Source organism: Lachnospira rogosae (ex Hitch et al. 2025), assembly GCF_040096455.1.
In the GTDB taxonomy this organism is placed as follows: Bacteria; Bacillota; Clostridia; order Lachnospirales; family Lachnospiraceae; genus Lachnospira; species Lachnospira rogosae.
The window spans coordinates 1-57,671 of the sequence record NZ_JBBMER010000002.1 but is presented as its reverse complement, the minus strand read 5'-3'; the positions used below and the strand labels follow the sequence as shown (position 1 = coordinate 57,671).

Sequence of the window (57,671 nt, the reverse complement as noted above, 5' to 3'; positions counted from 1 at the left end):
GACTATTGATTAATAAGCTGGTAGTTACATTATTATGCTGTTGTATGGCTGTAGAGCTGACGGCGTGTTCTTCACAGAACAGGGGCAGGCAGTATACAGTTTATTATACGAACAGTTCAAAGGACAAGCTTATAGAACAGAATTATAATATTGACATTGACACTTCTATAGAAGATACAGCAAGACAGCTTCTTGATAAGATGAATGTTAAGCCTGCTGATAAGAATGAGTATATAATAAAGCCTGATAATGTTACGCTGTTAGATGTTATGCTTGATGGAAAAGCGATTGCACTTAATTATTCATCTTCATATAAGCAGATGAGTACACAGGTTGAACTGTTATTCAGGGCAGCAGTAGTAAAAATGCTTACGCAGATAGATGATGTATTGTATGTACATTTTTATGTTGATGGCAAGGAAGCTTTGTATGAGGACGGTACAGTTATAGGTGCATTAAAAAAGACAGATTTTACGGAATCAGACAGTGCATTTGGAGAAATGGACTGGCGTAATGTACAGTTGTATTATGCAGATTATACAGGTACAAGGCTTGTTAAAGTCAAGGAAATGCTTGCTTATAATAAGAATATGCCAATAGAAAGAATGATTGTGCAGAGGCTTATAAGCGGACCTACAGCCGCAGGAGCATACACTTCACTGCCAAAGGACGTCAAGCTTCTTGGCGTGTCTGTTGTAGAAAAGGTGTGCTATGTTAATCTTAGCGAGGAGTTCCGTGACGAGCTTGTTAATGTGAGTTCGTATGTTGAGATATATTCAATAGTTAATTCATTATGTGCCCTTGACAGCATAGAGTCTGTTAAAATATTCATTAACGGAGATTATACGAATACGTTCAGGGATAGTATAAGCCTTGACAGGCTGTACAAATTTAATTCGGGTATAGTTGAATAAGCGTTCCGGAAAGGAACAAAAGGTTAGTTATTTGAAAAGACCATTATTAAGTGCGGCTGTAACTCAGCTTATAGCCGCAGTAATATCTACATATTGTTACAGGGAAAAGCTGCATTGGAGTGCAGTGCCTGTAATAGTATTGGTTGGAATTCTGGCATTTGAAGTTTTACGCATATGTGTAAGATTCAATAAGAATTCCTGTCTTTATTATCTTATATTTCTTATATTTCCAGTGACAATAATAAGAACAGGCATAGTAAGTGACAGACTGGGAAAATGTTATGAGGATATAACATTTACAGGCACAATATATAATATGCAGAATAAGGATGGTTATAATGTTTTGTATATTAATAATACGGACATTCATACAGGAATTATTGTATACACAGATGATAATAAATGTAATGCAGGAGACATAGTGCGGGTTACTGGAGATGTTAAGAAATTTGATAAGCCAAGAAATTATGGCAGTTTTGACGCTAATATGTATTATATTTCGCTGGGTTATCCATATAAATGCAATGCAGATAAGGTTGTAGTTACAGAGAGTAACAATAACCGGCTTAGATATATTTTGTATGTAATTAAGCAAAAGATTAAGGGTATATATGCAAAGGTATATAAAGATAAAGCTGGGCTTATGTCATCAATTGTGTTAGGTGATAAATATGAGCTTGATATTAAGACTAAAGAGGAATACCAGAAAAATGGAATTGCACATCTGCTTGCAATAAGCGGTCTGCACATATCTTTAGTTGGTATGGCTGTATATAAGCTAATAAGAAAATATATAGGGATAATGAAAGCTTCTGTAATATCAATCGCGGTTATTATAATGTACCTTATTATGACAGGAGAAACGGTATCTGCCAAAAGGGCGGTATGTATGCTGGTGCTTATTATAATTGCAGATGTATATGGCAGGACATTTGATATTCTTACAGGGTTGTCAGCTGCTTCAATATTAATACTTGGGCGTAATCCATATACGGTCTATAGTATGTCATATATAATGTCATTTCTGGCGATTATAGGTATATCACAGTTATATCCTGTATTAATGCCTGATGAAAAAGCTATAAATAGCAGAATGGACAATACTGGCAAAATAGTAAAAAAGTCGATAGTGTACATTATTAATGCATTGCTATGTAGTATTGCGGTTACATTAGCGACACTTCCAGCAGTGCTTTATAGTTATAATTCGGTATTCATGACAAGTATTTTTATTAACTGCATTGTAATACCACTTATGCCAGTGGTGATGATAACGGGAATTATTACAGCATTTGCTGGTTTTATATCGCTTAAGCTTGCGTATTTTACGGCTGGTGCAGGTAATTATGTTCTTGATTTCTATGACTTTGTGTGCGAACGTAATTCAAGGTTGGGACAGTTCAGAATAATAACAGGACAGCCGCCAGCAGGAATAATTATAGTATATAGTGTGCTAATGATAATATTTATCATTATAAATAAGCCGTCCTTTAAATATAACTTTAACAATTATTACAAGATGCATAGCTTGGTAAATAAAGCAATTAACTGCATTATTGCTGTTATGCTGGTGGTATTGGTTCTTAATATGCACTACAAGCCTTATAACGGGCTGCAGATTAATATGTTAGATGTAGGGCAGGGCGACAGCATATATGTAAGTGCTTCGGGCAGACATAATTTTTTGTTTGATGGTGGAAGTACGGATATTAAAAGTGCAGGACAGTACCGGGTGTATCCTGCATTGCGTGCGATGGGCTGTAAATATATAGACTGCATTTTTATAAGCCATACGGATAATGACCATATAAGTGCAGTTATGGAGCTTATTAAGATGTGTAATGATACATTTTCTATTGGGAGTATTGTTATGCCGGATATTAAAGGCAAAGAGAATATAGAGGCATATATGAAGCTTGTGGATATGGCTGATAAAGCAGGCATAAATGTATGTTATGCCGTAAGAGGATATACATTTACAGTAGGAGAGCTGGATATTAAATGTATACATCCTTGTGCTGGTTACGACTATGAGGATAGTAACGATTATTCTGCTGTTTATTGCATAAGTTATAAAAAATTCTCAATGCTTATGACTGGTGATGCAGAAAGCAGGGCAGAGGACTGCCTTATTAATGATATTAATAAAGAGAGAGCAGCTAATGTAGATATTAAAGATGAGCTTTCTGATATAACAGTTCTAAAGGTGGGACACCACGGCTCTAAATATGCTACAAGTGATAAGCTGCTTAAGACAATTAAGCCGCAGTATGCACTTATATCGTGCGGTATCAATAACAGGTACGGGCATCCCCATAGTGAAACGCTTGAAAGGTTAGAAGACAATAACTGCAAGGTGTATGTTACAAATACATTAGGAGAGATAATAATTAGAACAGACGGATACAAAATGAGCGTTCATCAATATTTACAATAATGCAGTATAAATGGTACAATTATACTTATGAAAACTTTAAATGATAATATTAAAAAAGGCGAATATCAGAAAGTATATCTTATATATGGTGAGGAAGAATATCTTAAAAAGCAGTATAAAGATAGAATGAAACAGGCGATAATAGGTGATGATACTATTAATTACAGTTATTTTGAAGGAGATAATACAAAGCCTGAAGATGTAATTACTATATGTGAGACAATACCATTTTTTAGCGAAAGACGACTTGTTATAGTAAGTGACAGCGGGTATTTTAAGACGGCTAATGATAAAATGGCAGACTATATTAAGGAACTGCCGGATTATCTTATATTAATATTTATAGAAAAAGACGTTGATAAGAGAAATAAAGTATATAAGGCTGTAAGTTCTAATGGATATGTATGTGAAATGCAGTATCAGACACCAGCAACGCTTAAAAGGTGGATAGCAGGAATGATGGCTTCTAATGATTATAAAATAAGTGAGGCAGCATGTGAGCTTCTTCTTGATAAGACTGGTGCAAGTATGGAGCTTATAAGAAATGAGATAGACAAGCTTATAAGCTATTGCAGTGATAAAAAGATGGTTATGCCGCAGGATGTTGAGGCGGTATGTTCAACACAGACTGTAAGCCATATATTCGATATGCTTGAGGCGGTTGCCAATAAGAATAAAGAAAAAGCACTTTCGCTTTATTATGATTTGCTTACATTAAAAGAGCCTCCGATGAGAATACTATATCTTATAGTAAGGCAGTTTAATGGAATATTGCAGGCAAAGGAGCTTGCGGCAAGGGGGCTTTCAAGCAAAGAGATAGCTTCGGCTATAAAGGTTGCACCATTTGTTGCTGGTAAATATCTTTCACAGGCAAAATATTTTACAACAGATACAGTTAAAGATATATTAAATGAATGTGCAGATATAGAAGAACGTGTAAAGCAGGGAAGATTGCAGGATAAGCTCGGAGTAGAGCTTATAATAATTAAATATTCAGCGTAAAATATAATAGGGAATTTCCTATTACATAAAAAAGACTGGTGCGAGGGTATGCACCAGTCTTTTATGTTAAATAAAATAATTAAGCTAAAGTGTTAACAGCCTTAGTAATACGAGATACTTTTCTAGCAGCTGTGTTCTTGTGGAAGATTCCTTTAGAAGCAGCCTTAGATATCTCAGCTATAGCAACAGGAAGAGCAGCTTCAGCAGCAGCCTTGTCACCAGCAGCAACAGCAGCGTCTACCTTCTTGATATAAGTCTTAACCTTAGACTTTATTGCCTTGTTTCTATCAGCTCTTACCTGACTTGTGATTACTCTCTTCTTAGCAGATTTAATGTTAGCCAATCCGTACACCTCCAAATATTAATATAATCTTAGTTATCTGTTTCGCATTAAAGCCGGACACGGACGATCTAATGTAAACATACTCATATATCTTATAGTAGAAAGTCCATAATGTCAACCATTAATTCACAAAAATATTTATCATTAAATAAATATTCCTGCACATTATAAATAATAAGATGTGAAAAATCAATATGATAGAGATTTTTCATATAAAAATAATGATGCAAGGGTCATAATTCAGGGACAAAATACCTTTTGATTCTTGGTGTCATATAAAGTATGGAATTAAATATGTATACAACATTATATGGGAGTTAAAGATATGCAGAATAATATTAGAACAGACCTTGCAGTAGAATTAAATGAGGAGATTTCAAGAAAAGCCGGCAGGTTAAAAGGCATTATTGTAAATCAGCATAAAGATAAGGATACAGGGATAGAAGTTACAAGCCTGAAGGTTACTAATAAAGCAGGTGAGAGAATGATTGGAAAGCCAATGGGCACTTATATAACGATAGAGGCAAGAAAGATAAATGAGATGAATGAAGATTATAACAATAATGTCACCGAAATTCTGAAAAATTATATCAGCGAACTTATAGGTGAGCTGTTAAAAAATAAAAAAGTTAAAGATAACGGAAAGGATAGCAGACAAGATAATAAAATACCATTTTCAGGTGGGAAAAATATAAGCTCCAAAAGACACATAAGTCTTTTGGTGGCAGGACTTGGCAACAGGGATATTACATCGGACTCGCTTGGACCACTTGTTGCAAAGAACCTGTATATTAATGGACATATTGATAATGATGATACGGGGCTGTGTGTATGTTCAATAATACCGGGAGTTATGGGGGATACAGGTATGGAAACTGCGGATATAATTAAGGGAATTGCAAAGCAGATAAATCCGTCAGTTATTATTGCAATAGATGCACTTGCAGCAAGAAATATAGAAAGGCTTAATACTACAATACAGCTGTCGGATATGGGCATTAATCCAGGATCAGGAGTAGGCAATCACAGAGTTGGAATTAATTATGAGAATATAGGAATACCAGTTCTTGCAATTGGAGTTCCAACAGTAATAGATGCTTTGACAATAGTAACAGACCTTGTAAGTCCTCTTATAGGTGATTGCAGTGCTGATGAGATAGCAGCATTTTTTTCAGGGATAGACAATAATATGAAGGATATGTATGTCACACCTAAAGCGATAGATCAGGACATTAAAAATATAAGTGCGATAATATCATCAGCTATAAATAACCTGGAGCAGGCTGGAATATCTGGATAATTACAAGCTTTGAACGGACTGTAAAATTATTAGTTATAAATACAATATTTTGGCTGATGGATATTTTTAAATAAAATAGGTAATATTCTTAATAAGCATTAATACAATTAAATATCAGATATAAATTCGATATAAAAGTACAGTAAAGTTGTATACAAGAATGGAGGATTAGCATGGAGCGTAAGCACAGGCTGTCATCATTATTGTCAATTGTGATTATTGTAATTGTATTGGCACTTATAGGTAAGAATATGAAGGTAACAGCATTTATAGAGGATACATTTATTAGTGGCTGTTTAAGGCTTATGTCACCTGCAATGCTGTTTTATGACAAGCCACAACTGCTGGATAATAATATATGGGCACAGCTGGTTAATAATGTTGTACCTGTCAATGCTGTGATTAATAACCAGAATGATGATTATATAAAGCTTGCAGACAATGATGCAGGTGGTGTTATAAGTATTAATGCTGGAGCAGATAATCTGGTAAATGGTCTTAACAATGGTGAAGATAATAGCGGTACAAAAAATGAGACAGATAATAATGCAGGCAATGCTGGTGATACACAGCCGCAGGAGAGTATAATTGCAGGAAATACCACGCAGAACAGTAATATTAACAACAGCCAGCAATTGAACGAATCGGATATACGGAATATTATTTCAAGAAATACAGTGAGCGGTGCAGTATATGATAAATCGCAGCTTACAGATTATAACTTTGTGAGAAGCCATTTTTATACAGTTACATCAATAACGGATCTGACTGACAGTATACTGCGGCCGGCAGAATTTATAGAGAAAAATCTTGCAATAAGCAAGGATAACAGCAAGCCGCAGATACTCATTTTCCATACTCATTCACAGGAGGGATTTACAGATACAGTAGAGGGAGATGTGTCAACGACAATAATAGGAGTTGGCGATTATCTCACAGAACTGCTTGTCAATAAGTATGGATATAATGTCATACACGATACGAGTGTGTATGATTATGTAGACGGAAAACTTGACAGAAGCAAGGCATATACATATGCAGAAAACGGTATTGAGAAAATACTTGCTGACAACCCTACGATAGAAGTTGTTATTGATCTGCACAGAGATGGTGTTGCAGATACAACACATCTGCTTACTAATATTGACGGAAAAGATATGGCGAGGGTTATGCTTTTTAATGGACTTAGCTATAGTAAGGTAAATGGCGATATTGCATATCTTAATAATCCTTACAGGGACGATAATATTGCTATGAGCCTGCAAATGCAGTTGTTAGGCGAGGCTTATTATCCGGGATATCTTAGAAATATATATGTTAATGCATACAGGTACTGCCTTCACAAAAGAGGAAGGTCAATGTTAATAGAGGCAGGAGCACAGACTAATACAGTTGGAGAGGTTAAAAATGCTATGGAGCCATTAGCGGATATTCTTAATAAATGTTTATCGGGTGAGAAAATGATTAATTAATTGTACTTGAATTACGGCTGATTTGATTGTATTATAATTACGTTAATCAGTTAAACTGATAAATCGATAAAATAAAGGCTAGGAGATATAAGTATATGAATAGAGTATTAGAAGATATACAGCCAAAGAATGTATTTAGATTTTTCGAGGATATATGTAATATTCCACACGGTTCAGGCAATGTTGAGAAGATAAGCAGATATCTTGTTGATTTTGCCAAGGAAAGAGGACTTGATTACAGACAGGATGAGAATTTCAATGTTGTTATAAGAAAGCCAGCAACTAAGGGAAGCACAGGAGCACCAGTTATTATTCAGGGACATATGGATATGGTTGCTGTTAAGACACCAGACAAAGATAAAGATATGGAAAATGAAGGCCTTGACCTTTTAGTTGATGGTGATTATATAAAGGCAGACAGAACAAGCCTTGGTGGAGATGATGGAATAGCAGTAGCATATGCACTTGCAATTCTTGATGATGACTCAATCAAACATCCGGATATTGAAGCTATATTTACGGTAGATGAAGAAGTAGGTATGCTTGGTGCAGAAGCTATGGATTGTTCAGATATTAAGGGAAGAATAATGCTTAATATTGATTCAGAAGATGAAGGTATCTTCTTATCAAGCTGTGCAGGTGGAGCTGTTATTATATCTAAGTATCCGGCAGTAAATACAGAAGTTACGGGAACAGAAGTCACAATAAATGTATCGGGAGTTACAAGCGGACATTCTGGTGTTGATATTATATACCAGAGAGCTAATGCCAATGTTGTTCTTGGCAGACTTCTTTTTGAATTATCAAAGCAGTACAACTATAATATCAGGACTATCTCAGGTGGTGAGAAAGATAATTCAATTGCCCCACGTTCAGAAGCAGTTATCGTTGTAGAAGATGGTGATACTGCTGGCGTAGTAGAAATGCTTAATAAGTATGCACAGCTTATAATTAATGAATATAGTGTTACAGATAAGGATATGTCTATTAAAGTAAGTCAAGGCAGTAAAGTTTCTGTCCAGGCAATGGATTACAGTTCTACTAATAAGGTTGTACTTGCACTTACACATATTCAGGATGGTGTTGTTAAATTAAGCAACGACATTAAAGGACTTGTACAGACATCAATTAATGCGGGTGTTGTAAGAATGGAAGATGGAAAGGTTGTAATTACGTATCTTCTTAGAAGCTCAGTAGAGAGCGAGAAAGAATACCTTATAGATAAGGTTACAAGTATGGTTGAGCTTCTTGGTGGTGAATATGTTATCACAGGAAAGTATCCAGCCTGGGAATACAGGAAAGAGTCAAAGTTAAGAGAAATTATGTCTGATTCTTTCAAAAAATTATACGGAAAAGAACCGGTTATTCAGGCTATACACGCAGGTGTTGAGTGTGGTATGTTTGCAGATAAGCTTGACGGACTTGACTGTGTATCATTCGGACCGGATATTATTGATATTCATACATTTAATGAAAAGCTTAATGTACCATCAGTACAACGTACATGGGAGCTTATATTAGATGTACTTGCTTCATTCTAATTAATAAATACAAAGCAGTAATTGATATGCGTTAAATCAGAAAATGGCTTGCAAAAAGTTCATATTTAGATTATTTAGGCATATTGATTGCTGTTTTTTAATTTGTTTATACAAATGTAACAAAAATCACAGCATTTTTAATAAAATATTGACAGATGTTATATATAATGTTATCTTATATGAGTACATAGCATTTAGCTATAATCTATTAATGATACAATAGATAATTCGTAGTAATACATTTATAGAATACAATCTATTGTTATTGTACCTGAAAAGGTATGTCGTGGGCGTGGGTCTTGCCCAGTTAATTCCCAATTATGTATATATTCACTGCGCAGGAATATAACTATTATTTTACGAAAGGAATATATTAAATGAAAGAAACTAATACTATATCTATGATGAATTTTGAGGATTTTAAGAAAGTTATTATGAAGAAAGCTGAACCTGTAGCAGGAGAAGGTGGGACTGTTGATATAACACACGTTATAAAGAATAATGGTTGTGAATATGACGGGCTTATTATACTTAATAAGGGGAGTGTGATATCGCCAACAATATATTTGAATGATTATTATGAGCAGTATGTTAATGGTAAATCAATAGACAGTATATTTGCTGGAATTAAGGAGTTGTATTATCTGAATAAAGACAGATTATCGGTTGATACGCAGAGTCTTATGAGTTTTGAGGGGATAAAAGATAAAATTGTATACAAGCTTATTAATTACAATGCGAACAGGAAGCTGCTAAGCCTTGTGCCACACAAGAAAATACTTGACCTTGCAATGGTATATTACTGCATATTAGGGGAGATTGAGGATGGCAATGCAACAGCTCTTATATATAACAGCAATATAAAGAACTGGCACATAAAAGAAGATGAGCTGTACAGGACAGCGGTTAGTAATACACCTAAGCTTCTTCCTGTAAAGATATATGAAATGTCAGAACTTATTAAATATGTTGATACAGCAGAGGGAAGATATTCATTGGATGATCCTTGGTGCAGTAATCTTTATGTACTTACTAATAAAAGCCGAATTAATGGTGCGGCGGGCATTATGTATGAGGGAGTATTAAAGAAGCTTGCAGATAAGCTGGAGAGTGATATGTATATATTGCCTTCATCAATCCATGAAGTTATTATTCTTCCAAAGTCAACAATGTTTAATAAAGAGGAACTGATGGCTATGGTAAGAGATGTTAATACAGAGGGAGTTTCAAAAGATGAAGTTCTGTCATATACAGTGTATGAATATGACAGAAATACAGAAGAACTATATTCTTAAATGCACACAATGGGAGTCGAACCCACGACCTTTCGCTCCGGAGGCGAACGCTCTATCCAACTGAGCTATATGTGCTGATAATAATTAATAATACACTATTTTTTATAAACAAGCAAATGTTTTGATTTTGTTGTATGTTTTTGATATTATAATATGAGTGCCTGAAGGATAAAATAATATATTCTTATTGAAAAATACATAAATACATATATGAAAATATGCAATGTATGGCATATTTAAAAATGTATAATGATATGTGGATATATAGAGAATGGAATTATCCTTCTGGCACCATAAAGTTTATGGCTTCTGATATTTAATCAGAAGGCGATAATTTTGAAAGGAGCACATATATAATATATATGCGGATAAATAAATATTTAAGTGCCAAGGGAGTATGTTCAAGGCGTGAGGCTGACAGGCTTTTAGAGGCAGGCAGGATAACAGTTGACGGGGCCGTTGCTGAATGTGGGCAGCAGGTTGATGATAATAATATTATATGTATAGATGGCAGTAAGATTTCTAATGATAAACCAGAAGATATACTTATAGCATTTAATAAGCCCGTTGGCATTGTATGTACAACAACTAACAAGCAGGGAAATAACAATATTGTTGATTATATAGGCTACAGTGAAAGAATATATCCGATAGGAAGGCTTGATAAGGAGTCGGACGGACTTATTCTTCTTACAAATAATGGTGAAATAACTGACAGGATATTACGCTCAGTTAATGGACACGAGAAAGAATACATTGTTAAAGTTAACAAGAATATAACTAAAGATTTTCTTGATAAAATGTCTGCTGGCGTGTATTTAAAAGAATTAAATGTCAAGACTAAACAGTGCAGAATATATAAAGTAAACAGCAATACATTCAGAATTGTACTGACACAGGGGCTTAACAGGCAGATAAGAAGAATGTGTCAGGAGTTGGGATATAAGGTTGAAAAGCTTACAAGAATACGGGTTATGAATATTGAACTGGGTGACCTTGCCTGCGGCGAATACAGAGTAGTAGAGGGTGCAGAGAAAGAAAAGCTTTATAACAGCCTGTAGGGTGTGAGTGCTGCTTTTTTTGCTATAGCTGGATAAGAGAAGCTTTGAAATAGGTTTATAGGTATGAATATTTAATTGTTAATCTGGAGGAATATTAAGATATGGAGAAGTTAGATAGAATTAAGGAGCTTGTTGCACTTCTTAATAAGGCAGGAAAAAGCTATTATTCAGAGGGACAGGAAATAATGTCTAATTATGAATATGATGCTTTATATGATGAACTTAAAAAGCTTGAAGAGGAAACTGGCTGTGTGCTTTCGGACAGTCCTACAGTAAATGTTGGATATGAAGTATTAAGTGAGCTTCCAAAGGAACGACACGACTCACCAATGTTAAGTCTTGATAAGACCAAAGACAGGGAAAGCTTAAGGAGCTGGTTAAAAGACCAGAAAGGATTGTTATCGTGGAAGCTTGATGGACTTACTATAGTTCTTACATATGAGAATGGAGAACTGGTAAAGGCGGTAACAAGAGGCAATGGACAGATTGGTGAAATTATTACTAACAATGCAAGAATGTTTAAGAATATACCTGTAACTATAAGTTATAAGGGAAGACTTGTGTTAAGAGGAGAAGCAATTATAACTTATTCTGATTTTAACAGAATTAATGAGGAAATTCCTGAAACAGATGCCAAGTACAAAAATCCAAGAAATCTTTGCAGTGGCTCAGTAAGACAGCTCAATAATAAGATAACAAAAGAGCGTAATGTCAATTTCTTTGCATTTACGCTTGTATCAGCAGATGGAGTAGATTTTAATAATTCAAGAAAATGCCAGTTTGAATGGCTTAAAAGCCAGGGATTTGATGTTGTTGAATATAAGGAAGTTGATAAAGATAATATACTAGATGCAATTGACTGGTTTGAGCATACAATTGTTAATAACGATTTTCCGTCAGATGGACTTGTTATTATATATGATGATATTGCTTATGGTGAATCGCTTGGAAGAACAGCGAAGTTTCCAAGAAATGCTATGGCATTCAAATGGACAGATGAAACCGCAGAAACTACATTAAAAGAGATAGAATGGAGTGCTTCAAGAACGGGACTTATCAATCCTGTGGCAATATTTGAACCGGTTGAACTGGAAGGAACTAAAGTTTCAAGGGCAAGCGTGCATAATATAAGCATAATGGAAAGCCTTAAGCTTGGAATAGGTGACACAATTAAAGTATTTAAGGCCAATATGATTATTCCGCAGATTGCAGAAAATATTACACAGAGCGGAACAGTAAGGATACCAGAAGTCTGTCCGGTATGTGGTGGAAAGACAAGGATAAGCGATGTTAATGATGTAAAATCATTGTATTGTGATAATGAACAGTGTCAGGCTAAGCACATAAAAAGCTTTGCACTTCTGGCATCAAGAGATGCACTTAATATAGACGGTTTATCAGAGGCAACTTTAGAAAAGTTCATTCAGAAAGGTTTCCTTAAGAGGAGAGGGGACATTTTCAGAATATCAAGATATAAAGATGAGATAACATCAATGGAGGGCTTTGGCGAGAAGTCTTATAATAATCTTATTGAAGCACTTGAAAAGGCGAAAGATACAGATTTAGTCAGGGTTATATATGGCCTTGGAATAGATAATGTGGGACTTTCCACAGCAAGATTAATAGTTAATAAGCTTAATAATGACCCTGAGGCGGTTCTTAAAGCAACAGCAGATGAACTTACTGATATAGATGGAATAGGTGAAGTTATAGCAGAGGCATTTGTTGAATATTTTAAAAATGAAGATAAGAAAGATGAGTATCTTGACATATTAAGTGAGGTTAATATTAAAGAGGCTGAAAATGTACAGACAACCGAGGAACTTGCTGGCAAGACATTTGTTATAACAGGAAATGTTAATCATTTTGCTAACCGTAATGAACTTAAGGCACTTATAGAGAGTATGGGAGGCAAGGTGACAGGTTCTGTCACAGGTAACACATCGTATCTTATTAATAATGATAGTACATCGCAGTCAACTAAGAACAAGAAAGCTGCCCAGCTTGGTGTTCCAGTGATTACGGAGGAAGAATTCATCAAGCTTGCAGGAAAAGATGAATTGTTGTAGAATACATCATTAACAGTAAGTTTGACTATATTAAAATGTGATTTACACAGGAATCGAGGTAAATATGCCAATTAAAATACAGAATGATCTTCCAGCTAAGCACGAGTTAGAGGAAGAAAATATATTCGTGATGGACGAAAGCAGGGCACTTTCACAGGATTTCAGAGAATTGCAGATAGCAATTCTTAATCTTATGCCAATAAAGCAGGACACAGAATTGCAGTTATTAAGAGCATTATCTAATACTCCATTACAGATTGATGTGACATTTATACAGACAGAATCACACGTGTCAAAGAATACATCATCATCACATATAAAGAAATTTTATGAAACATTTTCTAATGTAAAAGACAGAAATTTCGATGGACTTATAATAACAGGAGCACCAGTTGAAAAGCTTGCATTTGAAGAAGTGAACTACTGGGATGAGCTTACAACAATAATGGAGTGGTCAAAAGAGCACGTTACATCAACACTCCACATATGCTGGGGTGCACAGGCGGGACTTTACTACCATTATGGAATTAAGAAAGTCCTTCTTGATGAGAAATTATCAGGTGTATACAAGCACCACGTTCTTAACAGAAAAGAGCCTCTTGTAAGGGGATTTGATGATTTCTTTATGGCACCACATTCAAGATATACAGAAGCGTGCAGGAAAGATATATTAAACAACAAACAGCTCAAGGTATTTGCTGATTCAGATGAAGCGGGCATATATATTGCAATAGGACAGGACGGCAAGCATATATTTGTTATGGGTCACCCTGAATATGACAGGATGACACTTGATCAGGAATATAAGAGAGATTTAGACAAGGGGCTTGAGCCACAACTTCCAGTGAACTATTATCCAGATGATGATTGCAACAGAAAGCCAGTGTTATCTTGGAGAAGCCACGCTAATAATCTTTATACTAACTGGCTGAATTATTATGTATATCAGACGACCCCTTATGACCTTAATGAGAAGGTTCAGACGTATGGGAATTAGGGTGGGGATTTGTTGTTGTTTGGAAAGTAGGTGATGTTATTCTTGCAATATTGCTATTTGGAGAAATAAAATAATTATGTTTTTATTATAAGCACCAACAGAGTAAAATCTTAAGGTGCTTATTTTTTACGCAATTATAATGGCTGGTCTATATCTGATGGTATAGATACTTGACGTACGCAAAAACGTACGTTATAATAATTTTGACATAAAAATTTCTACATTCAAGATAATATTTAGCATATAATTAAAGAAGAACAGATGCAAAATATAATATAATTTATAAGAGATAAGATAGAAACATATAGAGTGTAAGAGAGAAAAACATAATAGAGTGTAAGAGAGATTTAATGAGAGAATAGTAATAAAAAATAATTACATTTAGTACAAAATAGAACAGTATATTTGATTAAAGGAAAAAGGTAAGGAGATTTTATTATGTCAGCAATTAATATAACAAATGCAAGAAAGGAACTCTATAATTTGGTGGAGGACGTTAATCTCTATAGTGAACCAACTTTAATTGTAAGTAAGAAAGGTAATGCGGTTCTGATATCGGAAAGTGATTGGAATGCAATTCAGGAGACGATTTATCTTAATTCCATTCCAGGTATGGTTGAGTCCATAAAAGAAGGAATGGATACGGCAATAGAGGATTGCGTGCCCGAAGAAGATGTAGAGTGGTAAAAATATGTACCGAATAGTTTACACTAAACAGGCAGTAAAAGACATTAAGAATTTGAAAAGTGTACATCTTGATGAAAAAGCAAAAAAGCTAATAGAGGTTATTAAAGAGAATCCATTCCAAAATCCACCTCCATATGAGGAATTACTTGGTAATTTACAAGGTGTATATTCAAGAAGAATAAATATTCAGCATAGATTGGTATATCAAGTGTATAATGAGCCGATTATAGCTGGTGAAATTGAGTATAATGGAACGATAAAGATTATCAGAATGTGGACACATTATGATAAAGTAAGATAAAAATAATCAACAGAATTAAGGTGACCCAATATGATAAACGAAAAAGAAATAATGCCCTTTAATTTCTTCAAATATGGTGGCATATACACCGGTGGGCATAATGGTATGAGATATAAGATTGAGCGTACAGGCGAAAAGCCAGATTATGTACTTAATGTACTAATCTGGCAGGGTCCGTATGCCTCAACGGCGATGAAGGAAGAAGATATTACAGCTAAGGAATTTGAATATTCAGAAGAAGGCAGGAGCAGTGCAATTCAGTGGATACAAGATATGTATGATACTAACATTGACCGCTGGGAAAATGCACCATCAATTAATCAGGTAAAGTCAACCTTGGAATAGATTATTATATAGATTAAGCAGGATAATAGTATATTTGCACACAAAGAAAATATACTGTTAAGGGTGAGTGCGGTTACACAAGATAACAGGCTTGTTATTAATCTAAGTGTTATATTAGATGATGTAACTGCAATAATACTTAAGCTTAATGGAGTAATTATATTATTTATGATATCTGGCTTAAAATGATACATTTTGTAAAGCTTGATATAATGCAGGGCACACACTAATATATTGCTGATTATAAGTCCGTAGATATATCCGGATATGCCAATTCCGGGAACGAGCAGTATTAATGAGGCTATTCTTATAGCAAGACCAGTTATGCTGTATGCACAGGTTCTTGCAGTCATATTAAGACCGTTTAATATGCTTGCAAGGCTTGTTTTGACATATAGAAATGGACATATACAGGCAAGCATAATGGTATAATTGTATACACTGGGTTCGTGAAACAGTGTTGCTCCAAGTCTGCCAATGTATAATATAAATAGCACACAGCTCATTATACCAAGGTGCATACATATATTCACGGACTGGTGAAGAGTTGTGATTACACTGGAACTACGTTGTACAGAGTTGTCTTCTGACACTTTAGGAAGAAGCATAACAGACATTGAGTTGGTTATGGCAGACGGAAAGAGGAGCAGTGGAAGTGTCATTCCAGATATAATTCCATAAGTGCTGACAGCATTTTCTTTTGACAAGCCATATATAATAAGCTGGGCTGGGATTAATATTGCCTCAGCACTTTCAAACAGGTGCAAAAGGAGGCTGTTTAAGTTGAGCGGGAGAGCATATAGTGCAATAACTCTGATGTAAGAGGTTTTGCATGCTGAACAGCTATTGTTATTTCTAATAATTTTATTATTCTTATTATTCTTATTATTTTGTTTGTTGTTTACATAGACACATCCAATGCAGAATATATCTGCACAGACTTCACCTGCGATATTACCATATAAAGCATCAGTTACAGTTAAAGTTTCCAGATTTCCAGAAATCAGGTGATAATAGATTATCACACTGAATATTCGTATTAATTGCTCGATTATCTGTGATATTGCGGGAATAAATGTCTTTTTACAGCCGTAATAATAACCGCATATACAGCTGTGTATTGTGGATAAGGGAATACCAATTGCGATTATCTGGATAAGTGGAGCACAATCGGCGTTAAACATAAGTTTATCGGCTATTTCATATGAAAATGTGGCACATACCGCAGAAAATATACAGGATAACGGAAAACTCATTAAAAGACCACCAAGGAGTACATTGATATTTCCGTGTGTCTGTGCTGTGTATTTGGAAATTGCAGAATTAAAGCCACACATACATACAGAAAATGCAATTCCACATAAGGGAAGAACTAATTGCAGCATTCCCATTCCGTATGAGCCAATGTGTGAATTAAGAAAAATGCGGTAATAAAATCCAAGGATGCGGCATAGAAGTCCAGCGATTGTAAGGATGATAGTTCCTTTGATTACAGGAGTATATAGTAGTTGTCTGCCTGATTTGCTGCTCATAATTAAGAAAAGGCTCCGTTGTCTTTATTAACATAGTATGCAGCTTTTGAATATAATATTAATAAGTAATACAGTGGATTGTGAACTTAAATATTGACTGTATGGAAAGAGGGAAAAGCTGGGAGGAGGCATATGTTATATCTTGATAATGCGGCGACAACGCCTATGAGTTTGCCGGTGTGTAAGGCTATGTGGCAGTATATGATAAATGATTATGGAAATCCATCGTCAATATATGAATGTGGAAGAAATAATAAAAGGGCAGTTGAAGAAGCGAGGGCAAATATAGCCGGACTGATAGGCACAGAGGCTGATAATATATATTTTACATCTGGCGGAACTGAGAGCGATAACTGGGCATTAGAGGCAGCGGTTGCAGGAAAGCACAGTGGAACTATTATAGTAAGTGGAATTGAACACCCTGCAATATTAAATAAATGCAGGGATTTAGAGAAACGTGGGTATAATATAGAATATTTAAGATGCACATCGGATGGCATAATTGATATTGAGGATTTAAGAAGAAAGATAAAAGATGATACTTTGCTTATATCGGTTATGCTTGTTAATAATGAGATAGGAACAATACAGCCATTAATGCAGGTTAGTGCGGTGGCATCAGAATACGGTATTCCTGTTCATACAGATGCGGTTGCGGCATTTGGACATATTGATATTGATGTTCATAAGCTTGGAGTATCTATGCTCAGCGTGAGTGCACATAAAATATGCGGACCTAAAGGTGTTGGATTTTTGTATACAGACAGGGAGCTTGAGCCGTTAATATATGGAGGCGGACAGGAGAAAAATATGCGTTCCGGTACAGAAAATGTTGCTGGAATAATCGGACTTGCAACAGCTGCGGATATTGCTGTTAATACACTGCATTACAGAATGGAAAAAGAGTGGAATATACAAAGATATATGGCAGAGCGGATAGTTAATGAAATCCCGTATACAAGCATTAATGGCAATATGACAGGCAGGGTATCAGGAAATATTAATATCTGTTTTAAAGGTATAAGTGCAGGTGAACTTGTGCTTCTTTTGGATAAACAGGGCATATGCGTATCCTCTGGTTCGGCGTGTCACGGCAATCACGGCGGACCTTCGCACGTATTAAAGGCTATAGGAAAGACTGATGAAGAAAGCCTTGCTTCAATAAGACTCACATTTAATCATACATTAAATCAAAATCAGGCTGATTACTGCATTGATTGTATTAAGAAAAATGTTGCAGCATTACGGAAAATTAAAAATGATTAAAATAAATCTTGAAACTATAAAAAATAATGCACTTTACAAAAAGCGAAAAATATATCAAAAGATTAATATAATATCAGCCCACAAGTATGAAAGCAAAATCCATACTGAGGGGCTGATATATGCTGTAAATTAATGCTGCAGATGCAGTGGCAGATACTTGGTCTTTTCAGATATTAATAAACATATATGGAGCAATCAGTCTACAGAAAAGCTGGTGATGATAACCCTTATGTGCTTATATAGATACGAATTCAGGCTTTCTTTCCTTGAATATGGTATAATAGTTAAATCCTGTATTTTTAAGCATATCAGTGATTATTTCATAGGAATATGCAATATGGCAGGCTTTATGGGCATCAGAACCTGTTGTTATAATCTCGCCGCCAAGTGAGTGGTACATTTTTACTATATCAAGGCAGGGATTAGGATTTTTAAGTCCGTATTTAAGTCCTGCGGTATTGATTTCAATGCCTTTGCCATTGTCAATAAGAAGTCTTAGGATTGTATCGAAATAATCATAATAATCTCTCCAGTTATAATCATTATCCTGATCAGGAGCATATCTTACAATATAATCAAGATGTCCGTATACATCAAAGTTATCGCAAGTTTTAATGCAGTCGGTTATTGCTTCATAATATCTGCTTATTGCATCTTTTACGGACACATTATCCCAGAATTCAGGATAATAAGGGTCGTTGCCATATACAAGATGTGATGAACCAATTATAAAATCAAGTCTGCCAGTAGGGTCGTAGTTGTTGATTTTATCTTTAGCAGAAGAAAGAAGTCCCTGTTCGACACCAATTCCAATAAAAATATCATTTTTATAATGCTCTTTTAATTCAAGCAGTTCGTCTGTATATTTGTCATAATCAAGGGCAAATACAACATTTCCGTCCTCTAAAGGGTAATCGTAGTCGTTGTGTTCTGTAAAACATATGCTTTTTAACTGCATATTGATGGCATTTTTGATTATATTCTCAGGAGTTTCGGTTGAATCAGACGAAAAATGCGAGTGAAGATGCCAGTCTGAAAGTTCAGGATAAGTTCTCATATATGTCTTCTCCATTTCATAAGTAAAATTAGATTGTTATTATGTGGGCTGCTAAACAATCACGATGTATAAGTGAGCAGTAAAGATTATTCTGATACTCACATCATATTTATAATTATTATATTGTTGATTATAGCATTATTAGTTTGAAAATGGTACTAAAGCCCTTGAAAATATTTGAATTGATTGTTATTATGTAAACGTATTTTTACATTCTTTACACAAAATGCACAATTTCTTTACTTTTATTAAGTATAGATAAATCTTTATTAACAGATAATTAGTATGTGCAGGACAGGAGAAAAAAGTGAATATTGAGTTAGTTGGCAATTTGTTTATGTTTGCAGGCGGCATCGGTATGTTCTTATATGGAATGAACATAATGGCAGATGGTATGCAAAAGTCAGCGGGAAGCAAGATGAAACAGCTCATAGGCTATCTTACAAGGAACAGATTATTAGCTGTTCTTGTTGGAGCATTTATAACAGCCATAATTCAGAGTAGTGGCGCGACAACAGTTATGGTTGTTGGATTTGTTAATGCTGGTCTTATGACACTTGTACAGGCTGTAGGAGTTATAATGGGTGCTAACATTGGTACAACCATAACAGCATGGATTGTATCTTTAGGACAGCTCGGAGATGCTGTCAAAGTGTTAAAGCCATCATTTTATGCACCTCTGCTTGTAGGAATCGGTGCAATTCTTGTATTGTTTAGTAAGAAGCCTAAAAAGAAAATGGCAGGAGAGATAGTTGTAGGTATCGGACTTTTATTCTTAGGACTTGATTTTATGTCAGAGTCGATATCTCCATATACAGATGCACCTATTTTTTCAAAAGCGTTTGAAGTAGTAGGAAGTAATCCATTATTGGGCATTGCAATTGGTATTGTAGTAACAGCAATTCTACAAAGCTCTTCTGCATCAGTAGGTATATTACAGACACTCGCAATTAATGGAGTGGTTACTACCAATGCGGCAGTATTTATTACGTTGGGGCAGAATATAGGTTCGTGTGTAACTGCAATTATATCAAGTGCTGGTACAACAAGGAATGCAAAGAGAGCAGCTTGTATGCATCTTTTATTTAATGTTGCGGGAGCAGTTATATTTGGAACAGGTGCTTTTATATTATTTATGTTTAAACCTGCGTTAGCTGTGCATAATATAACAAGTGTGGAAATATCTATATTCCATACGTTCTTTAACATAATATGTACAACTATAATGATGCCATTTGGAAGTCTGCTTGTTAAACTTTCAGGCATAATTATAAGAGAGAAGACTGAAGATGAAGAAAATGCTTCATTAGAGGCAAGCGACAGTTATGCGGCAGAGTTATCAAGACATTTTGACAGCAGAATATTAGAACAGCCATCAGTAGCGGTTGACAGGGCACTCAGCGAAGTTATCATAATGGGCAATCTGTCACTGGATAATATAAAATATTCGGTAAGTGCTGTTATGAACAATGATCAGGATATGATAGATAAAGTTATAGAGACGGAACACAAGGTTGACCTCTATGAAAAGTATCTTACAGAATATCTCATAAAGGTTAATAATCTTTCCATAACGGAAGAACAACATTTACTTATTAATGATTTATTCCATGCGATTATTGATATTGAGAGAGTGTCAGACCATGCAGAGAATATGTCTGATCTTGCCAAATACAAGATAGATAATGAAATAATATTCTCCCAGCATGGAATGGAAGAACTCAAGAAGTTATCTGAAAAGGTTATTGTCTGTTTCTCAGAGGCAATTAAAGCCAGGGAAAAGTTCAGCAGGGTTGCAGCAGATAATGTATGCCGTATAGAAGACGAGGTTGATGATTTAGAAGAAGAATTAAGAAATAAACATATCGAGAGATTATCTTCTGGATTATGTAAGCCATCTAATGGTGTTGTATTCCTTGATATTTTGTCTAATCTTGAGAGAATGTCAGATCACGCTAATAATCTTGCGGACTGTGTGTTAGCAGAGATAAAAGAGAAAAAATAAGCTGATTAGTGAGTTTCAGAACAGACTAGATATAATAAGATTAATGGAATATGGTAAAAAGTTTAATTTGAATGGCGAAATATACAATAATTTGTAAAAAATAGGAATTAACACTTGATATTTTAAATTGTTTTATGTAGAATACAATGTAGTTGATTTTTTATTAACAATCTTTATATTAGGAGGATTTATTTTTATGTCAGTAAAAGTTGCGATTAATGGTTTTGGACGTATCGGTAGACTTGCATTCAGACAGATGTTCGGTGCAGAAGGATACGAAGTAGTTGCTATCAACGATTTAACAAGCCCTAAGATGTTAGCTCATCTTTTAAAGTATGATTCATCACAGGGAAGATATGTTGATTTCGGTGAGGAAGATCAGGTAACAGCTGATGATGAAGCTGGTACAATTACAGTAAAGGGTAAGACAATTAAGATCTACAAAGAGCCAGATGCTAACAACTGCCCATGGGGAGATCTTGATGTTGACGTAGTTCTTGAGTGCTCAGGTTTCTATACATCAAAGGCTAAGGCTCAGGCTCATATCAATGCAGGTGCTAAGAAGGTTGTTATCTCAGCTCCAGCTGGTAACGATTTAAAGACAATCGTTTACAATGTTAACCACGAAACACTTACAGCAGATGATCAGATTATCTCAGCTGCATCTTGTACAACTAACTGCTTAGCTCCTATGGCTAAGGCTCTTAATGACTGTGCAACAATCGAATCAGGTATTATGTGCACAATTCACGCTTACACAGGTGACCAGATGATACTTGATGGACCTCAGAGAAAGGGTGATTTAAGAAGATCAAGAGCTGGTGCTTGCAACATCGTTCCTAACTCAACAGGTGCTGCTAAGGCTATCGGTCTTGTTATCCCAGAACTTAATGGAAAGCTTATTGGAGCTGCTCAGAGAGTTCCTACACCTACAGGTTCTACAACAATCCTTAACGCTGTTGTAGCTAAGAAGGTTACTGTTGATGAAGTTAATGCTGCTATGAAGGCTGCTGCTACAGAAAGCTTTGGTTACAATGAAGAACTTATCGTATCCAGCGATATCGTTGGAATGAGATTTGGTTCATTATTCGATGCTACACAGACAATGGTTAACGAACTTCCAAACGGTGGATGCCAGGTTCAGGTAGTTTCTTGGTATGATAACGAGAACTCATACACAAGCCAGATGGTTAGAACAATTAAGTACTTCGCTGAATTAAGCAAGTAATTATAATATACATTGACCATTAAGGGTTAATTTATTTAACTTGTAATAATACCGGAGATGAGAATTCATTCTCCGGTATTTTGATAAGTATGTTAAGACTGTCCTGCTGTATGGCGGGACAGAACAGGCATACCTGGGTTGTTTACAGGTCACTGTCAATAAGCTAGTAATGATAATTTGGAGGATATAGATATGCTTAATAAGAAGTCAGTTGATGATATCAACGTTAATGGCAAAAGAGTTTTATGCAGATGTGATTTTAATGTACCATTAGATGGTGATAAGATTACAGATGAAACACGTCTTGTTGCTGCACTTCCAACAATAAAGAAGTTAATAGCTGATGGAGGAAAGGTTATTCTTTGCTCACATCTTGGTAAGCCAAAGGGAGCTGATAAGGCATTTTCATTAGCACCAGTTGCTAAAAGACTTTCAGAGCTTCTTGGACAGGAAGTTAAGTTCGCTGCTGATGATACAGTAGTTGGTGACAATGCAAGAGCTGCTGTTGAAGCTATGAATAATGGAGATGTTATTCTTCTTGAGAACACACGTTTCAGAGCAGAAGAGACAAAGAATGGTGATGAATTCTCTAAGGATTTAGCTTCAATCGCTGATGTATTTGTTAATGATGCTTTCGGTACAGCACACAGAGCACACTGCTCTAACGTAGGTGTAACAAAGTATGTTGATACAGCAGTAGTTGGTTACCTTATGCAGAAAGAAATAGATTTCCTTGGAAATGCTGTTAATAATCCAGTAAGGCCTTTCGTAGCTATTCTTGGTGGTTCAAAGGTGTCTTCAAAGATTTCTGTTATTAACAACCTTCTTGATAAGGTTGATACACTTATTATCGGTGGCGGTATGTCATACACATTCCAGAAGGCTCATGGTGGTCACGTTGGACAGTCATTAGTTGAAGAAGATTATCTTGACTATGCTAAGGAAATGATGGCTAAGGCTGAAGCTAAGGGTGTTAAGATGCTTATTCCTGTTGATACAGTAGTAACAAAGGAATTCAAGAACGATACTCCTTTCCATGTAGTTGAAGCTGGATGCCAGGAAGATGATGATATGGGTATGGATATCGGACCTAAGACTTGTGAGCTTTACAAGGATGCTCTTAAAGATGCCAAGACAGTAGTATGGAATGGACCTATGGGTGTATTTGAATTCCCTAACTTTGCAAAGGGAACTATTGCTGTTGCAGAAGAATTAGCTCAGCTTACAGATGCTACTACAATTATCGGTGGTGGTGATTCAGCAGCCGCAGTTAATAACCTTGGTTTCGGTGATAAGATGACACATATTTCAACAGGTGGCGGTGCTTCACTTGAATTCCTTGAAGGTAAGGAACTCCCAGGTGTAGTAGCAGCTAATGACAAATAGAGTGTTTACTGACATAAACATATAGCTTTGATTGGTTAATTGACAGTTAATTCAGTCGGGCAATACACAAAAGGAGCTGTATATTGATATATACGGCTCCTTTTGTTTGAAAATAATCATAAAACTAAGCTTGTCTTAATACAATATGTTGTATATATAAAATACTTAGGTACATACATTGTATTTATTTTAAATATTTGCATTATTAGTGGCTTTTTATAAATTTGTATGATATAATTTTTTTATTAAAATAACTGAGCTGGTAATAATGATAAATAAGCTGATCAGTTATATTGTATGGAGGCGTGATTGTAGTATGAGGAAGAAGATAGTTGCGGGAAACTGGAAAATGAATATGACACCAAAGGAAGCAGTATCGCTTGTATGTGAGCTTCGTGATAAGTTCTCTAATCGTGATGTTGATGTAGTGTTTTGTGTTCCATCAATAGACATTATACCAGTTGTAGACGCAGTCAAAGGAACAGATATTAAGGTTGGTGCCGAGAATATGCACTATGAAGAAAAAGGTGCATATACGGGTGAGATTTCACCAGGAATGTTAAAAGAGGCTGGTGTTGATTATGTTATAGTTGGACATTCAGAAAGAAGACAATATTTTGGTGAAGATGATGAGTGCATCAACCGCAAAGTAAGAAAAGCAATTGAATATGGATTGACACCTATTATATGCTGTGGTGAGACTATCCAGCAGAGAGAAGAAGGCATAACATTGGATTTCATTAATAAGCAGATTGACGCAGCATTTTTACAGGTGTCAGCTAAAGATGCTATGAAGTGTGTTATTGCATATGAACCTATATGGGCTATTGGAACAGGCAGGGTTGCTACATCAGCTCAGGCTCAGGAAGTATGTGAGGCTATAAGATTAGATATAAGGAAGTTATATGGAGAAGAAGTAGCTTCTTCAATAAGAATTCTTTATGGAGGTTCTGTTAATGCTGGTAATGCTGCAGAATTATTCAGGCAGCCTGATATAGATGGCGGTCTTGTAGGCGGTGCAAGTCTTAAGCCGGATTTTTGTGAAATTGTTAATTACAATATATAATAAGATACATAGTAAGCCATATACGGAAGTAATTCCAGGTATGGCTTATTGCTTTTTAATATAATTATAATTATTCTAAATTGCAAATTAGTAATAAGTATGCTATCATACAACAGGAATAATTAGAGAGAATATTAAAGATATTGCTATCTTAGAAAAGAGGAAAATAATATGAGTAAGAAACCAGTTGTATTAATGGTACTTGATGGTTATGGTTTAAGTGATAGAACAGAGGGTAATGCAATAGCTATGGCTAATACTCCTGTTATGGATAAGTTAATGAAAGAATATCCATTTGTTAAGGGTAACGCATCTGGACTTTATGTAGGTCTTCCAGATGGTCAGATGGGTAATTCAGAAGTTGGACATATGAATATTGGTGCTGGCAGGATTATATATCAGGATCTTACAAGAATAACAAAGGCTATAGAAGACGGAGAGTTCTATAAGAATGAAGAACTTCTTGCTGCTATGGAGAATTGCAAGAAGAATAATTCCGATTTACATCTTTTCGGACTTTTATCAGATGGTGGTGTTCATAGCCACATTTCACATATATATGGTTTACTTGAGATGGCTAAGAAGAATGGAGTTTCTAATGTATATGTACACGCTTTCCTTGATGGACGTGATACACCTCCAGCTTCAGCTAAAGATTTTGTAGCCAGGCTTGAAGACAAGATGGCAGAGATTGGTGTTGGTAAAGTAGCTTCTTTAGCGGGAAGATACTATGCTATGGATAGAGATAATAACTGGGACAGAGTAAAGGAAGCATATCTTTCACTTACAACAGGTGAAGGAAAGTCAGCAGATAATGCAGTTAAGGCACTTGAAGAGTCTTATGCGGCAGATGTTACAGATGAATTCGTTGTTCCTACAGTAATAACAGAGAATGGCAAGCCACTTTCAGTTGTTAAGCCTGACGATTCAGTAATATTCTTTAACTTCCGTCCAGATAGAGCAAGAGAGATGACAAGAGCTTTCTGTGATGATAAGTTTACAGGTTTTGAAAGAGAATATATTCCAACTACATTTGTATGCTTCAAGGATTATGATGAATCAATCCCTAACAAGTTAGTTGCATTCAAGAAAGAAGAAATCAAGAATACATTTGGCGAATTCCTTGCTAATAATGGCAAGAAGCAGCTTCGTCTTGCTGAGACAGAGAAGTATGCACATGTAACATTTTTCTTTAATGGTGGTGTTGAAGATCCTAATGTAGATGAGTTCAGACTTCTTGTTAACTCACCTAAGGATGTCCCAACATATGACCTTAAGCCAGAGATGAGTGCTCCAGAGGTTGGTATGGATTTAGTTGAGGCAATTAAGTCAGATAAGTATGATGTTATCGTAATCAACTTCGCGAACCCTGATATGGTTGGTCACACAGGTGTTATTCCGGCAGCAGTTAAGGCTGTAGAAAAGGTAGATGAGCTTGTTGGCAAGGCTGTACAGGCTGTTAAGGATGTTGACGGAGTATTATTCATATGTGCTGACCATGGTAACGCAGAGAAGATGATAGATTATGAAACAGGTGCACCACATACAGCACATACAACTAATCCAGTTCCATTTATTCTTGTCAATTATGATGAAGCATATACACTTAGAGAAGGTGGAAGACTTTGTGATATAGCTCCAACTCTTATTGAGATTATGGGAATGGAGAAGCCGGCAGAGATGACAGGAGAATCACTTCTTATTAAGAAATAATTCATAGATAGGATTATATAGTGCACAGATGGACAATTAGTTATAGATATTAGTTGCACATTTAATATTTATTTGTTATAATCAATTCATTGTGATTATTGCAATAGGAGGTTTGATATATGTTTGGTATGTCATGGGCTGATACATTAAGAATAGTCTTAATGGGTATATTTATATTAGTATGTATATTTTTAACAATAGTAGTTCTTATGCAGGAAAGTAAACAGAATGGTTTATCAGGTGCTATTAGTGGTGCTGCTGATACTTACTGGGGTAAGAATAAAGGTCGTTCAATGGAAGGTAAGCTTGTAACTATTACTAAAGTTCTTGCTGTATTATTCGTTGTAATAGCTATTATTTTAAATATTAATTTCTAATTGATAACATTAACGCTCTTAAGATATAGTATCTTAAGGGCGTTTTTGTGTAATAAATATTAAATATATATTATATTGCAGATTGATGTTGAATTATAGTAATGGAATGGAGGAAACTATGAAAAGTAGTGTTTTCAAGGAAAGAAGGAAAAACCTTGCTGATTTGATACTCAATAATGAATTATATGTTCCTATGAAGACAAAGGAGATAGCAATTCTTCTTGGTATTCCTAAAGAATTAAGACACGAACTTCAGGAGGTTCTTGATTCTTTAGTTGCAGACGGAACTATAGGTGTAAGCAAGAAGGGGAAATATATGAAGCCTGATAATGTTGCACTTGTAGGAACATTTGAGAGTACAAGCAGGGGATTTGGTTTTGTTGTTGTAGATGGGCAGGATGATGATATATTTGTCAAAGCAAGTGATACTAAGGATGCTTTTTATCACGACAAAGTTAAAGTTGTAATTACAGCACAGAAGAATGGTGATAGAAGACGTGAAGGTAAGATAATAGAGATATTAGACCACGAAGTTAAGACTTTGGTTGGAACATATCAGAAGAATAAGAATTTTGGATTTGTTGTGCCTGATAACCAGAAGATTGGCTGTGATATATTCGTATCTAAGGAACACGAAATAGGAGCGGTTACAGGCAGTAAAGTAGTAGTTAAGATAAGCAGCTACGGCAGTGCAAGAAAGAATCCTGAGGGTAAGATAATTGAAGTAATCGGACATATGGATGATCCGGGAACAGACATTTTATCAATAGTAAAAGCCTATGACCTGCCAGAAGAATTTCCAGATAGTGTTAAGAAGGAATTAAAGGGCATACCAGATGAGGTTGATGGCAATGATATAGCAGGCAGGACGGATCTGCGAGATGTTGTTATGGTGACAATAGACGGTGAGGACTCTAAGGATTTAGATGATGCAGTATCATTAACTAAAGAAAATGATATATATCATCTTGGCGTGCATATTGCTGATGTAAGTCATTATGTTAAAGAGGGCAGTCCACTTGATAAGGAAGCTCTTAAGAGAGGAACAAGCGTGTATCTGGTTGACAGGGTTATTCCTATGATACCGCACCAGCTTTCCAATGGAATATGTTCGCTGAATGAAGGCTGTGACAGACTGGCATTAAGCTGTCTTATGGATATAGATATGAAAGGTAACATAATAGGCCATAAGATATGCGAGTCAGTTATCAATGTAAATAGAAGAATGACTTATACATCTGTTAAAAAGATACTTGAAGATAATGATAAAGAAGAATGTGCAAAGTACAGAGAGCTTGTAGATATGTTTAAGCTTATGCAGGAATGTGCAGATATATTAAGAAAGAAAAGATTTAAGAGGGGTTCAATAGATTTTGACTTTCCTGAATCTAAGATTATTCTTGATAAAGATGGACGGCCTGTAGATATTAAGCCATATGACAGAAATGTAGCAACTAAGCTTATAGAAGATTTTATGCTTGCTGCTAATGAGACAGTAGCAGAAGATTATTTCTGGCAGGAAGTACCATTTATTTATAGAACACACGAAAATCCTGACCCGGAAAAGATATTAAAATTATCTACATTTATTAATAATTTTGGATATTCAATGCATATAACTGATGAAATTCATCCTAAAGAATTACAGAAGCTTCTTGAAAAAATAGCGGGAAGTGACGAGGAAAATCTTATAAGCAGACTTACATTAAGGTCTATGAAGAAGGCTAAGTATACAGCGGAATGTATTGGACATTTCGGACTTGCGGCAAAATATTACTGCCATTTTACTTCGCCAATAAGAAGATATCCGGATTTGCAAATTCATAGAATAATTAAAGAATGTCTTCATGGAGGAATGAGTGAGAAGCGAAAGCTTCATTATGATAAAATCCTTCCAGATGTTGCAGAACAGGCGAGTGCAACTGAACGCCGTGCAGATGAGGCAGAAAGAGATACTGATAAGCTGAAAATGGTTCAGTATATGAGTGCACATATCGGAGAGTATTTTGATGGTGTAATATCAGGAGTAACGAATTGGGGCATATATGTTGAACTTCCTAATACAATAGAAGGAATGGTTTCTGTCAATAATATGCGTGGTTACTATGTATTTGATGAAAATCATTACGAGATGTTTAATGAAACAACTCATCAGACATATAAGCTTGGACAGAAAGTCAGGGTTGTTGTTGTTGATACTAATGAAATATCAAGAACGATAGATTTTATGTTTGCACAGGATTATGAAGAATAGTAAGCAATTAAGTAATTAGATAATGGAGGATATGTATGGGCAAAGACAGCGCAAGCGGCAACAGATTAATTGCCAACAACAAGAAAGCGTATTTTGATTACTTTATAGAAGATAAGCTTGAAGCAGGGCTTGAACTTTGCGGAACTGAGGTTAAGTCAATAAGACAGGGAAAATGTTCTATCAAAGAGTCATATATACAGATAATTAATGGGGAAGTATTTGCCATTAATATGAATATCACACCTTATGAAAAAGGTAATATTTTCAATAAAGACCCATTAAGACCTAAGAAGCTGCTTCTTCATAAAAGTGAGATTAATAAGCTTGCAGGACAGCTTTCTACCAAGGGCTATACACTTGTGCCATTGCAGGTTTATCTGAAATATGGCAAGGTTAAAATGCAGATAGGTCTTGCAAAAGGTAAGAAGAATTACGATAAGAGAGATTCAATAGCGAAGAAAGACCAGCAGCGGGAGGCAGCTAAAGACTTTAAGATTAGAAATCTGGGGTAGGTTTTGAATGGTTAGATTGCAATGATGAGGGTGTTCGGCTGGTAAAGGCAAAACTTTTAAGGTGAGCACTTTTGTGCTCATCTTATCATAATTTATAAAAAAATTAATTTTTTATTTATAAGAATATATTGACTTTAAGTGGTATATAATGTTATATATTATATGGTCGTTAAAGACTATAATTTAATATATGGGCTTGTAAAGGTTTCGACAGGGGTTTTGAAACTGGTGAAGCTATCCGTATGCAATGCGTTAAATGGCGAACTTAAATATAAACGCTGAAGATAATTTAGCATACGCTGCCTAAGTTGCAGCAGTCTGACCTAGAGCACTCACACTTTAGGATCCAGGCTTCGAATATGTGAGAAACGACATAGCTTAAGCTTTGCGGTTATGGACGTATTATGAAGCTACTAAGTGCATAAGGGTGTTAGTTCCCGTATGCATAAGGGAATGTCAAATAACTGACTATGATAGTAGAAGAACAGCGGATGGGCTTTTGGACAGGGGTTCGACTCCCCTCAGGTCCACTTAGCAACTTTTCGATTTTTATATTAACAAAAGAATATATCATTATAAAAATTTCTTATAAAAACCAGAGCAATTTTTATTTGACTTTTTAAAAAATAAGAAATATAATATCTAACAAACGAGTAGCAGACTAGCGTAAATCCAGTTTTGCTGCTCTTTTTTTTGTGCGTAATTATACGCATTTTAATAATTATATAATTGTCATTAAAAAGTGTGTAGCTTATCAGCGTAAGTCCAGCTTACGGGATAAATACACACTTTTTTTATGCAGAAAAAGGAGGATTTTGATGGCAGAAAGTAACAGAATGAGAGAAATGCCAGTAAATAGGCTTATGGTACAGATGGGTATACCAATGATTTTATCAATGGCATTACAGGCGGTTTACAATATTGTAGACAGTGCATTCGTTGGAAATATGAAAGTTGGAAGTGAAGCGGCACTTAATGCACTGACATTGGTATTTCCTGTTCAGATGCTTATGGTAGCAATAGGAATTGGAACAGGTGTAGGAACAAATGCACTTCTTGCAAGAACGCTTGGACAAGGTAATAATAAGAAAGCTGCCAAGATTGCAGGAAACAGGACGTTCACTTTATTCCACAATAGGACAGGTAGTTGGGGCAGTTGTAAATATTGTTCTGGACCCAATTATGATATATGGTATAGGACCTGTTCCACAGATGGGAGTAAAAGGTGCTGCATATGCAACAGTTATTGGTCAGGTTGTATCAGCAGGATTATTATTTATTTTCCATATAAAATTAAATAAGGAATTTGAGCATAGTGTTAAATATATGAAACCAGATGCCGGAATTATAAAAGAAATTTATGCAATCGGACTTCCAGCGATTATAGCACAGGCACTTATGTCTATTATGGTTTATGTTATGAATTTGATTTTGAAGTTCAATCCTTCTGCACAGACGGCATATGGACTGTTTTATAAAGTTCAGCAGTTTGTATTGTTCTTAGCTTTTGGTTTAAGAGATGCAATTACACCAATAATAGCATTTGCTTATGGAATGGGAAGTAGAAAGAGAATAGAAGACGGAATAAAATATGGTCTTATATATACAATTGTACTTATGATTGCAGGGGCAGCGATTACAGAGATTTTTCCAGGTGCATTTGCAGCTTTATTTAATGCAGGGCAGTCAAGAGAATATTTCATAGGAGCAATGAGAATTATTTCAATAAGTTTTATATTTGCAGGAATAAATGTTGCGTATCAGGGAATTTATCAGGCATTAAATGGTGGAATAGAGTCACTGGTTATATCGCTTCTTAGACAGCTTATTATAATATTGCCATTGGCGGGAATATTTTCTGCTTTTGTAAGAAATGGACAGGCTGGTGTATCGCTTATCTGGTGGGCATTTCCAATAACAGAGATTATCGCTTGTCTGGCTGGATATGTATTTTTAAAGAAAATCAGAAAAAATAAAGTAGAGAAGTTAAGTGAATAAATTCATAAAATGGATTAGTCTGTGACAAATCTGAAATAAGAAAAATTTTAATTGAATGAGGAGGCTTACATATGGCAAATAAAATTATTACAATCAGCAGGGAGTTTGGAAGCGGTGGACGATTTATCGGAGAAGAAGTCGCTAAGAAGCTGGGAATGAAATATTATGATAAAGATATAATCAGCCAGATAGCAGAAAAGTTGGGATTTTCAAAAGAGTATATCAGTCAGAATGCAGAACTATCACCTAAAAAAGGGTTGTTTGCATATGCACTTACAGGACGTGATACAACAGGAAAATCAGTAGAAGATATGGTGTATGAGGCTCAGAGAAAAGTAATTCTTGAAATAGCAGAAAATGATAGCTGTGTAATTATAGGAAGAAATGCTGATTATATATTAAAAGACAGGACGGATGTTATTAATATTTTTATACACGCAGATATGCCTGAAAAAGTAAAGAGAATATGCAGATTATATAATGTCACAGAAACTGAGGCTGTAGCGATGACAGCAGATATTGATAAAAGACGTATGACTAACTATCGTTATTATACAGACCAGAAGTGGGGAATGGCACGAAATTACACATTGACATTAAATAGTTCACAGCTAGGGTATGATATGTGTGAGAAGATTATAATGGAATGTGCACAGCAGTAGATTTTTATATGTAGTGATAAGATTTAATAGTTGAATTGATTGCATTTGTGTGCTGATTATTTTATTATTAATGCAAAGCAATTTACAATTCCTGCGAGGAGTTTAAATACTTTGACTAAAGGCAATTATTATAGAATTGGAGGAATATATTATGTCCGCAGATAAGACTAATGTTATGAGAAGTCTTGACCAGAAGAAGATTAAATATAAAGTACACGAATATAAGGAGTCAGGTGCAGTAAGCGGTGTGGAAGTTGCGGCGGCACTTGGACAAGACCCTAAGAGAGCATTTAAGACACTTGTTACAATAGGCAAGAGCGGCAATCATTACGTGTTTATGGTTCCTGTAGCAGAAGAACTCGACCTTAAGAAAGCTGCCAAATGTGTAGGTGAGAAGAATATTGAGATGATAAAGTCAAAGGAACTGCTTCCGCTTACAGGTTATATTCACGGTGGCTGTTCACCGGTTGGTATGAAGAAGTTCTTTAGAACTGTTATAGATAAGAGTGTGCTTGATATTGAAGATACAATATTTTTCAGTGCTGGAAAGATAGGATTTCAGATAGAAACCGATTACAGCGAATTAAAGAAAGTGATAAAGATAGAAGAAGATGATATTACTGTTGAATAGGAGGTCTGCATATGGACAAGGAAGTCAAGAAGCATATGGTTGGCGGGTATGAGTTTAATACTAAAGAAGATGCCCAGTTGGCCAAAGATGAACTTAATGCTATTAAATATGTGTCGGCAAAGACTAATACGAAAGATCCTAAGCAGGTATATAATCTTTATAATAAAATAATAGAACGTAAATTATTCTCGACACAGATAGGAATGAATTACCTTAAGCAGTTACAGACATTTTTATACAAGAGCAGTGAGATACCTAATGACAAAATCCAGCCTATCCCGATAAATGCGGATACACAGGAAGCACTCGACAAACGAAAGGAACAGATAGAATTTAAGAGTGAACTAAGAAATCTGTCTATTCAGGTAGCAAAATACAGGAATAATTTCATAAGGGCTATGGTATTAAATATTATTCTTGTTATAGTAATTATTGCGATGTTTGTAATATTAAAGACAAGTTCTAACCCTAATATATTAAATTATGAGGTCACAATCCAGAACAGGTATGCCCAGTGGCAGCAGGAATTGCAGTCGGAAGAGGAGTCTTTAAAGGCAAGGGAGCAGGAACTTAACAATAAAAAGAGGTAATTAAAAAGCAGTAAACACATTTTCTTAACATTAAGGACACATTTTTAACATAATTATTATTTAATATACAATAAAGAGTGGCAAAATGTGCTTTAGCTTTTGCCTTATATAATATTATAGAAGTTATATAGACATATTTAAAGTAATTATTAACACGGATTGGAGTATACAATGGATAATATTAAAGTATTAATGGTTGATGATGAAAGCAGGATGCGTAAGCTTGTAAGTGATTTCCTTACAAGAAAAGGATATATAGTTATTGAAGCTGGTGACGGAGAGGAAGCACTTGACAGATTTTATGCGGATAAGGATATATCACTTGTTATTCTTGACGTTATGATGCCTAAGATGAATGGCTGGGATGTATGCAGGGAGATTAGAAAGAATTCTAAAGTGCCTATTATTATGCTTACAGCTAAGAGCGATGAATCAAGCGAATTAAATGGATTTGAATGTGGTGCAGATGAATATATAGCAAAGCCTTTCAGTCCTAAGATTCTTACAGCAAGAGTTGATGCACTTATTAGAAGAAGTTACAGCATTGATAGCAGTGAGGTGACAGATGTAGGTGGAATTATTATTGATAAAGCCGCACATATTGTTAAGATTGACGGACAGGAGATTGATTTAAGCTTTAAGGAATTTGAACTGCTTACATATTTTGTTGATAATAAAGGTCTTGCATTATCAAGGGAGAAGATACTTAATAACGTATGGAATTATGACTATTTTGGAGATGCTAGAACAATAGATACCCACGTTAAGAAGCTTAGAAAGAAGCTGGGAGATAAGGGTGATTATATTAAGACTATATGGGGAATGGGATACAAGTTTGAAATTTAACTTAGTATTAGCTGAGGAATACCAAGATGAATAAACATTCGATTAAATTTAAAATAACGCTGCTGATTGGTGGAATGATATGTGTTCTTATAGTTCTTCTTCTTGTATTTAATATAATATTTTCAGAAAAGTTCTATATGGAAGATAAACAGCAGGAGATGTTGAACGCATATAGTTCAGTAAATGATGCGTGTATACAATATTCAGATGATAGTATTTCAGAAACAGATTTACGGAATAATCTTGAACAGATATCGACCTCTAAGGGCATATCTATGATTATAGTAAATAGTGACTGGACGACTTTTTATGTAAGCACTCACGGAGATGAGATGCTTCTGGAAAGATTGAAAAAGAGTATATTTAATAATGATATTTTCCAGAATATACCATCTAAGAGTAATAGTGATTCATCTAACACAGACGGAAGCACTGATAATAATGGTACTTCTTCTGATAGCAGGAATGGCCAGAACAGCGGAAGTGGCACAGATGATAATAATATGAAAAATGATTTTGGTGATTTGTCAGATAGTGATAAGTCAGCATTATTTGGTGGTAATTCTGATAACAATGGTGATAAGAAGACACCTCCGGAAAAGATTATCGATATGTCAGGCAACGGAGCTAACGAGGTCAGGGAGATTATACTTGAGAATGATAAATATACAGTTCAGGAAGTATATGACAGTCGTCTGTTAGATGACTATATCGAATTATGGGGAACATTGGATAATGGTGATTTTATTCTTATAAGGACTCCTATACAGAGTGTCAAAGATAACGTGCACATTTCTAATACGCTTATAACTTATGTTGGTATAGGAACACTTCTTATAGGTGTTGTTGCGGCATTTGTGTTATCCTCATATATCTCACGTCCTATAAAGCAGCTTTCTGATATAGCAGAGAGAATGTCTAACCTTGATTTTGAGGCACATTATGAGGGCGATGATAAAGGTGAGATAGGACTTTTGGGAGATAGTATGAATAATATGTCCCATAAGCTTGAGGAGAATATTTCACAGCTTAAGGCTGCCAACCTTGAACTCCAAAGAGATATTGATAAGAAGGAAAAGCTTGAGCAGATGAGAACAGATTTCTTATCAAATGTATCACACGAATTAAAAACACCTATAGCACTTATTCAGGGCTATGCAGAGGGGCTTAAGGAAGGCATTACAGATGATCCGGAGAGTATGGATTTCTACTGTGATGTTATTATAGATGAAGCCAACAAGATGAATAATATGGTGAAGAGACTTCTTACGCTTAACCAGATTGAATTTGGTGAAGATGAGCTTGTTATGGAAAGATTCGATATTAATGAGCTTGTAAAGTCAGTAGCCGCCGCTAATGAATTAAGGGCTTCACAGAAGGAACTAACAATACAGACATTTATGAGTGAAGAACCTCTTTATGTATGGGCAGATGAATATAAGGTTGAAGAGGTGATAACTAATTATATCTCTAATGCAATTAATCACTGCTGTAATGAGAACATCATTAAAGTGAATGTTGAACAGATTGATAAAGATAATGTAAGGGTTACTGTATACAATTCTGGAAAGAATATACCCGAGGAGGATATTGAACATATATGGGAGAAGTTCTATAAGGTAGATAAAGCCAGAACAAGAGAGTATGGCGGTAACGGAATAGGGCTTTCAATTGTTAAGGTGATTGTTGAATCTATGGGTAAGCAATGCGGTGTGAGAAATGTTTCTGATGGAGTTGAGTTCTGGTTTGACCTTGATTGCAAATTATGATAGAATTCATATAGTTGAATTGAATTGTGGTGCGTACTAGAGGAACGCAGGAATGGAGATTATATGAAGAAGATAGCTATAGCTGTCTTGTCAGCAGTATGTGTATTTGCGCTGGCAGGTTGTGCTGATGATGTAACAATGGACAATGAACAGAATGATATTGTAGCTGAATACATAGCAGGTACTCTGCTTAGACATTCCTATGCTAATGAATGGAAGTATTCTAAGCTTAGTAATCCAACATTTAATAAGTCAGGACAGAGTACAACAACTACTGGAAAGAATAATACTACTGGTACAACAGCAGCTAACAAGCAGACAACAACAGCCGTGGGACAGACAGGTACGACAAGTACAACAGGAACAACTCAGGCAGGTATTAAGGCGGCAAGCATTACTGAAGCCTTAGGTCTTAGTGGTGTTACTGTTAGCTATAAGAAGGTATCGGTAGGTAACAGATATCCAACAGATGCATATGCTGTATGTGTTCCGGCAGATAGCGGCTGTAAGGTAGTAGCAGTTGAGTTTACAATTAAGAATACAGGTTCAGCGGTATATAATGCAACAACTAAGTCAGCTAATGTCACAATGAAGCTTAGTGCAGGAAGTGGCACTTACACACAGTATAAGTCAATGTTAAAGAATGATATATGTAATCTTGATAAGGTTACAATCAATGCAGGAGAGGAATATACAGCGGCAGCAGTATTTCAGGTTTCAACAACAGATGCCGGAGCTTCTGGTATGAAGCTTGAAGTGTTATCTGGAACACAGCAGGTAGAAACAATTAATTTACAGTAATATAAAAAGTATCGGAGAGGCAGATCCTGTCCGATACTTTTTTCATTTTATCTGAAATCTTTTCCTAATACATTTTCTTTAGTATACATAGCAGCTTCATCTGCTGTCAGGATATGTGCAAATGAAGCTCTTTCATTAGGCTTGTAGCCCTCACCATATCCGTTGTATTCAGCGTAAAATGTTGTTTCGTGTGCTTCAGGCTTATTCCAGTCATGAAAACCTGAGCCAGCAATCTGAGAGGAATATTTACAGTTTATTAATACGGTCTTTGCGTGTATTCTCCAAGGTCTGCTTAAATAACATGTTCCATCTGGACAGTTGCCAGTGAAATTGCAATTTTCAAATACATAGCCATATTTCTGGCCTTCATATGTAGAAGGTGCGGTATAATAACTGTTGATTTCCTTATTGCGGTTTAAGGCATATAATGTACAATTCTTAAAATATGCAGTAGCACTTCCGAAGATGAAATCAATCTCACCGCTTATAAAGCAGTCTTCATATAATTGTCTTGAGAGAATTCTTGGTGCGAATTCTGTAGGACCTGTAAATCCGCCCGGCTGTTTTTCTTTAAGAGGGAGAGGACCGGTAAAGAGAGTGTCCTGATGACCAAGTAGTTTGCAGTTTTTGAAAGTAATATTATCCCCTTCCGCATATACAGCGATAGCTTGTCCAACCTCAGTACCAAAGCCTGATGAATTCACGAAGGTAATATTATAGGCGTGGAAGTTATTGGCGTGTACAAAGAAAGTATAAGACCTGAAGGTACCACGTTTGGTGTTATCAAGCATAGTCATTAATGCGTAATAGTCTTTGGTTATAATTACGTTATCCATAGACTCACCAATAAGAGTTATATTATTGTGTGTAATCTCAACACGCTCGTTATAAGTACCATTTTTAATAAAAATTGTCTCTGATACTGTTGAGCTGCTTATAGCATCAACAGCTTCCTGAATAGATGTATAGTCACCTGTATTATCTTTTGAAACAGTAATCATATAAGCCTCCATAAATTTTATTAGGTTTACATCTGATGAAATATAGTAAATGCAAAACCTATGTGCTATTATATCATTTTTTTCTTAAGTTAAAATGCTTTTATAGACATAAATATAAAAAAATTGTATACTGATTGATAAAATAAAAAGGTGTATTAAAGGATAAGTGTAAAATGATTAGAATAGTTGAAGATGTAAAAGATGTAAATATATATTTGGGACTGCGTGATAAAGTGGGCTGGATAAAACTTACAAAAGCTCAGGCACAGGAAGCACTTAATAACAGCGTGAAAGTGTTTACTGTATTTGATGATGACAAGCCTATAGGAATGGGAAGGGTTGTTGGAGATAAGGCAGTTATAAGCTATATTCAGGATTTGATAGTGATACCGGAATATCAGGGGAAGCATATCGGAAGTGAACTTATAGAACATATTATAGCGTATGTTAAGTCTATAACAATGGAGGACTCAAGAATGATGTTATGTCTTATGTGTGCCAAGGGACGTGAGATATTCTATGAAAAGCATAATTTTATTGCAAGACCGACAGAGGCGTTAGGACCGGGAATGATTCAGTATATATATTCAGAACAATAAAGCTTGACAATACATAAAAACAATTGTAAACTAAACTGGAATTGAGGTTAACAATCAACCTTAAATCTTTTATGAGGAAGGTAAAGACAAGTGAAAGAGAAGAAGTTTACAGTTTATCAGTTATGTTTTATGGCACTTATGGCGGCAGTTACATGCATATTAGCACCATTATCAATACCTATAGGGCCTATTCCAATATCACTTACTAATCTTGTGGTATATTTTACAGTATATGTGATTGGCCTTAAAGCAGGAACATGCAGTTATTGTTTATATGTGTTATTAGGAGTTGTTGGTCTTCCTGTATTTTCAGGATATGTAGGAGGTCCAGCTAAGATTGCAGGACCAACAGGTGGATATATTGTTGGATTTGTGTTGATGGCACTTATAGGTGGATATGTAATTGAGAAGACTAATCGTAATATGGTTCTTGTTATAATTGCGTGGATAGTTGGAACAATGGTTGATTACGCATTAGGAACAGCATGGTTTGCCTATGTACAGCATTGTACAGTGGGTTACGCACTTAAGGTATGTGTGTATCCATTTATTGTATTTGATCTTATTAAGATAGTAGCAGCTACATTTCTCGGAAAGGCGGTGCGATATGCACTTGTTAAAGCAGGGTTATTATCTAATGATAAGGTAGTAAGCGGGGTAACAGCATAATTTGTTATATATACAGACAACTAATAAAAAGCAGCTTTTCTACAGATAGGAAAGCTGCTTTTTATTAGCGATAAAGATGTGCTGATGTACACATCAATATCCGTATTAATAAATTAAATTGATTGATAATAATCCTGTAGAGCTTATTAAATTAAGCAAGTAAAGTCTTAACGTATTCAGCAATCTTTTCGTCCTTGCAGTTAGCAAAGAAGAGTTCCTGGAACTTTTCTCCAGCTACAGCACCCTTAACAAGATCCTGGTCAAGGTTCTTAAGAACACTGATTAAATCCTGATTAAGAGTAACCTTTCTTACTTCATCAAGAATCTTCTTATTTCTCTGTTCTGGAACAACTCTTTCCTTAGGATAACCACCACCTGGTTCGCCTTCAAATAACTTTTCAAAAATGTATGTAAGGTTTAATTCAGCACCCCAGCCAAATCCCTTAGCGAATGGAAGAGCGATTGCATTACCATCGTTAATCTGCATAAACATATATGCATCTGAAGGGTCAACAACGTGTCCACAAAGAACATTAGGGAATGAGTTAAGTGCAAGCATAGCACCTTCACCAGTACCACAGCCTGTTACTACAAAATCACAAGCACCTGAGTTAAGAAGGATAGCAGCTAATATACCATTCTGTACATATGTAAGCTGAGCTTTGTCATCAGCAGAATACATACCATAGTTGTCTACTGTATGTCCCTTGCTTTCAGCTACTTTCTTAAGATTAGAGTAAATTAAATCATTCTTTGCAGCCTGACTGTTTTCGTTAATTAAAGCGATTCTCATTATTAAAAACCTCATCTTTCCTGATATTATTCCGATTATTACGGATATATTAAATATACTGAAATATATAATATTTGTCAAATTGATAAAATAGCAGATATATGTTAAAATCCCTTAGTGGAAAAGGAGAATGTGTTATGGCAGTTAATAATAAAGATGCTAAAGCAACATTTATGGAAGCTTTAGACGGACTTAAAGAATACGCAAAGGTTAATGGAAATATAGTTACCAAGGACGATGTTAAGAGTTATTTTAACGGACTTGAATTAGATGATAACAGATACTCAATGATAATGGGTTATCTTATGGCTAATAATATTACAATAAATGGAGTAGATGGAGCAGACAATGAATTCCTCCATATGCTTGAAAGTACTAAAAATGATGCTGTAAATAATGATGATAATGGAATAGCACAGGAAGATACTTCATATACTGGAACAGACGACGGAATTATTAAAAAGATAAATGTTACAGAGGAAGAGGTTAATAATCTGCCAGAAAAAGAAGCTGTTATGGCGGCTCAGATGATAGCAGATAATATGGACTATTCCGAAGATGATATATATCTTGAAAGATACCAGAAGGAGCTTGAACAGATACAGCCAGTATCAGATACTACAAGAGCTTACCTTTTAATTAATATCGTTGAAGATAATGATAAAGAGTCTTTAAAGCTTTTGTCTGAGTCATATCTTGGAAAAATTGTAGGCTGGGTTGAACCTTTCAGGTGCAGGGGAGTGCTTGCGGCAGACCTTGTTCAGGAGAGTAATCTTTCAATGATGGCTTATATAGGACAGAGGCAGTGGCTTAATAATTACGAATGGAAAGATAAGATAAAAGAAGGAACTACAGAAGATTTAATTCAGGTGCTTAATGAGATTGACAAGGAAGTTAAGTATCAGGCAGAAGAAAGTATGCGTATGCTGATTGACGAACAGATGGACAGCAATAAGATATCTGGAAAGGTTCTTAATAAAGTTAATTATGTCAATGACTGGGCAGTAAGATTAAAAGAAGAACTTGGAAGAAAGCCGTCAGTTAAGGAAGTCGCAGAGCGTATGGGTGTATCTGAGGATATTGTAAGGGAAGCTGTATCATTATCTGCAGAGGCAATTGAAGACATAAGCGATGCCAAGACTAATAAAGATAATGATAAGTAAAATGGTAATTAAGTAATGTAATTATACATATAATAAAATGGTAAATAATTAATTATGATAAGCAGTATATTATAAAAGTAATTAATTAAGATAGGTAATAAATATTAGAATTTTTTAATTAAAATTACATATATTATATTGTATCTAAGAGATTTATGTAGTAGAATAATTATAGTTGATAAGAAGAACAATTTAATAATTCCTGGGGCGTGCGAGAACCTCACTTATTTTGATCCTACATTTCATCGACGGGATTCCTATATCTCCATTCTAATGTCGGGCCTCCTCTGAGTGGATGGCAGCGGTCTGGATGCGGTAACCCACCTAGCATTGCTAGGAGTCGAAAACGTGGGGAACGGCGCTTTGGGATAATTGTGATAAGTTACTATGAAGACAATTTTGTTTTCATAGTTTTTTTATTTAACAGGAAATTCCATCATAATTTCCTGTTAAATAAAAAGCCCTCAGCGCAGATTCACACTTACACAAAGATGTAGTCTGCCGCAGATGACCGCATTCAGTACAGGAATGTGCTTTGCACATTCTTCTTTATGTAGTAATAATCAGTGACTTTCAAGAATATATATAATTGATGCTGTACAGGCATAATATATTTGAGAGGTTAGGTTGATATGGTAAAGACCGTAATAATCAGAAAACGGACAATATTTATATATGGATTATTAGTACTGGTACTGGCAATAGGTGTTGTTGTGCTGGAAACATTTATTAATAAATCCAATAATGATGAATACATAACTTATGCACAGGCGGCAAAGATGATTGCTTATGCTAATGTAGATGATACGCAGGCATTTGAAACAGGAGAAGTGTGGTACAAGCCATATATTGAATATGTCAATATCAATGGATATATGCAGTGTGAAGAGCCTGACGATTATATTATGATGAAAGATGTATACATACTTTCAAAGAAACTTAATGCAGGTGATACAACATTTGAGAGCATTGGAGTACAATCACTTAGCCAGTTAAACAATAATAACAGAGTTGTGACTAAGCAGGAATTTATAGATTATTACATATTGCTTCTGCCGTTTTGCAGTAACGGGAAGGAGGTTGAGAGAGTTGAGCTTGGAATTGCTGGAACACCTGCGGAGCTTAATGTTAGTGAGTGGGAAATGTATACAACTAAGGGAAAGTATATATTTGACGGAATAATTGCAACACCTTATATAGACAGGCAGGTATTGGCAATAGTAAGGGATAACCGTTTGTTGTGTATTGAAAGAAAAATATCTGACGAGGTTGATTACAGTAATGTGTGGCTCAAATATGACAATAACGGAATGTTATATGTGAATTTCTATGGAGTTGAGAAAAAGCTTAAGATAGGCAGGGTTAATGATGACATAGATAATACGCTTGCTGATATTCATCTGAGTAAGGGAAAGGTGAAGAATATATCCGTCAAAAAGGATATTATCAAAGGGAAAGTTCTCTCTGTAACTAATGAATATGTAGAGATAGATGAGTATGGAAAAGTTCCATTAGATGAACAATTTATAATATATGATAATGTATCAGATGTGAAAACGCATAATTATGATGAGATTATAGTTGGTTATTCACTTCAGCGTTTTATAGTTGCTAATGGAAAGGTATGTGGAGCGATTATTGGCGAAGAATTAAAGCATGATAATATAAGAGTTATGTTAAAGACAACAGGTTACAAGGATTTATTTCATAACAGTGTGTCGCTGTCATCAGATAGTATAATACATATAACCTGTGCAGATGTACAATGGGATATTGCGGCAGGTGAAAGCTTTGATATAGACAGCAATGATGAAAGATTAGCCACGGGGCGTATTGTGCTTAGTACTGATGATGGAAGCATAACGATTAATTCTATTAAGAGAAGTCAGGGAAATCCGTCCTATAAGGGTAATATAGAGCTTGCCTTATATGATGAGGGTATTGCGGTGATTAATGAAATTGATATCGAAGATTATTTAAAAAAAGTTGTGCCTAGCGAAATGCCTGTGTCATTTGGCGTTAATGCCTTAAAATGTCAGGCTGTATGTGCAAGAAGCTATGCATATACACAGCTTACGAATAATTATTACAGTGAGTATGGTGCACACATAGATGATAGTGTGTCGTTTCAGGTATACAATAATACATATGACAGTGCAGAGGCTGATGAGGCGGTTATTGCTACGGCTGGAATGGTCGCTGTATACAATGGTGAACTTGTAAAGACTTATTATTATTCGACTTCCTGCGGTTATACAGCTGATGTGTGTGCGTGGGGGAGTGATGAGGATAATTATCCGCAATATGCTTCTGTAAGGGCAGGAACATCTGATTATAATGCTGATATTAAGTCGGAAAAGACATTTGAGCAGTTTATAACGGCCAAAGATAGCAGTGATTATGACAGTGAAGCAGATATGTACCGTTGGAAGACTGTCATAGGTATAAGTGAGCTTACGGCACATTTTAATTCACTTATAGGAAGTTATTTAAGAAAGAACGGCTCGGTATATATATTAGAAAATGGAGAGCCGTCCGATAAGGTGGTTAATGATATAGGGGATATTTCAAGTGTTAAAGTGATAGAACGTGGCTGTGGCGGAGTTGTAGCTGCACTTATGGTAGAAGGCAGTAAGGAAACCTGTATTGTCAAAGGAGAAAATGCAGTAAGAAGCCTTATGGGTAATAATAAATGTGCAATAATAACTCAGAGCAGGGAGATATATAATGATATTCTTCCGAGTGCTTTCTGTATATTCAAACCAGTATATGATAATGGCACGCTTGTATCATACGAAATAACAGGCGGCGGCTACGGACACGGAATTGGAATGAGCCAGAATGCGGTTAAGAAAATGTCAGAAACTATGGATTATACAGATATTTTAAAATTCTTCTATAACAATATAGAGATTAAGAATATAAATGATTAGTGCTTGTAAAATGGATTAAAATAATCTGATAGAGATATAAAAATAGGACTGTTGCAGTGATGCTCCCGTTGTATAACGGAAGGGCATTCAATGTGACAGTCCCGTTTGCTTACTATTTGTACTTATAAGTATGTCGATATTGCTGGTGTCTGTATATCCATTTATTTCAATAATAAATATAGCTTTATTGTTTAGCAGCATTGACGACTACTTTCTTAGCTTTTTTTGAATGCTTTGAAATACGCCAAGGTCTTAGTATATTCTTCTCGATAAGGGAATTGAACTCAGCACCGAGAAATAATATAAGAATACATATATACATCCATATAAGAAGAAGCATAAAAGTTGTAAGACTTCCATAAGTATATGAGTAGTGTGTCATATATGTAATGTATAATGAGTAAAGTTCAGAGAACAGATACCATCCAATACTTGCAAGAAAAGCACCTGGAATTTCTTCTAAAGGACGTTTTTTAATTGTAGGTATGAACGAATACATTACAGTGAAGAATATTGTAAGCAGAGTAGGAACAAGAAATAACCTGTTGCTGAATATTGCGTTAATAATTGTAATATCAATTGAAAATGCACTAAGATGTCGTTCAATAAATGCTGAAAGGTGTTCGCCAAATACGATTATGACAAGGCTTGTTGCAATTGATAATAGCAGTATTAAAGCATATATGCTTGAAAATAATCTCTGTATTAGCCAGCTTCTTTTAAGCTCGTAATTGTTAATACGGTTAAGGCAGGTCTTTATTGTCATAAAGCCTTTGCCAGCTGACCATATTAAGCCGATAGCAGTTACCGACAGAATTGTTATTGATGAAGAATTCTCAATATCAACTATTATGTTTAGTAACAGACCGTGGAATTCTGTAGGAATTATATTCTCAAAAAGATTCATAAGGTCGGTTGAAGTTACTGGGAAATAATGTATTATGCTTATTAGTGCAAGGACGAATGGCATAAAGCTTAAAAGCAGATAGTAGCAGGTCTGTGCTGCATATTCAGTAAGCCGGTCTTTGGTGATTTTGTTGTAAGCTTCCTGACAGGTGAAAATCACACGGGCAATTTTCATGCTGTTTCTCCTCTCTAAAAATTTTAATAAAATATTTGAAAAAACCTCGGTATATACAGTGTTTTTGTAAGTTACAAGTTTGTGCTTGCCACAAACTTGATATTTGAAAAAAACTCGGTATACACAGTGCTTTTGTAAGTCACAAGTTTGTGCTTGCCACAAACTTGATATTTGAAAAAACCTCGGTATACACAGTGCTTTTGAAAGTCACAAGTTTGTGCTTGCCACAAACTTGATATTTGAAAAAACTTAGATGTAAGGTTTTTTCAAATTATTATATGTTATTTTCCCACAATTATCAATAAGTTAATAACTTGCATTACTATTATATTTTATGTACAATATATAAGTTAATGAATAAAATCAGGTTAAGTGTAACCTGTTAATGAAAGGTAGGCTTGCTTATAATGGGGATTAGTGTAAAGCTTCAGGCTTTTGAAGGTCCGTTAGATCTTTTACTGCATCTTATAGATAAGAATAAAGTTAATATATATGATATTCCAATAGCTGATATAACAGAGCAGTATATGGAATATGTCAATAAAATGCAGGAGGAAGACTTAAATGTAGTAAGCGAATTCCTTGTTATGGCGGCTACACTGCTTGATATAAAATGCCGTATGCTTCTTCCAAAAGAAGTTGATGAGGAGGGTAATGAGCAGGATCCAAGAGCAGAGCTTGTCGAAAAGCTGTTAGAATACAAGCTTTATAAGGCAATGGCAGAAGAGCTTAAAGATAAGCAGATGGATGCCACAAAGCTTTATTATAGAAAGCCTGATATTCCTAAAGAGGTCAGTGAATATGTGCCAGAGGTTGATATAAAAGATGTCATAGGAGATACCGATCTTTTAAAGCTTAATGCAATATTTGCAGACGTAATGAGAAGAAAAGATGAAAAGGTTGACCCAATAAGAAGCAAGTTCGGTAAGATTGAGAAAGAAGAAGTTACTATGTCAGAAAAGCTTGTTGATATTAAGGCGTTTATGATGGAGCATAGGACATTCAGTTTTAGGGAACTTCTTATGAAGGGGGCTTCAAAGGTTGCGGTTATTGTTACATTTCTTGTTGTATTAGAGCTTATTAAGACAGGATTTGTTATTGTAGAGCAGGAGGGGACTTGCGAGGAAATATATATAACAGTGACGAAGGATCCGGAACTTATAGAAGGAATTACTGAAGAATAATTAATAATACAGCAATGCTTTATAGGCTTTAAAAGCATATATGTATATGACACAGTAAGTGTGTATTAATTCTGTTAATCAAAGCAGGATAAGAATGGAGTGCAGAATGAGTATAGAAAAGACAGAAGCGGCAATAGAAGCTATACTATTTACTATGGGTGAATCAGTAGAAGCAGAAAAGATTGCAGTGGCTATAGAACACGATGTCGATACAACAGTCAAGATTATCCATAATATGATGGATAAATATGAAAATGAAGACAGAGGTATCAAGATAATTGAATTAGAGGGAAGCTTCCAATTATGTACCAAAGAAGAATATTACGACAATCTTATTAGAATATGCAGTCAGCCAAGACGATATACATTGACAGATGCAGCACTTGAAACGCTCTCAATAATAGCGTACAAGCAGCCGGTTACCAAGATAGAGATAGAAAAGATAAGAGGTGTTAATTCAGACAGGTCAGTTAATAAGCTTGTTGAATTAGAACTTGTTAAAGAAGTTGGAAGACTTGATGCACCGGGAAGACCGATGCTTTTTGGAACAACTGAAGAATTCCTTAGAACATTTGGTGTAGGTTCTATTGATGAACTTCCGGTTATAAGCGAGGATATGGTTGAACAGTACAAGGAAGAGGCTGAATATGAAATAGCAAGCGAATTAAAAGAAGAAGCTATGAATGAGGAACAGCTTACACTGGACATATAATTAACCAGACATTTATGTATAGATAGTTAGAATATAATGAGTTCACCTGATACAAGTGGTTATCTTAAACAGTGGGCAGAAATGAGGTATATTATGGAAAGAGCAAATGCGTGGAATAAGTATGATTCTAAAAAGAAAGCAGAAGTATTTGATTTTGCGGAACAGTACAGACAGTTCATCTCAAAATGCAAGACAGAAAGAGAATGTGTAAAGGAAGGCGTTAGGCTTTTAAAGGAAGCTGGCTATGCGGACTTAAAAGACGTTATTGCTGATAACAGGACATTAAAAGCTGGCGATAAAGTGTATGCTGTCAATATGAATAAGGCACTTGTTGCGTTTAATATAGGTGAAGAACCTATAAGTGCAGGAATGAACATACTCGGAGCACATATAGACTCACCAAGACTTGATATAAAGCAGAACCCTCTCTATGAAGAAACAGGACTTGTTCTTCTTGATACACATTATTATGGTGGTATTAAGAAATACCAGTGGGTTGCAATTCCACTTGCCATTCACGGAGTTGTTGCATTAAAGAATGGAACAACAGTAGAGATTGTAATTGGTGAAGATATGTCTGATACAGTAGTTGGTGTATCTGACCTTCTTATACATCTTGCTTCTGAACAGATGGAAAAGAAAGGTGCAAAGGTTGTTGAGGGCGAGGCTCTTGATATTCTTGTTGGAAGTATGCCACAGGAGAAGGAAGAATGCGATAAGGAAGCCAAAGATGCTGTTAAGAAGAATATACTTGCAATATTAAAGGATAAGTATGGAATAGAGGAAGAAGATTTCTTATCAGCAGAATTAGAAGCTGTTCCAGCAGGTCCTGCAAGAGATTATGGAATAGACAGAAGTATGATAATGGGCTATGGACACGATGACAGAGTGTGTGCATATCCATCACTTATAGCACTTATTAATTCAAGTGAAGTTAAGAGAACAGGTGTATGTATTCTTGTTGATAAAGAGGAAATTGGAAGCGTTGGTGCTACAGGAATGCAGTCAAGATTTTTTGAAAATATGGTTGCAGAAGTTATGGACAGATGTGGAAATTATTCTGAGCTTGGATTAAGAAGGGCACTTGCTAATTCTTATATGTTATCATCAGATGTAAGTGCGGCATATGACCCTAACTATGCGAGTGTATTTGAGAAGAAAAATGCAGCTTATTTTGGCAAAGGCATGGTGTTTAATAAATACACAGGTGCAAGAGGCAAGAGTGGCTCTAATGATGCATCAGCAGAATTTGTAGGAAAGTTAAGAAAGGTTATGGATGATGCAGATGTATCATTTCAGACAGCTGAACTTGGTAAGGTAGACATCGGCGGTGGTGGAACAATAGCTTATATATTAGCTAATCTTGATATGAATGTAATTGACAGTGGCATTGCTGTACAGAATATGCACGCACCATATGAAGTTATAAGCAAGGTGGATTTGTATGAAACATTAAAGGGTTATGAGGCATTTTTAAAAAATGCATAATAACACAATAATGTAAAAGTGATTATATAATATTTGCATAATATTAACATTGGAAGGATGACATATATATGAAATGGAATAGATATTCAATTAAGACAACAACACAGGCTGTTGATTTAATAAGCAGTGCTCTTGATGATATAGGAATTGAGGGGATAGAGATACAGGACAATGTACAGCTTACACAAGAAGAAGCTAAGACAATGTTTGTTGATTTTATTCCTGAGCTGCCACCAGATGATGGAACAGCAGTTGTTAATTTTTATATTGATTCAGATGAGGACGATGGAACATTAGTTAAAAAGGCTGAGCAGGAAATTAAAGATTTAAGAATGTTTGTTGATATCGGTGAAGGAACAATAACAAGGTCTGAGACAGAAGATAAAGACTGGATTAATAACTGGAAGCAGTACTGGCATACATTTACAATCGGTAATCTTTATATTAAGCCAACCTGGGAAGAGATTACAGAGGAGATGAAAGGACATCCTGTCCTTAGCATTGATCCGGGAACTGCATTTGGAACAGGTTCGCACGAAACAACAAGAATGGTTATTAAGCAGCTTGAAAAGTACGTTAAAAAAGGTGACAGAATACTTGATGTAGGCTGTGGAAGCGGAATACTTTCAGTCGTTGCCCTTAAATATGGTGCGGAATATGCACTTGGTACAGATCTTGACCCTAATGCAATTATTGCCTCAGAAGAGAATTCAGTTCAGAATAATATAACTAAGGAGCAGTTTGAGGTTATTGAGGGTAATATAATTGATGATAAGAATATTAAGGATAGATGTGGATATGAATGTTATGATATAGTGTGTGCTAATATTCTTGCTGATGTATTAGAGCCATTATCAGTTAATATCCACGAGCATATGAAGCATGGAGCATATTTTATAACTTCTGGAATTATTAATACTAAAGAAGATGAAGTTGTTAATGCTTTCAAGAAGAATTCAGAGCTTGAGATAGTTGAGATTAACCACGATGGCGAATGGGTTAATGTAACAGCCAGAAGAAAGTAATTAATAGATAACGCGAAAGGATTACATATGTATCATTTTTTTGCAGAGCACGAGAATATATTTGACGATTACATTGATATTAAAGGCGGGGACGTTAATCATATTAAGAATGTACTGCGTTTAAAAAAGGGTGATGAGATACTTATAAGCAGTGGTGATAATTATGATTATAATTGTATTATTGATACAATAACCGATGATTATGTACGAAGCCTTATAACATCAGTTAATGAGAAAGGCAATGAACTTTCATCAAAGGTATATTTATTTCAGGGACTTCCTAAAGCTGATAAAATGGAACTTATTATACAGAAGATGATTGAGCTTGGCGTGTATGAGATTGTTCCTGTAGCAATGAAAAGAAGTGTTGTAAAGCTTGATGATAAGAAAGCAAAGAGCAAGGTTGCAAGATGGAATACAATAGCTGAAAGTGCTGCCAAACAGAGTAAAAGAAGTATTATGCCAAAGGTTAGTGATGTTGTAAGTTTTAAGCAGGCAGTTGCTATGGCTTCGGAATTAGATGTATTATTACTTCCTTATGAGTGTGCAGAAGGAATTGAACATACAAGACAGGTTATTGCTTCTATCGGGAAAGGAAAGAGCATAGGTATCTTTATTGGACCAGAGGGTGGTTTTGATAAAGATGAACTTGAGCTTGCAACTAATGCAGGAGCTGATATAATAACACTTGGCAGACGTATATTAAGAACCGAGACAGCAGGTCTTATGCTGATGTCGGTGCTTATGTACAATATGGAGGAATAATAATGCAGGCATATCTTGATAATTCAGCAACGACAAAGTGTGCACCTGAGGTTGTAGATGTGTGCGTAAAAGTTATGAGTGAAGATTATGGCAATCCATCATCAAAGCATATGAAGGGCGTTGAAGCTGAAAATTATATAAAAGAAGCAAAAGAAACAATAGCTAAGACTTTAAAGTGCCAGGAAAAGGAAATACTTTTCACATCAGGCGGAACAGAGTCTAACAATATGGCAATAATAGGAACTGCTATGGCTAATAAGAGAAAAGGCAATCACGTTATTGTGTCATCGGTAGAACATTCATCTGTAAAAGAGCCTTTTAACTTTCTTAGTGAGAATGGTTTCAGGGTAACATATCTTAAAGTTGACAGAAATGGAATTGTGGACATTAATGACCTTAAGGAAGCGTTAGATGATGAAACAATTCTTGTATCAGTAATGTATGTCAATAATGAGATTGGTGCAGTTGAACCTATTGAAGAAATCGGACATATTGTAAAAAGCTACAATCCTGATATAGTGTTTCATGTAGATGCAATTCAGGCATATGGCAAATACAAAATAGTACCTAAGAAGTATAACATAGATTTATTATCTGTAAGTGGACATAAGATACACGGTCCAAAGGGAAGCGGATTTTTATATATTAAGGATAAGACAAGAATTAAACCTATAATATATGGCGGTGGACAGCAGAAGGGTATGCGTTCTGGAACAGAAAATGTACCAGCAATCGCAGGACTTTCGGCAGCAGTCAAGCTTATATATAATGACCAGTTTGAGGATAAGATTAATAATCTGTACGAGCTTAAAGACTATTTTATAGATGAACTTGAAAAGCTTGCTGATGTTGTTATTAATTCATATAAAGGCATAAAGTCAGCACCACAGATTGTAAGCGTAAGCTTCAGGGGTGTAAGGGCAGAGGTGCTGCTTCACGCACTTGAGGATAAGAATATATATGTATCCTCAGGTTCAGCCTGTTCTTCTAACAAGCCGGGCTTAAGCAATACGCTTGTTGCGATAGGTCTTGATAATGACTTGCTTGACAGCACATTAAGATTCAGCTTCTGTTATAATACAACTAAGGAAGAACTTGACTATGCAGTCAGTGCATTAAAAGAACTTCTTCCTGTGTTAAGAAAGTATACAAGACATTAATAATATAATTAAAATTGAATGGAGATAAAAGATGTATAAAGCATTTTTGATTAAATATGGAGAGATAGGTGTAAAGGGTAAGAACAGATACCTTTTTGAAGATGCACTTGTAAGACAGATAAGATTTGCCCTTGAAAAGGTTGAGGGGGAATTCGTAGTATCTAAGGAAAATGGAAGAATATATGCTACAGCACAGACAGAATTTGACTATGATGAGGCTGTAGAAGCATTAAAGACTGTATTTGGAATAATTGGAATATGTCCAGTTGTGCAGATAGAAGATAATGGCTTTGATGACCTTGCTGAACACGTTATTAAGTATATTGATGAGGCATATCCTGATAAGAATGTTACATTTAAGGTAGATGCAAGAAGAGCAAGAAAAAACTACCCTATGAATTCTATGGAGATTAATATGGAGATGGGTGGAAGAATATTAGACGCATTTCCTGAGATGAAGGTAGATGTTCATAAGCCACAGGTGCTTTTACAGATTGAGATTAGAAAGCATATTAATATATATTCAATAGAAATTCCAGGACCAGGAGGAATGCCAATAGGAATTGCTGGTAAGGCAATGCTTTTATTATCAGGAGGAATTGACAGCCCTGTAGCTGGGTATATGGTTGCCAAGAGAGGTGTGCAGATAGAAGCTACATATTTCCATGCACCACCATATACAAGTGAGAGAGCTAAGCAGAAGGTAGTAGACCTTGCAAGACTTGTGTCTAAATATGCAGGTCCAATAACTCTTAATGTAGTTAATTTTACAGATATACAGCTTGCTATATATGAGAAGTGTCCTCACGATGAGCTTACAATCATTATGAGAAGATATATGATGAAGATTGCAGAAGAACTTGGCAAGGAAAGCAAGTGTATGGGACTTGTTACAGGTGAGAGTATCGGACAGGTCGCAAGCCAGACTATGCAGAGCCTTTACTGTACTAATGAAGTATGTACAATGCCAGTATACAGACCGGTTATTGGTTTTGATAAGCAGGAGATTATTGATATATCAGAAAAGATAGGAACATATGAGACATCAATCCAGCCATTTGAGGACTGCTGTACAATATTTGTAGCTAAACATCCAGTTACAAAGCCTAATCTTAATATAATCAAACAGCACGAGCATAACCTTGATGATGTTATTGATGAGCTTATGAAGACAGCCATAGAAACTACAGAAAAGATAGTTGTTAAATAAAATGATGTAAATAATAACAGGGTGCCATACGAATTAACGTGTGACATCCTGTTATAGAATAACCATATTAAACTGTCTGGCTGATTATACAATATATGGCTTTAATACAGCAAGAATTGTATCAATATCATTCTCAGCGTGAATATTTAAGTCGATAGGCTTTGATAAATCAAGGCTGAAAATACCCATAATAGACTTTGCATCAATTACATATCTTCCAGATACAAGGTCAAAGTCAACATCAAACTTTGTAATATCATTTACAAAGGATTTAACTTTATCGATTGAGTTTAATGAAATCTGTACAGTTTTCATTGGAATACCTCCCATAATATAATAATTTGCTTACTGAGTTAATTATAATATTTATGGGATTTATGTCAAGAACAAAGGAGGCCGATTTGAAAAAAGTTGCGATACACAACCTTGGTTGCAAGGTTAATTCATACGAAGCAGAGTCAATGGAGCTTATGCTTAAAAATGCAGGCTATGAAATAGTTCCATTTGATGAAGCGATAATTGCAGATGTATATATAATAAATACCTGTTCGGTTACTAATATAGCAGACAGAAAGTCCCGCCAGATGTTACACAAGGCTAAAAAGATGAATCCATCAGCAGTTGTAATAGCTGCCGGCTGTTATGTACAGGCAGATGAAGCAGGAGTTAAGAAAGATGAAGCTGTAGATATCGTGCTTGGCAACAATATGAAGATTAATATTGTTGATGTGCTTGAGCAGTATTTTAAGGATAATACAGCAGACGAATATGTGGTTGATATAAGCCACGATACAGAATATGAAGAATTAAAGATAGATAAAGTAAGTGAGCATACAAGGGCATACATTAAAATACAGGACGGATGTAACCAGTTCTGTTCATACTGCATTATTCCTTATACAAGAGGAAGAATAAGAAGCAGGGCGATTGAAGATGTTGTAGAGGAAGTTAGAAGATTAGCTGACAATGGCTATAAGGAAGTTGTTCTTACCGGAATACATCTTTCTTCTTATGGCAGGGATACAGGTAAAGAGACCTTGTTAGATGTTATAGAGGCGGTTAATTCAATTGACGGAATTGAAAGAATCAGACTTGGTTCATTAGAACCAAGAATTGTGACAGATGAATTTGTCAGCCGTATAAGCAGTATGAAAAAGCTTTGTCCACATTTTCACTTATCATTACAGAGCGGCTGTGATAAGACACTTAAGGCTATGAACAGAAAGTATGATACTGCTGAATACTTAAAGGGCTGTGAAATTCTTAGAAAATATTATGATAACCCAGCGATTACGACAGATGTTATTGTGGGCTTTCCTGGTGAGACAGAAGAAGACTTCAAGATTACGAAAGCATTTGTTGAGAAGGTGCATTTTTATGAAATGCACATATTTAAGTATTCAAGAAGAAAAGGCACAGTTGCAGATACTATGCCTGATCAGGTAGATGATAAGATTAAGACAGCAAGAAGTAATGAACTTATTGAGCTTGCTAATGAAATGTCAGCACAGTACAGAAGTACATATGCAGATAGTGATTTGAGCGTGCTTATTGAAGAAAAGCAGAATATAGCTGGAAAAGAGTATTATACAGGCTATACACCTAATTATATAAGAGTTATGATTTCGGCAGAAGAATTTGATAAAGAAAATGTTTGCAGTAATTCAGGCAATGGTAATATAATTAATAATATATATACAGTGAAGGGCTGCGGTCTTGATAAAGAAAAGCTGCATATAATCGGAATGGAGAATTATAATGGCTGAATTAAAGTTAAGAAAGAATGAAAAAGGAATGATACTTGCAATTGATATGGGAAATACCAATATCGTTATTGGCTGTGTTGATGACAAGAAAGTATTATTTGAGGAAAGATTATCAACAGATTATTCAAAGACAGAATTGGAATATGCCATAGGTTTTAAGACGGTGCTTGAAATATATAATATTAACTCAGATGACATAAAAGGAGCAATTATATCATCAGTTGTCCCGCAGCTCGTTAATATAATAAAAGCGGCAGTAGAAAAGACAGTTGGAATTACACCGCTTATGGTCGGACCTGGAATAAAGACAGGTCTTAACATTCTTATGGATCAGCCAAGACAGGTTGGAACAGATATGATAGTTGATGCAGTTGCTACACTTAATGGCTACGGTGCACCAGCCATAATTATAGATATGGGAACAGCGACAACTATAAGTGTTGTAGATGAGAAAGAGAATTATATAGGTGGAGTTATACTTCCGGGAATACGTGTGTCAGTTGATTCGTTAGTATCAAGAACAGCACAGCTTCCAAGAATAAGCCTTGATACACCAAAGAGTGTTATGGGTAAGAATACTATTGATTGTATGAAGAGTGGAGTTATATATGGCAATGCTTCGTGCATAGATGGTATGCTTGACAGAATTATAGAAGCTAATGGTTTTGGAGTTAATGGAAAGCCAGAAGCGAAAGTTATAGCTACAGGTGGACTTGCAAAGGTTATAGTTCCTCACTGTAAGCATAATATACACATAGATGCGGAATTATTGCTTAAAGGTCTTAGAATTATATATGATAAGAATGTGGAGGGTAATTAAATGCTTAAAGGTAAAAATGTACTGCTTTGTGTTACAGGAAGCATAGCAGCTTATAAAATTGCAGAGCTTGCAAGCAGACTTGTTAAGCTTCATTGTAATGTTGATGTTATAATGACTAAAAATGCGACGAATTTTATCAATCCTATAACATTTGAAACACTTACAGGCAATAAGTGCATAGTAGATACATTTGACAGGAATTTTCAATTTAATGTTGAACACGTTTCACTGGCTAAGAAAGCAGACTGCGTTATGATAGCACCAGCCTCAGCTAATATAATAGGCAAGATAGCTAATGGGATAGCAGATGATATGCTTACAACAACTGTAATGGCTTGCAAATGCAAGGTTATGATATCGCCTGCTATGAATACTAATATGTATGATAATCCTATTGTGCAGGATAATATCGCCAGGTTAAGAAGATTTGGATATGAAGTTATTGAGCCAGATAGCGGTTATCTTGCGTGTGGTGACACTGGAAGGGGCAAAATGCCATCGCCGGAGAGCCTTTTATGGTACATTTTAAAGGAAACAGCATATGAAAAGGATATGAAGGGCATTAAGCTTTGTGTAACAGCAGGTCCTACAAGAGAAGCAATAGACCCTGTAAGATTTATCTCTAATAATTCTACAGGGAAAATGGGCTATGCAATAGCCAGAATGGCAATGCTTCGTGGAGCAGATGTTACACTTGCATCAGGAAAGGTTGATGTTCCACCAGTTCCATTTGTTAATATTATAAATGTTATATCAGCACAGGATATGTATGATGCTGTCACCGAAGAAGCAAAGAATTCAGATATTATAATTAAAGCCGCCGCAGTAGCGGACTATACACCTTTAAATGTAAGCGATAATAAGATAAAGAAAAAAGACGGCGATATGTCAATTGCCCTTAAACGCACAAAGGATATAATAGGAACGCTTGGAGAACATAAAAAAGAGGGACAGTTTATATGTGGATTTTCTATGGAAACAGAAAATGTAATTGCCAATTCCAAGGATAAGCTTATTAAGAAGAATATGGATATGATAGTTGCTAATAATGTAAAGGTAGCCGGGGCAGGCTTCGGAACAGACACTAATGTTGTAACTATAATTACCGGGGAAGATAATATTGAACTGCCTATGATGTCTAAAGAGGATGTTGCTTCAAAGATACTTGACTTTATAATGGCAAAGCGTAGGTAAGATATTGGAACGTTAATATATAATGTATGTAATAAAAGTAAACATTATAATAATTGATTTATATAAGGTTTAGTTTAAGACAGAAATTCATTGACTTAAAATTGCAATTTGTTAATTTGAAGTCAATGAATTTTATAGCGGAAATAGTGTGGATTTATGTTTGTATACAGATATATGCCATAAATTTACAAAAAAGTTTAGTGGTACAAATCCAGTAAATATAAGGCTTTACGAATGCTTATCATAGATTTGGCAAAAAAAATCAAAAAAAGTTGAAAAAAGATGTTGACATATGTGAGAGGTGGTGATATTATAATCAAGTCGCCGCGAGAGATGAGCGACACAAAAGCTTCTCAAACACAGATAAATACTGGATTTGAGAGCGATGAACTTTGATAACTGAACAGAAAGACAACCTTGAAAATTCTTTTTAGAATTTCGAGATGAGTACAGAATTCAATAGAATTAAGTATACATCTTTTGTGAACATCATTCAAGCAATTGAATGAATCCTTAAACACAGTATAAGGAAACTATTATTAAGCTAGTTAGTTTGTAACTGACAAGGCAAACTTTTTATGAGAGTTTGATCCTGGCTCAGGATGAACGCTGGCGGCGTGCTTAACACATGCAAGTCGAACGAAGCATTTA

General features: G+C 35.4%; 50 protein-coding genes, 1 tRNA gene, 1 rRNA gene, 2 other RNA genes and 1 pseudogene (2 of these 55 only partly in view). 47 read left to right on the top strand and 8 right to left on the bottom strand.

The features are described 5' to 3' along the window. On the top strand, position 1 holds a 1-nt sliver of the coding sequence (locus WMO14_RS02700) for a sensor histidine kinase (RefSeq protein ID WP_349153225.1). Its footprint begins 1,514 nt before the window's first position; just 1 of its 1,515 coding nucleotides falls inside the window; the start codon falls outside the window, past its left edge; the stop codon is cut by the window's left edge — 1 of its three bases falls inside, at position 1. After that, positions 1 to 914, top strand: partial view of a GerMN domain-containing protein gene (locus WMO14_RS02695; RefSeq protein WP_349153224.1) — the 3' portion only. 10 nt of this gene lie to the left of the window's left edge; 914 of the gene's 924 nt are visible here — the last part of the coding sequence; its start codon lies off the left edge, out of view; it ends in the stop codon at positions 912 to 914. Before WMO14_RS02700 ends, WMO14_RS02695 begins: the two co-directional genes overlap by 11 nt. A gap of 31 nt (positions 915 to 945) precedes the next feature. Further along, positions 946 to 3,351 (top strand): DNA internalization-related competence protein ComEC/Rec2, encoded by a 2,406-nt coding sequence (locus tag WMO14_RS02690; RefSeq protein WP_349153223.1) that lies wholly within the window; start codon positions 946 to 948, stop codon positions 3,349 to 3,351. A gap of 27 nt (positions 3,352 to 3,378) precedes the next feature. Further along, a complete protein-coding gene (gene holA, locus WMO14_RS02685) occupies positions 3,379 to 4,353 on the top strand; it encodes a DNA polymerase III subunit delta (protein ID WP_022502079.1) in 975 nt (324 codons plus the stop codon). Positions 4,354 to 4,432: 79 nt separating this feature from the next. Here the strand turns inward: holA and rpsT are convergent, their stop codons facing one another. Next, the gene (rpsT, locus tag WMO14_RS02680; RefSeq protein WP_022502078.1) at positions 4,433 to 4,696 is read right to left on the bottom strand and encodes a 30S ribosomal protein S20; all 264 of its coding nucleotides are present in this window, start codon (positions 4,694 to 4,696) and stop codon (positions 4,433 to 4,435) included. A gap of 325 nt (positions 4,697 to 5,021) precedes the next feature. On the opposite strand from rpsT, the gene gpr reads away from it, so the two are divergent. The 4 genes from gpr to WMO14_RS02660 all read left to right on the top strand — a co-directional run bounded on the left by gpr (position 5,022) and on the right by WMO14_RS02660 (position 10,304). After that, positions 5,022 to 5,996, top strand: a complete 975-nt coding sequence (gene gpr / locus WMO14_RS02675; protein ID WP_349153222.1) for a GPR endopeptidase — start codon at positions 5,022 to 5,024, stop codon at positions 5,994 to 5,996. A 173-nt stretch (positions 5,997 to 6,169) separates the two neighbouring features. Next, on the top strand, positions 6,170 to 7,468 hold the full coding sequence (locus WMO14_RS02670) for a stage II sporulation protein P (protein ID WP_349153221.1): 1,299 nt from the start codon (positions 6,170 to 6,172) through the stop codon (positions 7,466 to 7,468). Between the two features lie 95 nt (positions 7,469 to 7,563). After that, entirely contained in the window at positions 7,564 to 9,009 is a 1,446-nt protein-coding gene (locus tag WMO14_RS02665; protein ID WP_055174265.1) for an aminoacyl-histidine dipeptidase, read from the top strand. 377 nt (positions 9,010 to 9,386) lie between these two features. Then, complete coding sequence (locus WMO14_RS02660) at positions 9,387 to 10,304, top strand: DUF5688 family protein (protein ID WP_022502074.1); 918 nt, start codon at positions 9,387 to 9,389, stop codon at positions 10,302 to 10,304. 1 nt (position 10,305) lies between these two features. Here the strand turns inward: WMO14_RS02660 and WMO14_RS02655 are convergent. Further along, positions 10,306 to 10,379, bottom strand: a tRNA-Arg gene (locus WMO14_RS02655). Positions 10,380 to 10,666: 287 nt separating this feature from the next. On the opposite strand from WMO14_RS02655, the gene WMO14_RS02650 reads away from it, so the two are divergent. The 6 genes from WMO14_RS02650 (at position 10,667) to WMO14_RS02625 (ending at position 15,764) form a co-directional block, all read left to right on the top strand. Continuing rightward, positions 10,667 to 11,365: a pseudouridine synthase gene (locus tag WMO14_RS02650; protein ID WP_022502073.1), complete on the top strand. Its 699-nt coding sequence runs from the start codon at positions 10,667 to 10,669 to the stop codon at positions 11,363 to 11,365. 101 nt (positions 11,366 to 11,466) lie between these two features. Then, positions 11,467 to 13,434, top strand: a complete 1,968-nt coding sequence (gene ligA, locus WMO14_RS02645; RefSeq protein ID WP_055307149.1) for an NAD-dependent DNA ligase LigA — start codon at positions 11,467 to 11,469, stop codon at positions 13,432 to 13,434. 64 nt (positions 13,435 to 13,498) lie between these two features. Beyond that, positions 13,499 to 14,431, top strand: coding sequence for a homoserine O-acetyltransferase MetA (metA, locus tag WMO14_RS02640; RefSeq protein WP_055307148.1), 933 nt, complete (start codon positions 13,499 to 13,501; stop codon positions 14,429 to 14,431). A gap of 438 nt (positions 14,432 to 14,869) precedes the next feature. Beyond that, positions 14,870 to 15,118, top strand: coding sequence for a type II toxin-antitoxin system Phd/YefM family antitoxin (locus WMO14_RS02635; RefSeq protein WP_055174270.1), 249 nt, complete (start codon positions 14,870 to 14,872; stop codon positions 15,116 to 15,118). Positions 15,119 to 15,122: 4 nt separating this feature from the next. Continuing rightward, a complete protein-coding gene (locus WMO14_RS02630; RefSeq protein ID WP_022502221.1) occupies positions 15,123 to 15,419 on the top strand; it encodes a Txe/YoeB family addiction module toxin in 297 nt (98 codons plus the stop codon). A 105-nt stretch (positions 15,420 to 15,524) separates the two neighbouring features. Then, complete coding sequence (locus WMO14_RS02625) at positions 15,525 to 15,764, top strand: hypothetical protein (protein ID WP_242858672.1); 240 nt, start codon at positions 15,525 to 15,527, stop codon at positions 15,762 to 15,764. Here WMO14_RS02625 and WMO14_RS02620 read toward each other — a convergent pair. After that, positions 15,740 to 17,296 (bottom strand): oligosaccharide flippase family protein, encoded by a 1,557-nt coding sequence (locus WMO14_RS02620; protein WP_349153220.1) that lies wholly within the window; start codon positions 17,294 to 17,296, stop codon positions 15,740 to 15,742. The genes WMO14_RS02625 and WMO14_RS02620 overlap by 25 nt on opposite strands. Before the next feature lie 132 nt (positions 17,297 to 17,428). Here WMO14_RS02620 and WMO14_RS02615 point away from each other — a divergent pair, with 132 nt between their 5' ends. Next, positions 17,429 to 18,562, top strand: a complete 1,134-nt coding sequence (locus WMO14_RS02615) for a cysteine desulfurase family protein (RefSeq protein ID WP_349153219.1) — start codon at positions 17,429 to 17,431, stop codon at positions 18,560 to 18,562. A gap of 235 nt (positions 18,563 to 18,797) precedes the next feature. On the opposite strand, the gene WMO14_RS02610 is transcribed toward WMO14_RS02615, so the two are convergent. After that, positions 18,798 to 19,619 carry a histidinol-phosphatase HisJ family protein gene (locus WMO14_RS02610; RefSeq protein ID WP_349153218.1) on the bottom strand — a complete coding sequence of 274 codons (822 nt, stop codon included), beginning with the start codon at positions 19,617 to 19,619 and terminating at the stop codon, positions 18,798 to 18,800. Between the two features lie 307 nt (positions 19,620 to 19,926). Here WMO14_RS02610 and WMO14_RS02605 point away from each other — a divergent pair, with 307 nt between their 5' ends. The 16 genes and pseudogenes from WMO14_RS02605 to WMO14_RS02530 all read left to right on the top strand — a co-directional run bounded on the left by WMO14_RS02605 (position 19,927) and on the right by WMO14_RS02530 (position 37,457). Further along, a complete protein-coding gene (locus WMO14_RS02605; protein ID WP_055174275.1) occupies positions 19,927 to 21,624 on the top strand; it encodes a Na/Pi cotransporter family protein in 1,698 nt (565 codons plus the stop codon). A 196-nt stretch (positions 21,625 to 21,820) separates the two neighbouring features. Continuing rightward, the gene (gene gap, locus WMO14_RS02600) at positions 21,821 to 22,852 is read left to right on the top strand and encodes a type I glyceraldehyde-3-phosphate dehydrogenase (protein ID WP_055174276.1); all 1,032 of its coding nucleotides are present in this window, start codon (positions 21,821 to 21,823) and stop codon (positions 22,850 to 22,852) included. 192 nt (positions 22,853 to 23,044) lie between these two features. Continuing rightward, the gene (locus WMO14_RS02595) at positions 23,045 to 24,238 is read left to right on the top strand and encodes a phosphoglycerate kinase (protein WP_055307142.1); all 1,194 of its coding nucleotides are present in this window, start codon (positions 23,045 to 23,047) and stop codon (positions 24,236 to 24,238) included. Between the two features lie 316 nt (positions 24,239 to 24,554). Beyond that, positions 24,555 to 25,304, top strand: coding sequence for a triose-phosphate isomerase (tpiA, locus tag WMO14_RS02590; protein WP_349153217.1), 750 nt, complete (start codon positions 24,555 to 24,557; stop codon positions 25,302 to 25,304). A gap of 171 nt (positions 25,305 to 25,475) precedes the next feature. Then, positions 25,476 to 27,017, top strand: coding sequence for a 2,3-bisphosphoglycerate-independent phosphoglycerate mutase (gene gpmI / locus WMO14_RS02585; protein WP_022502210.1), 1,542 nt, complete (start codon positions 25,476 to 25,478; stop codon positions 27,015 to 27,017). A gap of 119 nt (positions 27,018 to 27,136) precedes the next feature. Beyond that, positions 27,137 to 27,394 carry a preprotein translocase subunit SecG gene (secG, locus tag WMO14_RS02580; protein ID WP_022502209.1) on the top strand — a complete coding sequence of 86 codons (258 nt, stop codon included), beginning with the start codon at positions 27,137 to 27,139 and terminating at the stop codon, positions 27,392 to 27,394. Between the two features lie 118 nt (positions 27,395 to 27,512). Next, entirely contained in the window at positions 27,513 to 29,648 is a 2,136-nt protein-coding gene (gene rnr, locus WMO14_RS02575) for a ribonuclease R (protein ID WP_349153216.1), read from the top strand. Positions 29,649 to 29,683: 35 nt separating this feature from the next. Further along, a complete protein-coding gene (gene smpB, locus WMO14_RS02570) occupies positions 29,684 to 30,160 on the top strand; it encodes an SsrA-binding protein SmpB (protein WP_022502207.1) in 477 nt (158 codons plus the stop codon). A gap of 192 nt (positions 30,161 to 30,352) precedes the next feature. Continuing rightward, positions 30,353 to 30,693, top strand: a transfer-messenger RNA (tmRNA) gene (ssrA, locus tag WMO14_RS02565). Between the two features lie 285 nt (positions 30,694 to 30,978). After that, positions 30,979 to 32,158: pseudogene (locus tag WMO14_RS02560) on the top strand (MATE family efflux transporter). 71 nt (positions 32,159 to 32,229) lie between these two features. After that, positions 32,230 to 32,820, top strand: a complete 591-nt coding sequence (locus WMO14_RS02555; RefSeq protein WP_022502205.1) for a cytidylate kinase-like family protein — start codon at positions 32,230 to 32,232, stop codon at positions 32,818 to 32,820. A gap of 151 nt (positions 32,821 to 32,971) precedes the next feature. Further along, positions 32,972 to 33,451 carry a Cys-tRNA(Pro) deacylase gene (ybaK, locus tag WMO14_RS02550; RefSeq protein ID WP_022502204.1) on the top strand — a complete coding sequence of 160 codons (480 nt, stop codon included), beginning with the start codon at positions 32,972 to 32,974 and terminating at the stop codon, positions 33,449 to 33,451. Positions 33,452 to 33,462: 11 nt separating this feature from the next. Then, positions 33,463 to 34,041, top strand: coding sequence for a hypothetical protein (locus tag WMO14_RS02545; RefSeq protein ID WP_022502203.1), 579 nt, complete (start codon positions 33,463 to 33,465; stop codon positions 34,039 to 34,041). A gap of 171 nt (positions 34,042 to 34,212) precedes the next feature. Continuing rightward, the gene (locus WMO14_RS02540) at positions 34,213 to 34,887 is read left to right on the top strand and encodes a response regulator transcription factor (protein ID WP_022502202.1); all 675 of its coding nucleotides are present in this window, start codon (positions 34,213 to 34,215) and stop codon (positions 34,885 to 34,887) included. Between the two features lie 26 nt (positions 34,888 to 34,913). Beyond that, positions 34,914 to 36,656, top strand: coding sequence for an ATP-binding protein (locus tag WMO14_RS02535; RefSeq protein ID WP_349153215.1), 1,743 nt, complete (start codon positions 34,914 to 34,916; stop codon positions 36,654 to 36,656). Positions 36,657 to 36,719: 63 nt separating this feature from the next. Continuing rightward, positions 36,720 to 37,457 carry a DUF4352 domain-containing protein gene (locus WMO14_RS02530; protein ID WP_022502200.1) on the top strand — a complete coding sequence of 246 codons (738 nt, stop codon included), beginning with the start codon at positions 36,720 to 36,722 and terminating at the stop codon, positions 37,455 to 37,457. A 47-nt stretch (positions 37,458 to 37,504) separates the two neighbouring features. On the opposite strand, the gene WMO14_RS02525 is transcribed toward WMO14_RS02530, so the two are convergent. Then, on the bottom strand, positions 37,505 to 38,458 hold the full coding sequence (locus WMO14_RS02525; protein ID WP_349153214.1) for a pectinesterase family protein: 954 nt from the start codon (positions 38,456 to 38,458) through the stop codon (positions 37,505 to 37,507). A 173-nt stretch (positions 38,459 to 38,631) separates the two neighbouring features. Here WMO14_RS02525 and WMO14_RS02520 point away from each other — a divergent pair, with 173 nt between their 5' ends. Both WMO14_RS02520 and WMO14_RS02515 read left to right on the top strand, forming a co-directional pair. Next, positions 38,632 to 39,057, top strand: coding sequence for a GNAT family N-acetyltransferase (locus WMO14_RS02520; RefSeq protein ID WP_022502198.1), 426 nt, complete (start codon positions 38,632 to 38,634; stop codon positions 39,055 to 39,057). 90 nt (positions 39,058 to 39,147) lie between these two features. Beyond that, positions 39,148 to 39,726 carry a biotin transporter BioY gene (locus tag WMO14_RS02515; RefSeq protein ID WP_022502197.1) on the top strand — a complete coding sequence of 193 codons (579 nt, stop codon included), beginning with the start codon at positions 39,148 to 39,150 and terminating at the stop codon, positions 39,724 to 39,726. Positions 39,727 to 39,877: 151 nt separating this feature from the next. Here the strand turns inward: WMO14_RS02515 and WMO14_RS02510 are convergent, their stop codons facing one another. Beyond that, positions 39,878 to 40,519: an RpiB/LacA/LacB family sugar-phosphate isomerase gene (locus WMO14_RS02510; RefSeq protein WP_022502196.1), complete on the bottom strand. Its 642-nt coding sequence runs from the start codon at positions 40,517 to 40,519 to the stop codon at positions 39,878 to 39,880. Positions 40,520 to 40,656: 137 nt separating this feature from the next. Between WMO14_RS02510 and WMO14_RS02505 the strand changes: the two genes are divergently transcribed. The 3 genes from WMO14_RS02505 (at position 40,657) to WMO14_RS02495 (ending at position 44,615) form a co-directional block, all read left to right on the top strand. Next, on the top strand, positions 40,657 to 41,682 hold the full coding sequence (locus WMO14_RS02505) for a sigma-70 domain-containing protein (protein WP_055307138.1): 1,026 nt from the start codon (positions 40,657 to 40,659) through the stop codon (positions 41,680 to 41,682). A 196-nt stretch (positions 41,683 to 41,878) separates the two neighbouring features. Beyond that, a non-coding RNA gene (gene ssrS / locus WMO14_RS02500) (6S RNA) lies at positions 41,879 to 42,056 on the top strand. Between the two features lie 258 nt (positions 42,057 to 42,314). After that, positions 42,315 to 44,615 carry a SpoIID/LytB domain-containing protein gene (locus WMO14_RS02495; protein ID WP_349153213.1) on the top strand — a complete coding sequence of 767 codons (2,301 nt, stop codon included), beginning with the start codon at positions 42,315 to 42,317 and terminating at the stop codon, positions 44,613 to 44,615. A gap of 184 nt (positions 44,616 to 44,799) precedes the next feature. Here WMO14_RS02495 and WMO14_RS02490 read toward each other — a convergent pair whose 3' ends face one another. Further along, a complete protein-coding gene (locus WMO14_RS02490; RefSeq protein WP_022502193.1) occupies positions 44,800 to 45,696 on the bottom strand; it encodes a YihY/virulence factor BrkB family protein in 897 nt (298 codons plus the stop codon). Between the two features lie 407 nt (positions 45,697 to 46,103). Between WMO14_RS02490 and WMO14_RS02485 the strand changes: the two genes are divergently transcribed. The 7 genes from WMO14_RS02485 (at position 46,104) to thiI (ending at position 53,240) form a co-directional block, all read left to right on the top strand. After that, entirely contained in the window at positions 46,104 to 46,880 is a 777-nt protein-coding gene (locus WMO14_RS02485) for a segregation and condensation protein A (RefSeq protein ID WP_349153212.1), read from the top strand. Positions 46,881 to 46,986: 106 nt separating this feature from the next. Beyond that, positions 46,987 to 47,592, top strand: coding sequence for an SMC-Scp complex subunit ScpB (gene scpB, locus WMO14_RS02480; RefSeq protein ID WP_022502191.1), 606 nt, complete (start codon positions 46,987 to 46,989; stop codon positions 47,590 to 47,592). A 93-nt stretch (positions 47,593 to 47,685) separates the two neighbouring features. Next, complete coding sequence (locus tag WMO14_RS02475) at positions 47,686 to 49,080, top strand: aminopeptidase (protein WP_349153211.1); 1,395 nt, start codon at positions 47,686 to 47,688, stop codon at positions 49,078 to 49,080. 68 nt (positions 49,081 to 49,148) lie between these two features. Beyond that, positions 49,149 to 50,105 (top strand): 50S ribosomal protein L11 methyltransferase, encoded by a 957-nt coding sequence (prmA, locus tag WMO14_RS02470; RefSeq protein ID WP_022502189.1) that lies wholly within the window; start codon positions 49,149 to 49,151, stop codon positions 50,103 to 50,105. Positions 50,106 to 50,132: 27 nt separating this feature from the next. Next, positions 50,133 to 50,870: an RsmE family RNA methyltransferase gene (locus tag WMO14_RS02465; RefSeq protein ID WP_055307135.1), complete on the top strand. Its 738-nt coding sequence runs from the start codon at positions 50,133 to 50,135 to the stop codon at positions 50,868 to 50,870. Positions 50,871 to 50,872: 2 nt separating this feature from the next. Beyond that, complete coding sequence (locus WMO14_RS02460) at positions 50,873 to 52,030, top strand: cysteine desulfurase family protein (protein WP_055307134.1); 1,158 nt, start codon at positions 50,873 to 50,875, stop codon at positions 52,028 to 52,030. Between the two features lie 31 nt (positions 52,031 to 52,061). Then, positions 52,062 to 53,240 (top strand): tRNA uracil 4-sulfurtransferase ThiI, encoded by a 1,179-nt coding sequence (gene thiI, locus WMO14_RS02455; protein ID WP_349153210.1) that lies wholly within the window; start codon positions 52,062 to 52,064, stop codon positions 53,238 to 53,240. Positions 53,241 to 53,324: 84 nt separating this feature from the next. On the opposite strand, the gene WMO14_RS02450 is transcribed toward thiI, so the two are convergent. Then, positions 53,325 to 53,555, bottom strand: coding sequence for an HPr family phosphocarrier protein (locus tag WMO14_RS02450; protein WP_022204816.1), 231 nt, complete (start codon positions 53,553 to 53,555; stop codon positions 53,325 to 53,327). Positions 53,556 to 53,641: 86 nt separating this feature from the next. Between WMO14_RS02450 and mtaB the strand changes: the two genes are divergently transcribed. The 4 genes from mtaB to WMO14_RS02430 all read left to right on the top strand — a co-directional run. Beyond that, positions 53,642 to 55,006 carry a tRNA (N(6)-L-threonylcarbamoyladenosine(37)-C(2))-methylthiotransferase MtaB gene (gene mtaB / locus WMO14_RS02445; RefSeq protein WP_116443840.1) on the top strand — a complete coding sequence of 455 codons (1,365 nt, stop codon included), beginning with the start codon at positions 53,642 to 53,644 and terminating at the stop codon, positions 55,004 to 55,006. A 28-nt stretch (positions 55,007 to 55,034) separates the two neighbouring features. Continuing rightward, positions 55,035 to 55,826: a type III pantothenate kinase gene (locus WMO14_RS02440; protein ID WP_055174344.1), complete on the top strand. Its 792-nt coding sequence runs from the start codon at positions 55,035 to 55,037 to the stop codon at positions 55,824 to 55,826. Next, on the top strand, positions 55,827 to 57,020 hold the full coding sequence (gene coaBC, locus WMO14_RS02435) for a bifunctional phosphopantothenoylcysteine decarboxylase/phosphopantothenate--cysteine ligase CoaBC (protein ID WP_349153209.1): 1,194 nt from the start codon (positions 55,827 to 55,829) through the stop codon (positions 57,018 to 57,020). A gap of 574 nt (positions 57,021 to 57,594) precedes the next feature. Next, positions 57,595 to 57,671 (top strand): 16S ribosomal RNA (locus tag WMO14_RS02430); the annotation flags it as partial.

Coding starts and splice junctions, on each gene's coding strand:
- rnr (WP_349153216.1), top strand. CDS start 27,513: ATGAAAAGTAGTGTTTTCAAGGAAAGAAGGAAAAACCTTGCTGATTTG.
- WMO14_RS02535 (WP_349153215.1), top strand. CDS start 34,914: ATGAATAAACATTCGATTAAATTTAAAATAACGCTGCTGATTGGTGGA.
- holA (WP_022502079.1), top strand. CDS start 3,379: ATGAAAACTTTAAATGATAATATTAAAAAAGGCGAATATCAGAAAGTA.
- WMO14_RS02505 (WP_055307138.1), top strand. CDS start 40,657: ATGGCAGTTAATAATAAAGATGCTAAAGCAACATTTATGGAAGCTTTA.
- WMO14_RS02660 (WP_022502074.1), top strand. CDS start 9,387: ATGAAAGAAACTAATACTATATCTATGATGAATTTTGAGGATTTTAAG.
- WMO14_RS02460 (WP_055307134.1), top strand. CDS start 50,873: ATGCAGGCATATCTTGATAATTCAGCAACGACAAAGTGTGCACCTGAG.
- WMO14_RS02485 (WP_349153212.1), top strand. CDS start 46,104: ATGGGGATTAGTGTAAAGCTTCAGGCTTTTGAAGGTCCGTTAGATCTT.
- thiI (WP_349153210.1), top strand. CDS start 52,062: ATGTATAAAGCATTTTTGATTAAATATGGAGAGATAGGTGTAAAGGGT.
- tpiA (WP_349153217.1), top strand. CDS start 24,555: ATGAGGAAGAAGATAGTTGCGGGAAACTGGAAAATGAATATGACACCA.
- WMO14_RS02465 (WP_055307135.1), top strand. CDS start 50,133: ATGTATCATTTTTTTGCAGAGCACGAGAATATATTTGACGATTACATT.
- WMO14_RS02525 (WP_349153214.1), bottom strand. CDS start 38,458: ATGATTACTGTTTCAAAAGATAATACAGGTGACTATACATCTATTCAG.
- WMO14_RS02520 (WP_022502198.1), top strand. CDS start 38,632: ATGATTAGAATAGTTGAAGATGTAAAAGATGTAAATATATATTTGGGA.
- gpr (WP_349153222.1), top strand. CDS start 5,022: ATGCAGAATAATATTAGAACAGACCTTGCAGTAGAATTAAATGAGGAG.
- WMO14_RS02510 (WP_022502196.1), bottom strand. CDS start 40,519: ATGAGAATCGCTTTAATTAACGAAAACAGTCAGGCTGCAAAGAATGAT.
- gap (WP_055174276.1), top strand. CDS start 21,821: ATGTCAGTAAAAGTTGCGATTAATGGTTTTGGACGTATCGGTAGACTT.
- ligA (WP_055307149.1), top strand. CDS start 11,467: ATGGAGAAGTTAGATAGAATTAAGGAGCTTGTTGCACTTCTTAATAAG.
- ybaK (WP_022502204.1), top strand. CDS start 32,972: ATGTCCGCAGATAAGACTAATGTTATGAGAAGTCTTGACCAGAAGAAG.
- prmA (WP_022502189.1), top strand. CDS start 49,149: ATGAAATGGAATAGATATTCAATTAAGACAACAACACAGGCTGTTGAT.
- WMO14_RS02650 (WP_022502073.1), top strand. CDS start 10,667: ATGCGGATAAATAAATATTTAAGTGCCAAGGGAGTATGTTCAAGGCGT.
- WMO14_RS02625 (WP_242858672.1), top strand. CDS start 15,525: ATGAGATATAAGATTGAGCGTACAGGCGAAAAGCCAGATTATGTACTT.
- gpmI (WP_022502210.1), top strand. CDS start 25,476: ATGAGTAAGAAACCAGTTGTATTAATGGTACTTGATGGTTATGGTTTA.
- WMO14_RS02545 (WP_022502203.1), top strand. CDS start 33,463: ATGGACAAGGAAGTCAAGAAGCATATGGTTGGCGGGTATGAGTTTAAT.
- WMO14_RS02475 (WP_349153211.1), top strand. CDS start 47,686: ATGGAAAGAGCAAATGCGTGGAATAAGTATGATTCTAAAAAGAAAGCA.
- WMO14_RS02450 (WP_022204816.1), bottom strand. CDS start 53,555: ATGAAAACTGTACAGATTTCATTAAACTCAATCGATAAAGTTAAATCC.
- WMO14_RS02440 (WP_055174344.1), top strand. CDS start 55,035: ATGATACTTGCAATTGATATGGGAAATACCAATATCGTTATTGGCTGT.
- WMO14_RS02555 (WP_022502205.1), top strand. CDS start 32,230: ATGGCAAATAAAATTATTACAATCAGCAGGGAGTTTGGAAGCGGTGGA.
- WMO14_RS02635 (WP_055174270.1), top strand. CDS start 14,870: ATGTCAGCAATTAATATAACAAATGCAAGAAAGGAACTCTATAATTTG.
- WMO14_RS02540 (WP_022502202.1), top strand. CDS start 34,213: ATGGATAATATTAAAGTATTAATGGTTGATGATGAAAGCAGGATGCGT.
- WMO14_RS02495 (WP_349153213.1), top strand. CDS start 42,315: ATGGTAAAGACCGTAATAATCAGAAAACGGACAATATTTATATATGGA.
- WMO14_RS02595 (WP_055307142.1), top strand. CDS start 23,045: ATGCTTAATAAGAAGTCAGTTGATGATATCAACGTTAATGGCAAAAGA.
- metA (WP_055307148.1), top strand. CDS start 13,499: ATGCCAATTAAAATACAGAATGATCTTCCAGCTAAGCACGAGTTAGAG.
- WMO14_RS02615 (WP_349153219.1), top strand. CDS start 17,429: ATGTTATATCTTGATAATGCGGCGACAACGCCTATGAGTTTGCCGGTG.
- secG (WP_022502209.1), top strand. CDS start 27,137: ATGTTTGGTATGTCATGGGCTGATACATTAAGAATAGTCTTAATGGGT.
- WMO14_RS02670 (WP_349153221.1), top strand. CDS start 6,170: ATGGAGCGTAAGCACAGGCTGTCATCATTATTGTCAATTGTGATTATT.
- WMO14_RS02665 (WP_055174265.1), top strand. CDS start 7,564: ATGAATAGAGTATTAGAAGATATACAGCCAAAGAATGTATTTAGATTT.
- WMO14_RS02490 (WP_022502193.1), bottom strand. CDS start 45,696: ATGAAAATTGCCCGTGTGATTTTCACCTGTCAGGAAGCTTACAACAAA.
- scpB (WP_022502191.1), top strand. CDS start 46,987: ATGAGTATAGAAAAGACAGAAGCGGCAATAGAAGCTATACTATTTACT.
- WMO14_RS02620 (WP_349153220.1), bottom strand. CDS start 17,296: ATGAGCAGCAAATCAGGCAGACAACTACTATATACTCCTGTAATCAAA.
- coaBC (WP_349153209.1), top strand. CDS start 55,827: ATGCTTAAAGGTAAAAATGTACTGCTTTGTGTTACAGGAAGCATAGCA.
- smpB (WP_022502207.1), top strand. CDS start 29,684: ATGGGCAAAGACAGCGCAAGCGGCAACAGATTAATTGCCAACAACAAG.
- WMO14_RS02530 (WP_022502200.1), top strand. CDS start 36,720: ATGAAGAAGATAGCTATAGCTGTCTTGTCAGCAGTATGTGTATTTGCG.
- WMO14_RS02630 (WP_022502221.1), top strand. CDS start 15,123: ATGTACCGAATAGTTTACACTAAACAGGCAGTAAAAGACATTAAGAAT.
- WMO14_RS02610 (WP_349153218.1), bottom strand. CDS start 19,619: ATGAGAACTTATCCTGAACTTTCAGACTGGCATCTTCACTCGCATTTT.